The following is a 57671-nucleotide window of genomic DNA, read 5'->3' as shown; positions in this document are numbered from 1 at the left end:
ACTTGCTGGTGAACGCGCGAAAGCGAAAAAACCAGGTCTGTGGGAAATTGTAGGAACACCACAATCTGAAGAAGCCTATGGCTGTATGTTGCGTAAAGACGATGCTCAATTCAAAGCATTAATAGATGAAACTATCGCTAACGCACAAAAATCAGGTGAAGCAGAAAAATCCTTCAATCGCTGGTTTAATGCCCCGATTCCACCTAAAAACCTTAACCTAGAATTCACTATCTCTGATGAAATGAAAGCCTTATTTGCATCACCAAATGATAAGGCATTGAATTAAAAATACATACGCCGTTGATGCAAACAAATAATTATAAAGTATCTGTTGGACAGACAGATCAGTGAAGTTTGGGGCAGTCGTTCCCTGCCCCTATTTTTCACCGGAGGTGAAATCATGTCGATTGATTGGGATTGGGGGATATTCTTCCAAGAAGCCCCTTTCGGAAACACCACATACTTAGGATGGCTGATTTCAGGCTTCCAGGTCACCATTGCCTTATCTTTATGCGCTTGGGTTATTGCCTTTCTTGTTGGTTCTTTATTCGGAATTTTGCGTACTGTACCTAATCGTTGGCTTTCAAGTTTAGGTACAGTTTATGTTGAGTTATTCCGTAACGTACCACTTATTGTTCAATTCTTTACGTGGTATTTAGTTATTCCTGAACTATTACCTCAATCTATTGGCGACTGGTTTAAAATGGACTTAGCGCCAAATGTACAATTTTTTGTCTCTTCAGCTCTCTGTTTAGGTTTATTTACCGCTGCTCGTATGTGTGAACAAGTCAGAGCAGCAATTAACTCATTACCCCGTGGGCAAAAAGCGGCTGGACTTGCCTTGGGCTTAACCTTACCTCAAACCTATCGTTATGTTTTATTACCCAATGCTTATCGTGTCATTATTCCACCAATGACCTCCGAAATGCTTAATCTCGTAAAAAACTCAGCGATTGCCTCCACTATCGGGTTAATTGATATGGCTGCACAAGCAAACAAGCTACTCGATTATTCAGCGAAAGCATATGAGTCATTCACTGCAATTACTCTCGCCTATGTTTTTATCAACGTCATTATTATGTTAATCATGAGTTGGCTTGAAAAACGTGTGCGTTTACCTGGCACAACAGGAGGTCAATAATGTATGAATTTGACTGGAGTTCTGTTGTTCCAAGCCTACCATTTTTAGTCGATGGTATGGCTATCACTTTAAAAATCACCATCACCGCTATTGTAGTTGGTATTTTATGGGGAACGGTGCTCGCTGTTATGCGCCTGTCTACATTTAAACCTATTAGTTGGTTTGCGGCCGCTTACGTTAATACCTTTCGTTCTATCCCATTAGTCATGGTATTACTGTGGTTTTATTTAATTGTGCCTAACATATTACAAAATGTTCTAGGACTTTCACCGAAAAGTGATATCCGTTTAATTTCAGCAATGATAGCGTTCTCATTATTTGAAGCGGCGTACTACTCTGAAATTATAAGGGCAGGTATTCAAAGTGTGAGTAAAGGGCAATTTTCTGCCTCACTTGCATTAGGTATGACCAAATCACAAACGATGCGCTTAGTGATTTTACCTCAAGCATTTAGAGCCATGGTTCCACTTTTACTCACTCAAGGAATTGTCTTGTTCCAAGATACGTCCTTAGTTTATGTATTAAGCCTTACTGACTTTTTCAGAACGGCGGCAAATATTGGTGAACGCGATGGCACACAAGTTGAGATGATCCTCTTTGCGGGTTTTGTTTATTTTGTCATTAGCTTCGCAGCTTCAATGTTAGTGAACTTTCTTAAAAAAAGGACTACCTAGATGATTTCCCTAAAAGACGTATCCAAATGGTATGGTCAATTTCAAGTACTGACTGAATGTTCCACTGAAGTTAAAAAGGGGGAAGTTGTTGTTGTCTGTGGGCCTTCTGGTTCAGGTAAATCGACACTGATTAAAACAGTGAATGGCCTAGAACCTATACAGCAAGGAGAGATCCTTGTTAATGAAATCAAAGTAAATGATAAACGCACCGATCTTGCTAAATTACGAGCAAAAGTAGGAATGGTATTCCAACATTTTGAACTTTTCCCTCATCTTTCTATTATTGAAAATCTTACACTCGCACAAGTTAAAGTGCTTAATAGAGAGAAAATCGCTGCAAAAGAAAAAGGCTTAAAATTATTAGAACGCGTTGGTTTATCCAGTCATGCGAACAAATACCCTGCCCAACTTTCTGGTGGTCAACAACAGCGTGTCGCCATTGCTCGTGCTTTATGTATGGATCCTATCGCAATGTTATTTGATGAACCTACATCTGCACTTGATCCCGAAATGATTAATGAAGTGCTAGATGTTATGGTTGAGCTAGCGAATGAAGGAATGACAATGATGGTAGTAACTCATGAAATGGGTTTTGCCAAAAAAGTAGCTGACCGTATTATCTTTATGGATGAAGGTCGTATTGTAGAAGATAGACCTAAAAATGACTTTTTTGATAATCCAAAATCAGATCGCGCAAAAGATTTCTTAGCTAAAATCTTACATTAATACTTCATATCTCCTCTGCTGGCGTGCTTTCTTAGCACGTCAGCCTCAAATAATAATTTTGAATAACCTCGCAACCAAATATCAAGTAATCTTATTTTCTCGCAATATCACCATTATTTTTCTAGAAAATACGCATTTATTCTCTTTTTGTTTTAACGCTTTCCAAGATATCTCGCAATTGTCTTGAAAAAGTTATGCAAACAGTGGCTTTCATTAAGATCAATAGTTGTGGCTATTAGACAAAATCAGCTATGCTATGCAAGTCTTAATTTCATAATAGCGGTTACCCTCCGGTAGCCATTAATTCACCATAGGATTATCGGTGCCATGCAAGAACAATATCGTCCCGAAGATATAGAGCAAACTATCCAGGAATACTGGGAAAAGAACAATACATTTAAAGTGACAGAAGATAATAACAAAGAAAAATATTACTGCCTGTCAATGCTACCTTATCCTTCTGGCCGACTACACATGGGACACGTCCGCAACTACACCATTGGTGACGTGATTTCCCGTTATCAACGTATGCAAGGTAAAAACGTCTTACAACCTATCGGTTGGGATGCGTTTGGCCTACCTGCTGAAGGTGCCGCAGTAAAAAATAACACCGCGCCTGCACCGTGGACTTATGAAAACATCGATTACATGAAAAACCAGTTAAAGAAACTGGGTTTTGGTTACGATTGGGATCGTGAAGTCACAACGTGTACACCAGAATATTATCGTTGGGAACAGTGGTTCTTTACTAAGCTATATGAGAAAGGCTTAGTGTATAAAAAAACCTCTGCTGTTAACTGGTGCCCACATGATTTAACCGTATTAGCTAACGAACAAGTTATTGACGGCTGTTGCTGGCGTTGTGATACCCCTGTAGAACGTAAAGAAATTCCACAGTGGTTTATCAAAATTACCGATTACGCAGAAGAACTGTTAAACGATTTAGATACGTTAGATGAATGGCCTGAACAAGTTAAAACCATGCAACGTAACTGGATTGGCCGTTCAGAAGGCGTCGAAATCACATTTGATGTTGCAGATAGCGACGACAAAATGACAGTTTATACAACACGTCCTGATACCTTTATGGGTGTTACTTATGTCGCTGTTGCAGCAGGTCATCCATTAGCGCAAAAAGCAGCTCAAAACAATCCTGAAGTTCAACACTTCGTTGATGAATGCCGTAACATGAAAATGGCAGAAGCCGATATGGCAACGATGGAGAAAAAAGGGATTGCCACTGGTCTTTATGCCATTCACCCATTAACTAAAGAAAAAGTGGCTATTTGGGTCGCTAACTTTGTTTTAATGGAATACGGCACGGGTGCCGTGATGGCTGTTCCAGGTCATGATGAACGTGACTGGGAATTTGCAACCAAATATAACTTACCTATTAAAGCTGTTATTGCTGATGCTGAAGGTAACCAACCTGACTTATCTGAAGGTGCATTAACCGAGAAAAATAGCCTGATCAACTCTGGTGAATTCTCTGGTTTAGATAATCAAGCAGGCTTTAATGCTATTGCAGACAAACTTGCACTAATGGGTGTTGGTGAACGCAAAGTTAACTACCGTTTACGTGACTGGGGTGTTTCTCGCCAACGTTACTGGGGTGCACCAATTCCAATGGCAACCTTAGAAGACGGTACTGTTGTTCCTGTTCCTGAAGATCAACTTCCCGTTATCCTGCCAGAAGATGTAAAAATGGACGGGATCACCAGTCCAATTAAAGCCGATCCTGAGTGGGCAAAAACCACCATTAATGGCCAGCCAGCACTGCGTGAAACAGATACGTTTGACACCTTTATGGAATCATCTTGGTATTACGCTCGTTATACCTGTCCTGATTACGATAAAGGCATGTTAGATCCAAAGGCAGCTAACTATTGGTTACCTGTTGACTGGTATATTGGTGGTATTGAACACGCCATCATGCACTTAATGTATTTCCGCTTCTTCCATAAACTGATGCGTGATGCAGGTTTAGTTAACTCTGATGAACCAGCAAAACGTTTACTATGTCAAGGTATGGTGTTAGCTGATGCGTTCTATCACACAGGTGAAGACGGTGCTCGTCATTGGGTATCTCCTGCTGAAGCCATTGTTGAACGTGATGAGAAAAACCGCATCATAAAAGCGACTGACAGTGCTGGTCATGAACTGACTTATGCTGGCATGAGCAAAATGTCTAAATCTAAAAATAACGGTATCGACCCACAAACAATGGTTGAACGTTATGGTGCAGACACCGTCCGTTTATTTATGATGTTTGCAGCTCCACCAGAATTAACACTTGAATGGCAAGAGTCTAGTGTTGAAGGTGCTAACCGTTTCTTACGTCGTTTGTGGCGTTTAGTTCATGAACACACTCAAAAAGGAACAGCGCAATCACTTGATCTGTCTGCACTAACAGAAGAACAAAAAGATTTACGCCGTGACTTACATAAAACTATCGCAAAAGTATCTGATGATGTAGGTCGCCGCTTAGCTTTCAATACCGCAATTGCAGCCATCATGGAGTTAATGAATAAATTAACTCGTGCAAGTCAAGAAACAGAGCAAGATCGTGCATTAATGCAAGAAGCATTAGAAGCCATCGTTCGTATGCTTTCTCCAATCATTCCTCACGCTTGTTTTGTGATGTGGCAGGCATTAGGTGGAAAAGAAGATGTTGATGTTGCGCCATGGCCTGTTGCTGATGAAGAAGCCATGATTGATGACACTAAACTGATTATTGTTCAAGTGAATGGTAAAGTTCGTGGCCGTGTCACTGTTCCAGCTAATTCAGAAAAAGAATATGTTCAGGAAATGGCGACAAAAGAGTACAGTGTTGCTAAATACTTGGAAGATGTGACTATTCGTAAAGTCATTTACGTTCCAGGAAAATTACTGAACATCGTTGTTGGCTGATAAGGAGGCCTAGTGCGATATCTACTTTCGCTATTTTTCGGTTTAGCGGTGTTAATCACCGCTGGCTGCGGTTTTCATTTACAAGGGAAAACTCAGGTTCCAGCAGAATTAAAAACGCTTTATCTTAGCTCTGGTGACCCTTATGGCCCATTATCTCGTGTAATGCGTCAACAACTCAGACTTAGTGATGTTCAGCTTGTTGAAAATCCAACAGCCGATATTCCTATTCTCAAAATTGTAGGTTCGTCAGAGAGTAAAGAGACCGTTTCTGTGTATCAAGACGGTAAATCAGCAGAACGTCAGCTAACATTTGTGCTAGATGCGCAAGTGATTATGCCAGATGGAACGATTTACCCTATTTCATCACAGGTTTCACGCCCATTCTTCGATAACCCATTAGAGGCATTAGCAAAAGATGCTGAGAATGACATTATCAAGCAAGAAATGCGTGAACAAGCAACAGCAATATTAGTGCGTAAACTATTGGTTGTTCATAATGCTGAACGCCAAAAAGCCGCACAAGCTGAGCAAGCAAAACAGATAATCTCTCCGGCCAAATGATCCGCTTATATCCAGAACAACTGAATGCGCAGCTCCAAGAGGGGCTGCGCCAAAGTTATCTACTCTGGGGCAATGAACCTCTATTGCTCCAAGAGTCTCAAGATACCATCCAATCCGCTGCTAAAGCCCAAGGATTTATTGAACACTATCAATTTACTCTTGATAATAATACGGACTGGAATGAAATTTACTCCCTTTGTCAATCACTAAGCCTTTTTTCTCAAAGACAATCTATTTTGCTTCATTTACCTGATAGTGGTCCTAATGCAGCTATGTCAGAGAAACTCACAAGGTTATCTCAAGAGTTACACCAAGATTTATTATTGATTTTACGTGGCAATAAACTAACCAAGGCTCAAGAAAACAGTGAATGGTTTAAAACATTAAGCCAGAATGGAACATATGTTTCTTGTCTCACACCTGAACTTGATAAATTGCCTAACTGGGTTTCTCGTCGAGCAAAACAAAAAGGATTAGTGCTGGATGAACAAGGTAACCAACTACTTTGCTACTGCTATGAAGGTAATTTGCTCGCATTAGCACAGGCGATAGAGCGTCTTTCCCTACTTTATCCTGATGGTAAATTGACATTACCTAGAGTAGAAGCAGCTGTTAATGACGCTTCACATTTTACCCCTTATCACTGGGTTGATGCATTGCTTGCAGGTAAGACACAACGCGCATGGCATATTTTACAACAACTCAAAAGAGAAGATAGCGAACCTGTTATTTTACTCAGAACGTTACAACGTGAGTTAATGCAATTAATTACGCTGCACCGAGAATCTAAAACTGCCGCGTTAAAAACTATTTTTGATAAACATCGAATTTGGCAAAACCGACGTCCAATTTTTACAGCAGCATTACAACGTTTATCTGAGCATCAACTGCTAACTGCAATACGGTTATTAGCCAGTATTGAAATGACTATTAAACAAGATTATGGTCAAACTGTTTGGCCATCTCTTAGCGCATTAGGCTTATTGCTTTGTGGGAAAGCATTACCAGAAGGATTTGTAAATTATGCCTAAAAATAATGATCCTACACCTTTAATTAATCAAGCTATCGCCTTATATGGTGGCACATTTGATCCAATTCATTATGGGCATTTACGTCCTGTTGAAGCACTTTCAGGATTAATTGGTTTAAAAGAAGTGGTGTGGCTACCCAATAATATTCCTCCTCATCGCCCACAGCCTGAAGCATCTTCTCAGCAACGCCTTGATATGGTACGTCTTGCTCTTGAGCCATATTCTTCATTTAAAGTGGATACTCGTGAGCTTGAGAAGCCAACACCTTCTTATACTATTGAGACATTAAGAGATTTCAGACAAGAAATTGGTAATAAACAACCTTTAGCATTTATTATTGGTCAGGATTCATTACTTTCGATTAATACGTGGCATCAATGGGAAAAGCTATTAGATGTATGCCATTTGTTAGTTTGCGCTCGCCCGGGTTATCAAACTCATTTTGAGTCAGCCCAAATGCAGAAGTGGCTAAAAAAACATCAAACCAATCAACAAGAAGATATTCATTGCTTACCTTCTGGCAAAATTTTTCTGGCTGATACGCCTCTTTATAATATTTCAGCAACAGATATTCGTGCTCGCCATAAAGCAGGATTAGATTGTCACGATTTGCTACCAAGTTCTGTCGAAGACTATATTCGCCAGCAACAACTCTATAAATAATTAAGGCTAAAGTTGCTCTCTTAAATAATTAAAAGCGAACGGATAAGGTGAAAAATAGCGTTGATGGCTCAAATACTCATTAGGATAAATGGCTAACCAATATTTGAGTAAATCATAAGGTTTAGATAAAGGCACAATACCTTGACGATATTGTAAAATTGTCTGCGCCATCTCTTGTTTTTGTTGTGAGCTTAGATTTCGCTTAAAATACCCTGCCATATGCATTAACGCATTAGTTTGCCCTTCTCTATTTGCAGCAACACTAAATGCCTTCATTAGCTTTTCCTGATATTTCGATGCAACTTGTTCAAGGGGAATAGCATCAGAAAAATTAGCAATGTCACGTCCCAATTCTCGATAAGCCACTAGTGAATAAGCCATAATTAAATATTTATATCGACTATGAAATTTAACTAAAGCCCCTTTAGTTAATGATTGATTAACCTGTTGTTGGTAATCAAACAGTGTGAAAAATTGGGTAAGAAAATGGTCAAGAACAATAGGCTGTAAAAGTTGATTAATATTTAATTGAGGTAAAGTAAAATTCGAGGGTGAGGAAAGGCTGTCTCCTTTTTTTCCAACATAACCATAAAGTGGCAACAGATTATCTCTATTTTGAGCATCTATCTGCATAATGCTTATCTTTTCCGCCTGAACCGTGTCACAAAGCAATGCTAACTTTTCTTGCAATTGGTGATTGGTGTTACTCATAATTTCTGAAGATATCCCGAGATAATTCACTTTTCTTTCCATTCTTTTTCTCTCCAATTAAAAAGTCTGAGCATTACACGGTATAATCTGAAGCTAACAAAGTAAAAACACATCTAATTAGGTGCTTGATGAGCATTGACAGACGATGTTTAGCTGTTATTCTCACCCTCTGTTCCCTTAAGGGAACTGTAAGGTAAAACTGTCGTCTAACTGAAAAGTCCTTATATGCCTTCTTTTTATTATTGATTATGACGCAGTTAATGGGCATACATGAATTTTTCTAAATCAAACGTCGAAAAACAAAAGAATGAGGTTTATGTTCTTGTTATCGCTAACTGGAATTACTCATCGAGTAAAATAGATTTATTGGTATAAATTCCTTTAAAATAGCGTTCATACTCTAAATAATTCGAAGTACAGTAAAACGACAAGTAAATGGTCACTAAAAGCAGACAAAAATCTGCAACTAGTAAAAATAAACCTAGTCAACAATACTGCAAACTGATGTATAACGAGTATAGTATTTTTCGATTGAATTAACTCATTAGATTAAAGGTGATCCTTTTGCAAGGTTCTGAATTACAACAATTTATTATTGATAAACTTGAAGATTCTAAAGCTCAAGACATCATTGCATTAGATGTCCGTGGAAAATCAAGTGTAACGGATTACATGATTATTTGCACAGGTACATCAAGCAGACATCTTATGTCTGTTGCAGATAATCTCGTTGATGATTGCCGCGAAGCGGGATTACAACCTTTAGGTGTGGAAGGACAAGGTGTTTCTGATTGGATTGTCGTCGATCTTGGTGAAGCCATGGTACACGTAATGCAAGAAGATAGCCGTCGTATGTACGAACTTGAAAAACTCTGGAGCTGAGTTTGAAATTACAGCTCATTGCCGTTGGTACAAAAATGCCGGACTGGATACAGACCGGCTTTATGGATTATCTTAATCGATTTCCCAAAGACATGCCTTTAGAACTTATTGAGATACCCGCAGGTAAACGCGGAAAGAATGCCGATATTAAACGCATTCTCGAAAAAGAAGGCGAACAAATGTTAGCGACTGTGGGTAAAGGGAATCGTATTGTCACTCTTGATATTCCTGGCGCTCGCTGGGATACGCCAAAACTTGCAGAACAACTTGATCGATGGAAGCTTGATGGTAGAAATGTCAGCTTATTAATTGGTGGCCCTGAAGGATTAGCACCTGCTTGTAAAGCTGCAGCTGAGCAAAGCTGGTCTTTATCTCCTTTAACAATGCCACACCCCCTTGTTCGTGTCGTGGTTGCAGAAAGCCTTTATCGAGCATGGAGTATTACGACAAACCATCCTTATCATCGTGAATAATCAATAAATTGGCGGGTCAGTAAGTGAAGTCAAATGGGATGAAGAGAAAAAAACGTACCCCGTTTCGAGATTATACTGCGGAATCAAAATTATTTATCCGCCGTGTGATCGTCGCATTTTCAGTAATTATCATATTAAGTGGTATTTTGGTTTTTAACCTCAATCACTTACAAATCGCTCGCCATGACGATTATCAAACACGTTCAAATGATAACCGAATTAAACTCGTCCCAATTGCACCTAGTCGTGGCATTATTTATGATCGCAAAGGGATCCCTCTTGCGCTTAATCGGACTATCTACCAGTTAGAAGTCGTACCTGAAAAGGTAACAAACTTACAAGAAACGCTTGAAAGTTTGAGAGAGGTTGTTGACTTAACTGATGAAGATATCGCAGCTTTTGAAAAAGAACGTAAGCGCTCTCGTCGATTTAGCTCTATTCCCTTAAAAACCACACTTAGCCAAGTGCAAGTTGCGCGTTTTGCTATCAATCAATATCGTTATCCGGGCTTAGAAATCAAAGGTTATCAACGCCGTTATTATCCTTATGGTTCAGCATTAACACATGTAATTGGTTATGTTGCAAAAATTAACGATAAAGATGTTGAACGACTTGATAAAGAAGGTTTGTCACCTAACTACGCCGCTACTCATGATATCGGTAAATTAGGTATTGAACGTTATTATGAGTCTGTATTACACGGAACAACGGGCTATGAAGAAGTTGAAGTCAATAGCCGTGGTCGCGTTATTCGCCAATTACATGAACAACCACCACAAGCAGGTAAAGATATTTACCTTACCGTTGATCTTGAATTACAGACCTATATTGAAACATTACTTACCACAAGCCGGGCTGCTGTTGTAGTGACTGATCCTCGCAATGGTGAAATTTTAGCCCTTGTATCAAACCCAAGTTATGATCCGAACTTATTTGTGGGCGGTATTTCTAATACTGATTATCAAGGATTACTAAATAATCCTGATAGACCACTAATAAATCGAACGACACAAGGCCTCTATCCTCCAGCTTCAACGGTTAAACCCTTTATGTCTGTTGCTGCATTAAGTGAAGGGGTTATCACCGCAAATACGACTATTCACGATCCTGGCTGGTGGCAACTTCCTGGCTCTGAAAAACGCTATCGTGACTGGAAACGCTGGGGGCATGGTAAACTCAATGTTACCAAGTCCATTGTTGAGTCTGCAGATACATTTTTCTATCAAGTTGCTTATGATATGGGAATCGATCGTATATCAACTTGGATGGGCCGATTTGGCTATGGCGAATACACCGGAATCGATCTATCCGAAGAGCGTAATGGCATCATGCCAACGCGTGAGTGGAAACAGCAACGTTATAAAAAACCTTGGTATCAAGGTGACACGATCCCTGTAGGGATTGGTCAAGGTTATTGGACCGCAACGCCAATTCAAATGGCAAAAGCTTTAATGACATTGATTAATGATGGTCAAGTTAAAACTCCTCACCTACTTTACGGTACGAAACTTGGTAATGAAATGTTGCCTTATATTGATACCGAAACCCGTCAAATTGGTGATATTAACTCTGGCTATTGGGAATTAGCAAAACATGGTATGTATGGCGTGGCTAACTTCCCTAATGGTACAGGTCGCCGAAGTTTTGCTGATGCTCCTTATAAAGTAGCAGCTAAATCAGGAACTGCGCAGGTGTTTAGTTATGAAACATACAATGCTAGCCAATTGGCTGAACATCTTCGTGACCACAAACTGATGATTGCCTTTGCGCCTTATGATGAGCCGACTGTTGCTATAGCAATTATTTTAGAAAATGGTGGTGCTGGCCCTTCTGTCGGTGATATTACAAGACAAATTCTTGACCACATTCTCCTAGGTGATAACAACACAGTGTTACCTGATTCGCCACCTGCTCCACGCGGTTCAGAGGAATAATCATTATGACTGAAAATAATAAGAAAAAATCCTTCTGGACTCGAGTCCATATCGACCCTTTATTCTTGCTCTGTATTATTGCTTTATTGGGATACAGCGCATTTATTATGTGGAGTGCAAGTGGCCAAGATCCAGAAATGATGCAGCGCAAATTAGGTCAGATTGGTATGGGTTTTATGATCATGATAGTCATGGCTCAAATTCCACCACGAGTCTATGAAAGCTGGGCTCCACATCTCTATTTCTTTTGCGTTATTTTGCTTATTCTTGTTGATGTCTTTGGTCAAATAAGTAAAGGTGCTCAACGTTGGCTAGATTTAGGTATTGTACGTTTCCAACCTTCAGAAATTGCTAAAATTGCCGTACCATTAATGGTAGCACGATTTATGAACCGAGATATCTGCCCGCCTACGTTGCGTAATACTGCTATTGCTTTGGTACTTATTTTTGTACCAACGTTATTAGTCGCAGCACAGCCAGATTTAGGAACATCCATTCTTGTCGCTGCATCGGGTTTATTTGTTCTTTTTCTCGCGGGAATGAGTTGGCGTCTTATCACTGTAGCCATAGTTCTTGTTGCTGCTTTTATCCCCATACTCTGGTTTTTCCTTATGCATGATTACCAACAAGCTAGGGTAATGATGCTACTTGACCCTGAATCTGATCCACTCGGCGCAGGATATCATATCATCCAATCTAAAATTGCCATTGGTTCTGGCGGATTACATGGAAAAGGATGGTTACAAGGCACGCAATCTCAATTAGAATTCTTACCAGAGCGCCATACAGACTTTATTTTTGCTGTATTGGCTGAAGAACTCGGATTAATTGGTGTTTTGATACTGCTAGCTCTTTACATACTCTTAATTGCGCGAGGCCTTTACCTTGCAACGAAAGCACAAAATACATTTGGTAGAGTAATGATTGGCGGATTAATGTTAATCTTCTTTGTCTATGTCTTTGTCAACATAGGAATGGTGAGTGGTATTCTTCCTGTTGTCGGTGTTCCGTTACCGCTAATGAGTTATGGAGGCTCTGCCCTAATTGTCTTGATGGCAGGATTTGGCATTGTTATGTCTATTCATACACACCGAAAACTATTATCGAAAAGTTTATAATGAGGTTTCTATGCGTCTGCAATGGGTTTTGGTAGGTATCAGTGCATTGCTACTTTCAGGATGTGTTGTTGATAAGCAGAACACAAATAAACAGCCTGCACCATTACCCAATGTGCCAGCTCAACGTGTTCTTGGTGCTGAACCTCGTTATGAGCCTTATCACCCAACAGCAAATCAAGATTACCGAAAAAATGGTATGATCTATCGTATTGTGACTGATCCTGCAAACTTTAGTGAGCGAGGAGAAGCTATTGTTTATGATAGCTTAGCTATGAGTCGTTTAACGACTATTGGTGAACGTGTCAATCCTTATGAATTTGCAGCCGCACATCCTACATTACCCATACCAAGTTATGTAAAAATCACAAACTTACTCAATGGGCGCACAATGGTTGTCAGGATCAATGACCGTGGCCCTTACGTCAACGGTAAACAAATCCAAGTCACTCCCGCTGTTTCTGATAGTTTGCGTTTAATGCCAACAACACCATTGCAAATTGAAGGAATTGTTGTCGATCAAAATGGCCATATGAGTGGTATTGGTACACATGGGGCTCAAATTGAGAAGAAAACAACAGCTTTACCCGAACGCCCTAATTTTAATGCTCAATCAACAACATCTACGCCATTAACAACATCAACACCTGCTAATATGCCTATTGAGCCACCAGCACAACCGGAAGCAAAAATTACAGCTCCAGCTCCAGCTCCAGCTCCAGCTCCAGCTCCAGCTCCAGTATTACTATCAAACTCCATAGCGCAAGGCTTTTATGTGCAAGTTGGCGCACTTAGTAATGAAAATAATGCTCAGTTTTGGCTCAATGATTTATTGTCATCATTTGGTACTCAAGGCGTGATTAATAAAACAGATGGACTATATAAGGTACAACTCGGCCCTTATTCCTCAAAAGATCAAGCCGAAGCAATAAAAAATAAGCTGAAACAAGTTAAAGATATCTCTGGGTTTATTATTACCCAATAAAGGTAAGATGACGTAAAATCCTTTTTATATCAGCAAATTCAAGCGTAGAATCGCCTGGTTTTGCTGATATTTTATTTATTAGCCCCTATTTTCCCCTGAATTTTCGGATTAAACAACAGAATGAAACAGACACTCCCAGCTAAATTACTAAGAACGAGCCTATTAAGTGCCACTTTTGCTTTATTGACAGTAACGCATCAAAGCTTGGCTGATGATTCACTAAAAACAATGATACCCGCTGTTCCTAATATCGAAGCCGAATCTTATATTCTTATTGATTATAATTCTGGGAAAGTGCTGGCTGAAATGAATGCCGATGTTCGTCGTGATCCTGCGAGTTTAACCAAAATGATGACCAGTTATGTTATTGGGCAATCTATTCGTGCAGGCAAAATTACTAATAACGATATCGTGCCAATTGGTGAAGAAGCATGGGCAACGGGCAATCCTATTTTTCGTGGCTCCTCTTTAATGTTTTTAAAACCTGGCGACCAAGTTACTGTCGCACAATTAACCCGTGGCATTAATTTGCAATCAGGTAATGATGCTTGTGTGGCAATGGCCTCTTATGTCGCCGGTAGCCAAGATACATTTGTCACCATGATGAATGATTACGTTAAACGTCTTGGTTTAAAAAACACCCAATTTCAAACAGTTCATGGACTTGATGCTCCTGGGCAATATAGCTCTGCTCGTGATATGGCGTTAATTGGTGCAGCATTAATTCGTGATGTACCTGACGAATATGCCATCTACAAAGAGAAAGAGTATACCTATAACAATATCCGCCAAACAAACCGAAATGGATTGTTATGGGATAGCAGTTTAAATGTGGATGGTATTAAAACAGGCCACACTTCCTCAGCAGGTTATAACTTAGTTGCCTCTGCAACTGAAGGTAATATGCGCTTAATTTCAGCTGTAATGGGTGGTCATTCATCTAAAGGTCGTGATGCTGAAAGTAAAAAACTGCTGACTTGGGGTTTTCGCTTTTTTGAAACAGTAAAACCACTACAAGTAGGTAAAGAGTTCGCAGCTGAACCAATTTGGTACGGTGAAACAGATAAAGTACAATTAGGCGTAGATAAAGATGTTTATTTAACTATTCCTCGTGGTCGATTAAAAGATTTAAAAGCAAGCTATGTCCTTGATAATGTAGAATTACATGCCCCAGTCACTAAAAACCAAGTTGTTGGAACCATTAATTTCCAACTTGATGGGCAAATTATTGAGCAACGTCCACTCGTGGTGATGAATGAAGTAAAAGAAGGTGGCTTCTTTAGCCGCATTATCGATTACATCAAATTATTATTCTCACACTGGTTTGGCTAAGACTTGAAAAAGGTAAATGTGACCACATATAACTTATATATGAATATTGGCATAAACACACTTACCATTCCCCTATTTACCCTAATTACCAGTATCGCATTCCTTAATTGTTAAGGAATGCGCTTTTTATTTGTCAAGATTAGGTGTAGATATAGATAATTAAAACAACAGTGTCTGTTGTCTTAAGGAATTACATTATGATGAAAACAAAATTAAATGAACTGTTAGAGTTCCCATGTTCTTTCACTTATAAAGTGATGGGTCATGCAAAACCAGAATTAGTGGATCAAGTCGTTGAAGTTATTCAACGCCACGCACCCGGTGATTATACTCCTTCTGTAAAACCAAGCAGTAAAGGCAATTACCATTCAGTTTCTATTACGATCAATGCAACCCATATCGATCAAGTAGAAACACTGTATAAAGAGTTAGGCGAGCTTGAACTCGTTCGTATGGTTCTATAACCTCTTCATTTAAAATGATGAATTTTTCAAAAGCGCCTTTCTCTCAGGCGCTTTTTCTTATCTTAATTACGTTCATTTTCCTCTCCTCTTCGGAAAAAAAACATCTCAATCTGGTAGTTCATTTACTGGGGCGTTATACTGCTCTTCACAATTACGCTACAAATGAAGATTTTCACGGTGCAAGACAAAACAATCATTATTCGCCAATTAGGTGTGAAACCCTACTTACCGGTTTCTGATTCTATGCATCAGTTTACGGAGAAACGGGAAAGTCACACGCCTGATGAAATATGGCTCGTTCAGCATGAACAAGTTTTTACTCAAGGCCAAGCAGGTAAAGCTGAACACTTATTAAACACAGGAACTATTCCTGTTATTCAATCTGATCGTGGTGGTCAGGTGACTTATCATGGCCCTGGTCAACAAGTCATGTATGTTTTAGTGGACTTAAAACGTAACCATATTGGTGTTCGACAACTAGTCACAGCACTTGAAAATACCGTTATTGATACGCTAGCGGAATTTAATGTAGAGGCCTATGCTCGCGCTGATGCACCGGGCGTATATGTGAAAGGCGATAAAATCTGTTCATTAGGGCTACGTATTCGTAAAGGTTGCTCCTTTCATGGTTTAGCCCTCAATATCGATATGGATTTATCACCTTTTTCACGAATAAATCCTTGTGGTTATTCTGATCTGAAAATGACACAGTTAATTGATTTTGCTCCTAATACGACAACGATACAGGTAGCACCATTATTAGTTAAGCATTTTTGTACACAACTAGGATTCCAACCACAGCAATAAAAATGCTATAATTTTTTTAACATTTGTCATTTTTTTTTAAAACCCTGATTACCTCAGTCACATCGTGTTAATCACTCTAGATAACTGGAACTGGCACAATTATGAGTAAACCTATTCAGATGGAACGCGGAGTTAAATATCGCGACGCCGATAAAATGGCACTTATTCCTGTTAAAACGGTCGCTACAGAACGTGAACAACTGCTACGCAAACCTGATTGGATGAAAATAAAGCTGCCCGCTGATTCAAGTAAAATTCAGGGCATCAAAGCGGCAATGCGTAAAAATGGTCTTCATTCTGTATGCGAAGAGGCATCTTGTCCTAACCTCGCAGAGTGTTTTAATCATGGAACAGCAACCTTTATGATCTTGGGCGCAATCTGTACACGCCGTTGCCCATTTTGTGATGTAGCACATGGCCGACCAAATGCTCCTGATCCACAAGAGCCAGAGAAACTCGCACAAACTATTAAAGATATGGGATTACGCTATGTCGTTATCACCTCAGTAGACCGTGATGACTTGCGTGATGGCGGTGCTCAGCATTTTGCAGATTGTATCTCCGCTATTCGTGCAAAGAATCCTACTATTCGTATTGAAACACTAGTACCTGATTTCCGTGGTCGTATGGATAAAGCACTTGAGATCCTTACAGACACTCCACCAGATGTCTTTAACCATAACTTAGAGAATGTACCTCGCGTTTATCGTCAAGTACGCCCTGGTGCTAACTATCAATGGTCATTAACGCTATTAGAACGCTTTAAACAAGCACACCCTGATATTCCAACAAAATCAGGCCTGATGGTAGGCCTTGGGGAAACCAACGAAGAAATTATTGACGTTATGCGTGATCTGCGCAAACATGGGGTAACGATGCTGACATTAGGGCAATATTTACAACCAAGTCGTCACCATCTTCCTGTTCAACGCTACGTCAGTCCTGACGAGTTTGAATATATGAAAGAACAAGCACTTGCAATGGGCTTTACCCATGCTGCTTGTGGGCCTTTTGTTCGCTCATCTTATCATGCCGACCTTCAAGCTCAGGGGATTGAGGTTAAATAACAATTAATCTCTTATGCTTAACATTGCAATTGCTGTATTTATAGGTGGTGGCTTAGGTAGCGTATTACGCTGGCTAATTAGCTACCGCCTAAATTCTATTTTTCCTCATTTTGCCACAGGCACCTTTGTTGCTAACTGCATTGGTGCATTTATTATTGCCTTTGGTATCGCTTGGTTTAGCAAAGCACCACATATTGATCCTATTTGGAAAATTATGCTGACAACAGGCTTTTGTGGCGGTCTGACAACTTTTTCAACCTTTTCAGTTGAAGTGGTTGCTCTCTTAACCGAAGGGAAAATTGGATGGGCATTAAGCACTATGGGGGCTAACTTAGCGGGTTCATTTTTAATGACAGCATTTGCATTTTGGTTATTACGTGAAATGTAATATTAGAGCCATAATAGCCTATTAAATAATAGGTTTAGTTCTAGAAATATAAACCCCGTTAAAAACGAGTTTGCTATATAAAATATAAAAACCCGTTAATAACGGGTTTTTACTGTCTCAAAGAAGTCGTTAATTAGATAGCGACAACGTTTGCAGCAGATGGCCCTTTCGCGCCGTCAGTAACTTCAAACTCTACTTTTTGACCTTCAGCAAGGGTTTTAAAGCCTTCTGATGTAATAGCGGAAAAGTGTACAAATACATCTTTGCTGCCATCTTCTGGAGTGATAAAACCAAAACCTTTAGTTTCGTTAAACCACTTAACGTTACCTTTTAATTTAGACATCAAGTTTACCTTTAAAATAGAAAATAAACGCAAGCGTTTTGCGTTGGCTATAGTAAAACAAAAATGATGATTCCCTGTCCACAGTCTAGATCACGAAACTCACATTTTTTTTCTACCAAATGATTAATATTCAGACAAATCCCATGACTTAACGCATAGTTCACTTAAGAAACAATACTTAATACTTACAATCTGAACTATTCATCAATCTCTACTTTTTCATATTGAAGTAGCCAACGCTTAATATCTAATCCACCAGTGTAACCGACTAACTTACCGTTATGACCAATAACACGATGACAAGGAATAATTAAAGAAATCGGATTTCGTGAATTTGCCATTCCGACCGCCCTGCAATAATTGACTGAACCTAATGTAAGTGCCAATTTTTTATAACTCCAAATTTCACCATAAGGGATCGTTTGTAATGATGTCCAAACTCGACTTTGAAATTCTGTTCCTTTTGGCGCCAGTGGCACAGAAAAGGTGGTACGTTTACCCGCAAAATACTCTTTTAGTTGTTTTATGCATTGATTAATTACGGGGCTTGAATTCACAGCAACATCTTTGTCATTTACAAAATAGAGGCTGGTGATCCCTTTTTCATTGGCTGTAATAGAGATATAAGGTTTTGGGAAGCCAACAGGTGTATCGAGATAGTCTTGGTACATAATATTTTCTCTATTGATTTGTCTGTAACACTAAGAGTAAATCATGCTTGATTGATAAAGCAATCATCTAATTACTTGTATATCTAATAAAAATAGATCAATAACACGGTCAAAAAATAAAATTAGTGCGCTAACTGTTTAATTTTAATGATAATCATTATCAAAACACAAAAACACCATATATTGTGTGGTTGAAAATAAATAACTCTATATATAGTATTTAAATACTTCTCATTATGGATGTGAAAACAGACGCATCCATATTTTTATAAGGGTTATTTTTATGTCTGTTATCCTCTATACCAAACCGAATTGCGTTCAATGTAGTGCCACAGAACGCGCATTAAAACAGAAAAATATTCCGTTTGTTGCTGTTGATCTCACCCAAGATACACAAGCCTTAGCTCAAATAGTTTCTATGGGATATCGCCAAGTTCCCGTTGTTGTTCATGGTGACCAACATTGGTCAGGCTTCTGCCCTGATAAAATAAGACAGATTACGCTCTAAAGGAGCTTTTCATGCAAACTGCACCGTTAATCTATTTTTCAAGCCGCTCGGAAAACTGCCATCGCTTTGTGCAAAAGCTTAATTTACAAGCGACTAGGATTATTGAGGATGAAATATTACTTGCAACACAACCATTCGTGTTGCTTTGCCCTACTTATGGTGGCGGCGGTACTAAAGGTGCAGTTCCTAAAGCGGTTATTCAGTTTTTAAATATTCCTGAAAATCGTCAATTAATACGCGGTGTTATTGCTTCTGGAAATACAAATTTTGGTGCAGCTTATGGATTGGCTGGCAACATCATTGCACAAAAATGCCAAATTCCTTTTTTATATCGATTTGAGCTATTAGGCACACCAGAAGATGTAAAACGTGTAAAAACTGGTTTAAGTACGTTTTGGTCAAACCTAGCAGACCACTGCGTTACGAGATAATTAACATGACACAACCAATAGAACAACTTGATTACCATGCCTTAAACGCCATGCTAAATCTGTATGATGAGCAAGGTAATATTCAGTTTGATAAAGACAAATTAGCGACACATCATTTTTTTCGCCAACATGTAAATCAAAACACGGTATTTTTTCATGATCTAAAAGAAAAACTCGAGTTTTTAGTACAACAACACTATTACGAAGCGCAAGTATTAGAACAATATGAATTTGCCTTTATCAAACAGCTATTCAAACATGCTTATAGCAAAAAATTTCGCTTTCAATCTTTTTTAGGCGCTTTTAAATACTATACCAGTTACACCTTAAAAACCTTTGATGGAGAGCGTTACCTTGAACGCTATGAAGATCGCGTCTGTATGGTAGCGCTTACTCTTGCACAGGGTAATACCGACCTAGCCATTCATCTCGTTGATGAAATTATTAGTGGTCGTTTCCAACCCGCAACACCAACTTTCCTAAATTGTGGAAAACAACAGCGTGGTGAATTGGTTTCCTGCTTTCTATTGCGTATAGAAGATAATATGGAATCTATCGGCCGATCGGTCAATTCCGCATTACAGCTCTCTAAACGTGGAGGTGGTGTCGCATTTCTACTCACTAATTTACGTGAAGCAGGCGCACCCATTAAACGTATAGAAAATCAATCCTCTGGCGTCGTTCCGGTTATGAAGATGCTTGAAGATGCGTTTTCCTATGCAAACCAATTAGGAGCAAGACAAGGTGCCGGTGCTGTTTATCTTCATGCTCACCATCCTGATATTTATCATTTTCTTGACACCAAAAGAGAAAATGCAGACGAAAAAGTTAGGATCAAAACCCTCTCTTTAGGTGTAGTGATCCCAGATATCACATTTGAATTAGCGAAACGCAATGAAGATATGTATCTATTCTCACCTTATGATGTAGAACGTGTTTATGGCGTACCTATGTCAGAAATCAGTGTTAGCGAAAAATACAGTGAGATGGTAAATAATGCACAAATACGTAAAAAGAAAATAAAAGCGAGAGAGTTCTTTCAAACATTAGCCGAAATTCAATTCGAGTCAGGCTATCCTTATATCATGTTTGAAGATGCGGTAAACCGTGCAAATCCTATCGCGGGTAGAATTAATATGAGCAATCTCTGCTCTGAAATTTTACAAGTCAACAGCGCGAGCGAATATCACCCAGACTTAAGCTATCGCCATATCGGTCATGATATCAGTTGTAACTTAGGCTCTATGAATATTGCTATGGCAATGGACTCTCCTAACTTTGCACATACCGTTAGCACTGCAATTAGGGCATTAAGCAATGTCTCTGAAATGACGAAAATTGAGTCTGTTCCTTCTATTGAAAAAGGTAATCTCGCTTCTCATGCGATTGGTTTAGGGCAAATGAATTTACATGGCTATTTAGCGCGTGAAGGTATTTATTACGGCTCCGAAGAAGCATTAGATTTCACTAATATCTATTTTTATACCGTCACTTATTATGCGTTATTAGCTTCAAACCAATTAGCCATTGAAAAGAAACAACACTTTAAAGGTTTTGAGAACTCAAAATACGCAACAGGTGAATACTTTAATAAGTATGTATCACAACAATGGCTACCAAAAACACAAAAAGCCCACCAGTTGTTTAGTCAATCGAATATTCATATTCCTACACAAGAAGATTGGCAAACACTCAAGCAGTCTATTATGACACATGGGATCTACAACCAAAACTTACAAGCGATACCACCTACTGGATCCATTTCCTATATAAATCATTCCACATCAAGCATCCATCCTATTGCAGCCCCAATAGAAATTAGGAAAGAAGGCAAGATTGGACGAGTTTATTACCCAGCCCCATTTATGACTAATGAAAATCGCCAATATTATCAAGATGCGTATGAAATTGGTGCAGAAAAGATTATCGATACCTATGCAGAAGCTTCACAACATATCGATCAAGGCTTATCACTGACATTATTTTTTTCGGATGAAGCCACAACAAGAGATATTAACAAAGCACAAATCTATGCCTGGCGTAAAGGAATTAAAACCTTATATTACATTCGTATCCGACAATCCGCATTAGCAGGCACTGAAATAAAAGGCTGTGTTTCGTGCGCACTTTAATAATTACAATAAGGAGAACATAGCATGCCATCACCTTTATTAAGTCATGTTAATGCGATTAACTGGAATCGTATTGAAGATGAAAAAGATTTAGAGGTTTGGAACCGTTTAACCATGAATTTTTGGTTACCTGAAAAAATTCCACTCTCTAATGACATTCCTTCATGGAACACATTAACTCAAGCTGAAAAACAGCTCACTATTCGTGTTTTTACTGGGTTAACGTTACTGGACACTATCCAAAATACAGTAGGTGCGCCAACATTGATGCCCGATGCACTGACACCGCATGAAGAAGCTGTATTATCCAATATCTGTTTTATGGAAGCAGTTCATGCTCGCTCTTACAGTTCAATATTTTCCACACTCTGCTTAACAACAGATGTTGATGAGGCATATCGTTGGAGTGAGGAAAACCCTTATCTGCAAAAAAAGGCAGATATTATCCTGCGCTATTATCAAGACAGTGATCCTTTAAAGAAAAAAATTGCCAGCGTATTTTTAGAATCTTTTTTATTCTATTCTGGATTCTATTTACCTATGTATTGGTCAAGCAGAGGAAAATTAACCAATACAGCCGATTTAATTAGGCTCATTATTCGTGATGAAGCCGTTCATGGTTATTATATTGGTTATAAATTTCAAAATCAGTTATTAAATAAATCCGAATTAGAGAAGCAAGATATTAAAGATTTTGCATTCTCATTATTATTAGATTTATATGACAATGAAGTTAAATATACTGAAGATCTTTATGATACTGTTGGTTGGACTGAGGATGTAAAAAAATTCCTTCATTATAATGCAAATAAAGCATTAATGAATTTAGGTTATGAAGCATTATTCCCTGATGAAATAACAGATGTTAGTGCTGCAATCCTTTCATCATTATCACCAGATGCTAATGAAAATCACGATTTCTTTTCTGGTTCTGGTTCATCTTATGTTATTGGAAAAACCATTAATACTGAAGATGATGATTGGGATTTTTAATACAAAATAACACGATTAAATATATTAGAGGCAACAAAATACATTCAAATTAATTATATATTTTAATTTTAACGTAACACACTGAAAAATAACCATTATTTTTCAGTGTGCTTTTATTTGCTCAACAAACAACCTAATTGGTTGATTTTTACCGTTTGATTTATTCAAATAATCAATTTTTTACGAATGGTTTTAGCTTATTTAAAATATTCAAACCGATAATAAGCCAAAAATCATTACATTTACTAATGTATTGGGATTTTTTTTCATTTATTTTTTCCTTACTTTTTTCCTCAATTCAGTTATTTAATGCCCCTTTTTATTGATATCCTAATCAAAATAACAATGTCTTTAAAAACAATTATATTTCAGTAAGTTAAAAGAAACATTATCTTTTAATAAAAAAAATTTATTTCACTTTATTTAATTATTAATCATTATAAAAACAAAGGAAAAACACTCCTATTTTTTAGTTAATTATAATTAACATAGGGTTGTCAGATGCAATCATTGTGGTAGGGTAATTCCCTTACTAAAAATCTTATTTAGGAAAATAACAATACTGATTTAATTAAATTTAATTTATTCCTTTCATTATTTAAATAGGAAATAATATATTGCATGGCAATTAAACTCGAAGTAAAAAATCTCTATAAAGTATTTGGCGAGCACCCAAAACGAGCCTTTGAATTATTAAAATCTGGTATGAATAAAGATCAGATTTTTGATAAAACAGGTTTAACCGTAGGTGTTCAAAATGCAAATCTGGCAATTGAAGAAGGCGAAATATTTGTCATCATGGGATTATCTGGTTCAGGTAAATCCACCCTAGTCCGCCTTCTCAATCGTCTGATCTCTCCTACAAAGGGAGAGGTGCTTATTGATGGTGAAAATATTGCCACCATGTCTGATAAAGAATTACGGCAAGTTCGACGTAAAAAAATCAGTATGGTGTTTCAGTCATTCGCCTTAATGCCACATATGAATGTGCTTGATAACACAGCTTTCGGAATGGATCTCGCGGGATTAAGCAAAGACGAACGTTATAAAAAAGCGATGGATGCGTTAGAGCAAGTCAATCTTGGTAGTTATGCAAAATCATGGCCTGATGAGCTTTCTGGTGGGATGCGTCAACGTATTGGCCTTGCTCGCGCACTTGCCAATGATCCCGATATCTTGTTAATGGATGAGGCTTTTTCGGCACTTGATCCATTAATTCGCACTGAAATGCAAGATGAGTTATTGAGCTTACAAGGCGATAAACAACGTACTATTGTGTTTATTTCTCATGACCTCGATGAAGCCATGCGTATAGGTGATCGCATTGCCATTATGCAAGGCGGGGTTGTCGTTCAAATCGGCACACCTGATGAAATACTAAATAATCCGGCTAATGATTATGTACGCACATTCTTCCGTGGAGTTGATATTAGTCATGTATTTAGTGCAAAAGATATAGCCAAACGTCGCCCTGAAACCTTATTGCATGTTGCTCCTGGTTTCGGTCCTCGCTCAGCATTAAAAGTGCTTGAAGATGAAGATAGAAATTTTGGTTATCTCATTGAACGTGGTAGGAAGTTTATCGGTGTTGTTTCTGTGAATTCTCTCGAAGAAGCTCTAAAAAATAAACAACCTATTGAATCAGCCATTTTATCCGAACCTTGCGCTATTAATGGTGATACACCATTAAATGAGCTGATTTCTACTGTTGCACAATCTCCCTGTGCTATTCCTGTTATTGATGAAAAAAACCGTTATATAGGTTTAATTTCTAAAGGAATGTTACTACAAGCACTGGATAAGGAGACGCCAAATGAGTAATACAAAAAATCAAGATACGGTTTTGGATACAACGATCCAAGAAACCGCAACAAGCGAGACTACACAAGAGACAACCCATAGCGTAAATGATGATCCTTGGGCTACAACCGATACCAGTACAACAGAAAGTGATCCTTGGAGTAGTGCTGACAGTTCATCGGTAGATGCCGATCCATGGGGAGCTGGCAGTGGTAGTGATAATATTGATACATCATCCGCAGGAAGTGATTGGTTAGATGCAACACCTACTGATGTTACGCCAGATACTTTTAATCTTATGGATCCCTTTCACAATACACTGATCCCTTTGGATTCGTGGGTTACCGATGCAATTGACTGGATAGTGTTGCACTTTCGTCCTGTGTTCCAAGGTATTCGTGTCCCCGTTGATTTTGTGTTAAGTGGCTTTGAAAACTTCTTAACCTCAATGCCAGCACCAGTTGCCATTATTCTATTTTCACTGATTGCATGGCAACTTTCAGGCAAAGTGATGGGCATCACCTCGTTTATTTCATTGATATTGATTGGTGCGATTGGCGCTTGGTCTGAAGCAATGGTTACGCTTGCGTTAGTGCTGACCTCTTTACTGTTCTGTTTGATTATCGGCCTTCCCTTAGGAATATGGCTTGCGAATAGTGATAAAGCATCAAAAATTGTACGACCTTTGCTAGATGCCATGCAGACAACCCCTGCATTTGTTTACTTAGTGCCTATCGTAATGCTATTTGGGATTGGTAATGTGCCAGGTGTTGTAGTCACTATTATTTTTGCTTTGCCACCTATTGTGAGACTAACCATTTTAGGGATCAAACAAGTTCCTGAAGATTTAATTGAAGCAGCTCAATCGTTTGGGGCAAACCCACGACAAATGTTATTTAAAGTGCAATTACCTCTCGCCATGCCAACGATTATGGCTGGTGTAAACCAAACCTTGATGTTAGCACTTTCAATGGTTGTTATTGCGTCAATGATAGCCGTTGGTGGGTTAGGTCAAATGGTATTGCGTGGTATTGGTCGCCTTGATATGGGACTTGCTGCTGTAGGGGGTGCCGGTATTGTTATTCTCGCGATTATTCTTGACCGATTAACGCAATCATTAGGTCAGAATAGCCGCCATAAAGGCAACCGATGCTGGTATATGACAGGGCCTATTGGTTTAATTTGCCGACTATTTGGCAAAAAAGCATCGTAATAACTATTTTTAACATTAATTAAAAATCTATAAAGAACATCACGTTCAATCAATATAAGAAATAGAGGCGACAGTTCGCTGTCGTTATTTATCTCTTACCATCACAACAGAAGGAAAAACTATGCGTAATCCAGTTATCTGGGCAACCGTATTGTCCGCCACACTGATAAGCACCCAGTTATCCGCTGCTGATTTACCCGGAAAAGGGATTTCGGTTCAACCTGTGCAAAGTACGATTTCGGAAGAAACGTTTCAAACCTTAATCGTCAACAAAGCACTCGAACAATTAGGCTACACAGTTCAACCGATCAAAGAAGTCGATTACAACGTTGCTTATTCCTCTATCGCCAACGGTGATGCCACTTTTATGGCAGTAAGTTGGGTTCCACTTCATAACTCACAATATGAAGCTGCGGGCGGCGACAACACCTTTTATCGCAAAGGTGATTATGTGGTTAATGCTGCTCAAGGTTATTTAATCGATAAGAAAACCGCTGAAAAATATAACATCACCAATATTGAGCAATTTAAAGATCCTAAAATCGCCAAACTCTTTGATGCCAATGGTGATGGTACAGCCGATTTAACAGGTTGTAACCCTGGCTGGGGATGTGAAGAAGCTATCAATAATCACTTAAAAGCCTATGATTTAGAAAAATCGGTTACACATAACCAAGGTAACTACGCGGCTATGATGGCAGATACCATTACTCGCTACAAAGAAGGTAAACCTATTTTTTATTACACATGGACACCATATTGGATAAGTGATGTGTTAAAACCGGGTAAAGATGTTGTTTGGTTACAAGTGCCATTTTCATCTTTACCTGGTGATGATAAAACAGACACCACATTAGCAAATGGTAAAAACTATGGTTTCCCACCAAGTACCATGCATATTGCAGCAAATAAAAAGTGGGCTGAAGAAAATCCTGCGGCTGCAAAACTCTTTGAAGTCATGAAAGTATCTGTTGCCGATATCAATGCGCAAAACTTACGTATGCATAATGGCCAAAAATCACAAGCAGATATTGAACGTCATGCAAATGCGTGGATCAAAGCCCATCAAAAAACTTTTGATGGTTGGATTGAACAAGCTCAAGCAGCTGCAAAATAATCAATAAATAATCTTAATTTAAGATTATCACAAAACAGGTCACACTCTTGTGTGCCTGTTTTTGTTTATAAAAAACTAAATTTATATGTAATTAAGAAAAATAAGTTTATATAAAAATTAAGAGATCCTAATACAACTTTATTATTAAGATTATTCTTTTTATTAATGGTAGAGATATCCCTGTCTTTCATTCTCTCATTTGTTCAATTATGATTATTCCTTTCTCCAGTTGCCATTTTGGCATTCTCATTTTGATATTTATTATTTTTAAATAAGGAATAAACTGTGTCTTACACTAACAAACCAGTACCTGAAGAAATTAAACGTTGGAACTGGGGTGCTTTCATGTTTAATATTATTTGGGGTTTTGGTAATAAATCCTATCTTCCATTATTAGTACTTGTTCCTTTACTTAATCTTGTTTGGCTCTTTGTCTGTGGTATTAAAGGAAATGAATGGGCTTGGAAAAATGGTGATTACGATTCTGTTGAAACCTTTATGAAAGTGCAAGAAACATGGAATAGAGCCGGATTTATTTACTTTATTATTAGCATCATTATGGCAGTTCTTTTCTTTATTTTCTTCTTCACCACCATGATGGCAATGATCGCAACTTCTGCATCATACGGTTATTAATTCAATATATTGAGTATTGAACTCTTAATGACAATAAACCCCATAATATCTATGGGGTTTATTTGTTTAAGCGACCAAAAACCGCATTTTTTATTTTCAGTAATATTAGAAACGTTTTACCACAGTAAATCGATAATCACGCCCTACACCTGAAACTGATTCACCTAAATAAGGGTAGTAATCACGGTTAAATAAATTTGCGACAGTAAAACGAACCTCAGTATTATCTATAAAAGAAGGTTCCCAATTCGCAAATAAACCGTGGATTGCATAGCCTTTACTTTTTGGTAATGACCAATAGGTAGCATCAGGATCGGCATCCATTGGTGAACGGCGTTGAGCACCAATAAAATCACCCGTCCATCCCATATTGACATTAATACTTGGTACTTTTACACCGAGGGTGACATGTAAAGCGTCAGGCTGGATCTCCGCAATCCATGTTTTTTGACCAAACCACGGATCACGCGGTGATTGGTCACGTTTTCCTTTCATTGTGGAATACGCTAAACGACCGAATACATTAGGGCTATCATAAAAGGCTTCAATTTCCAGCCCTTGTATATGATAGCCAGGTAAATTACGGTAGTTACCGATTGATGGTGGACAATTTCCATTATGTCCATCCACCTTTTGGCTTTCACAATAAACACCTCGACGACGGAAGATTTCGTCTTTACCACGAGTATCAAACAGTGTTGTTCTTAACTGTAGTTGATCTTCTTGTTGAATAACACTTTCAAAGTCTGCAATTGCGCCAATTCGTGCCGCTCTTACCGTTTCTTTATCTAGATGGCGGCTCGTGCCTGTTAAACTAGAAATACTTCCTTGTACTTCATATTGCTCATCAATCAATGGTGCTCGCCATGTATAGGTTAAATCACCAAAGAATCTGAAATTCTTGTTCATTTTCCATAATAAACCTAAATGAGGTGTTGCCCCGCTATAAGTCACATCCGAATAATCATGACCATAATAAGGATCAGGATCTTGATAGGTAATAGCTCGGCTTCCCTTACCTTGATTTTTAACAATATCGTAACGAACACCCGGTGTTATCGTCAGATTTCTATAACTCATCGAGTCTTGAAGATAGAAACTGGTTGTCGTTTGCGTACCTTCTGGCATATAAGGGGGTGCATAATATCCATAGTTATAATTTGGATTTTTAGCTTTATCGCGTGTAAACATTAAGACATCGCGATCATTACGATGCCAACGTGTTCCCACTAATACCTTATGCTCTAAAGCACCTTGCATAACAGTGCTTTCATTTTTAATTTCAATTTGATGATTTCGATAATCTACCCAACTCTGATTTCCCATACTGCTACTAAAATAGGAGCTAGCTGTCTCTGGACGACTATCGTTTTGTTTGGTTTTTGAATAACCGTAAGTCAGCGTTAAATTGATTAAATCGGAATCAACCGGCTGAATATTCCATTTCACACTGAAGGTATCATCTTTTTGGTCACGATAAACTAATTTGCGTTTCATCGCAGCATCAAAGCCATACTTATCTACGTCAGCTTGACTAGGCTTAGCTAATTCATCACGTTTGGCAGCCCAAGGTGTCCAGCCATCACTTTCTGATCGTGATGCTGATAACGTTAATGTTTGCGCTTCAGTTAGATAGATATTGGTTTTGATTAAAAAAGAATCTTGATCGGATTGTGAATAGCCAAATTTAGTTCCATCAGGACGTCGCAAATCATCACTTTCACGGCGGTTAAAATAGAATAACCCGTCTGCTTGCCCATCAAGTAATTTACCGTATACCGCACCACTATAACGATTTTGTCTATCATTCGTATGGTGACCATATTTTAAAAACATCCCAATATTCTGATCGGGTAATAATAAGTCATCAGGATCTTTAGTTTCAATTCTTACCGAGCCACCAAATCCACCATTACCTTGAGTAATATTATGAGGGCCTTTATCGACATCAAGACGACGTATTAATTCGGGATCAATAAAAATTGAACCTTGGCGATATTTTTCAAAGGTTTTGGGTGTACCATCAAGTGTGATTTTAATATCTTCAGGATTACCCATCCCCCAGATATTTAATGTTTGACCGCCAGGTCTTGGTGATCCAGATGATGAAATTCCCGGTAATTTATCCACCAGCTCTGCAATATTATTAGGCTGAATTCGGTCGATGTCTTTTAATGTCAAAACCGTACTTCCTGCATCAACACTCGAATTGAGTTCACCTGATACGTAGATAGGTTCAATAATAATTTTTTCACGCGATTTGGGTTGCGCAGGGCTCTCTGATTTTGTGGATACCGTTATTTCTGGTTTAACACTTTCAGCAGCATGGCTATTTAACGAAGTGAGTGAAGTCAATAATAATGCAATCGCTGATGATGAAAATGAAAATATCCCAATTCCCTGACGATAAACATCATTTTTTGCTAAGAAATGGATCATAATAGTAGTATCTTTCGTATGGTTATAAGTTTGATAGATAATGAGAGCTGTAACTAACAGCGCCAATTATGATAATGATAATAATTATCATTATCTAGTTTTTTTGCACTTATCACTCAATACAGATAACTACACTATTGATACATTCTTGTTAGATTTAAATCTTATCTAAAATAATATTTACAATAAATTAAACTAATTTCATTAGTTATTATTGGGTATTTAATACCCCTTATTTTCATTCCACTCATATCATTCTCTAATTGTAACTACGTATATATCACTAAAGAAAATTTAATCATTTTTGAAAAAAAGAATAAAACAGACACGGAACAGTCTGATAATTACAATTTTGCATCTCTAACTTTCTCTTTATTTTGAAAGCTAAATAATTATTAACTCAAGTAAATTTTAGGTATTAGTTTTATATTTAAATCGTAAATAAATTAAACCATTGAAATAAAGATATTCAACGAGATAAAAATCAGCTAATAATAAAATTATATTATGAGGTAACATACGCACTTTTGAACACAAGGATGCGTCATGACAATTTATGACCTAAAACCCAAATTTCAATCTCTATTGCGCCCTTATGTAGAACGATTATTCGCAAAAGGGATCACTGCAAATCAGGTCACGCTTTCAGCCTTACTATTATCCATTGTCGTTGGTGGATTACTTTCGCTTTATCCTTATCCTCATTTATTTTTATTACTCCCTATTGTCCTCTTTTTTCGTATGGCGCTTAATGCTATCGATGGCATGCTGGCACGAGAACATAATCAAAAAAGTGCGCTTGGCGCGATATTAAATGAAGCCAGTGATGTTATTTCTGATATTGCGCTTTATCTCCCTTTTGTCCTTATTTTTCCACAAGCCTACTGGTGGATCATGCTGGCACTTTTTTTAATGATAATGACTGAGTTCTTAGGGGTTCTTGCCCAAACAATTGATGCTACTCGTCGTTATGATGGCCCAATGGGAAAAAGTGATAGAGCCTTTATTTTCGGTACTATTGCCTTTTTTATCGGATTATTCCCCTCACTGACATCATCAGAAAACACGCATTATCTTTTTATTATTATTAATTTATTACTTTTGTTGACTTGTTATCACCGAATTCATCGCGCACTAAAAGAAGCAACGATGACAGATAAAGATAAGGATACATCGTTATGAATCAACAACCGCAATATCAAACTCAAAGGAGTATGATTGAGTCTGAATTTACCACCAGCGATAAAACACCTTTGTATTATCGCCATTGGCCAGCTCAAATTACCACTGAGCCCAAAGCAATTATTTTATTTCATCGGGGTCACGAACACTCAGGCCGAGTTTCTCATCTAGTTGATGAATTAGATCTTCCTGATTTCTCAATGTTTGCTTGGGATGCTCGAGGGCATGGTAAGAATGAAGGTGCTCGCGGTTATAGCCCCTCAATGGGAACATCAATAAAAGATATCGATGAGTTCGTCCGCTATGTTGCATCTAACTATAATATTCCGATGGCGAACATTCTTGTTGTTGGCCAAAGTGTAGGCGCTGTTTTAGTTTCAGGTTGGGTACATGATTACGCGCCAAAAATTCGCGGTATGGTATTAGCTTCCCCTGCATTTAAAGTAAAATTATATGTTCCTTTTGCACGCACAGGCCTTGCCTTGATGCAAAAAATTCGCGGACTTTTTTATGTCAATTCCTATGTAAAAGCTAAATATTTAACCCATGATCAAAGCCGTATCGACTCTTTTAATCAAGACTCGCTAATCACTCGTCCTATTGCCGTTAATATTTTATTAGAACTTTATAAAACGGCCGATCGCGTGGTTGAAGATGCAAATGCTATTACCTTACCAACACAATTATTTATTTCGGGTAATGATCATGTTGTTCACGCAAAACCCCAGCATCTTTTCTATGAGCGTTTAAATACCTCTATTAAAGAAAAGCATGTTTTACCCGGTTTTTACCACGACACCTTGGGCGAGAAAGACAGAGCAATTCCTATCAATAAAATGCGTCACTTTATTGAAACGTTGTTTGCACAACCACTTTATCAACATGATTATCAAAATGAAGATATATGGAGCCATAGTGCTGATGTTTATCGTGCATTACAGACACCACTTCCCAAATTTTGCCCCAAAAGACTCTATTACAAAGTACTCAGTCGTTCGATGAGCACGTTAGGTAAAGCATCTGAAGGTGTAGCACTCGGTTACGATAAAGGTTTTGATTCTGGATCGACACTTGATTATGTCTATCGCAATCAACCACAAGGAAAAGGCTTATTTGGTCGTATCGTTGATAAACAATATTTGAATAGTATTGGTTGGCAAGGTATTCGCCAACGTAAAATTAATCTTGAAAATACAATTCGATATGCTATTCGCCAATTAACACAAAATAATATGCCAGTACATATTATGGATATTGCTGCGGGGCAAGGTCGCTATCTTTTTGATGCGGTTAATGACTATGGTAAGGTTGATTCAATTTTAATGCGTGACTATAGCCCGATTAATGTTGAACAGGGCCGAATTGCCATTAAAGAACGCCATTTAGAAGACAAAGTACGTTTTGAAGAAGGTAACGCTTTTGATACCGAAAGCTTGAGTACTGTATTACCTTCACCAACGTTAGGGATAGTAAGCGGGCTTTATGAATTATTTCCTGAAAATCATCTACTAAAAGCATCTTTAAAAGGGTTATCACAAGCGATCCCAAGTGGAGGGTTACTGATTTACACCTGCCAACCTTGGCACCCTCAACTTGAAATGATTGCCCGTGTATTACCTAGCCACCAAGATGGTCAACCGTGGATCATGCGTTGTCGCAGTCAAGGTGAAATGGATGCATTAGTGGATGAAGCGGGTTTTGAAAAGCTCGATCAACAAATTGATCATTGGGGTATTTTTAGTGTATCGATAGCAAAACGCCGCTAATAAAGTACGCTATGGACAAATGAACTATCGCTATATGGCAACATATAGCGATAATTTTAAGCAAACTACAAAAATAGAAAAACAATAAACAAAGAAAGGAATTTAGTATGGAGGGAACTCAACGCTCTCAAATAACATCATCAAGAAAAAGTATCTGGCTTGCTGGAATTGTATGGCTGTTATTTCTAGCCCCTTTTTTCTATTTAACTTATATGCAAGTCAATACTTACACTTCTACTTTATCTGATGTTCCTTCTTTTGTTTATTCGTGGGAAAACGCTATTCCCTTTTTACCGTGGACAATCATTCCTTATTGGAGTGTAAATATTGCCTATGGTATTTCTCTACTTATATGTACAACATTAAGAGAGCAATTTATACATGGATTACGTTTAATTGTTGCCTCTCTTATAGCTTGCTCAGGTTTTTTATTATTCCCTTTAAAATTTAGCTTTATTCGCCCAACAACAGAAGGATTTTCTGGTTGGTTATTTACTCAATTAGAAGGCTTCGATTTACCTTATAACCAAGCTCCTTCTTTACACATTATTTTATTGTGGATTATTTGGTTACGTTTCCGTGCCCATACGCCTAAATCATGGCAATGGTTTTTAAATTTATGGTCATTGTTAATCGCTATTTCCGTACTCACAACATGGCAACATCATTTTATTGATATTATTACCGGCTTTGGTGTTGGCGTATTTATTTGCTATTTATTACCAATAAATTCGCGTTGGAAATGGCATTTTACTGGCAGTAAACGCAGTTTACGTATTAGTAAAAACTATGCGTTATCTGCAATGGTGTTTTACTTATTATCTTTTGGTCTGCAAGGGTTCTTTTGGATCTTTCTATGGCCAGCAATTACATTAACTTTTGTGACTTTGGGCTATTTAGGCGCTGGTGCTTCTATTTTTCAAAAAAATATACAAGGTAAAATTCCACTTTCTGCACAGATAATTCTATTACCTTATCGCTTCTTTGCATGGTGTACTTATCGTTATTATTTAAAGCGGTGCCAAACACCGAGTTTAGTCACTGAAGGCATTTTATTAGGTGGGCGCCCTCTTTATGAACTCAACGCCAATGCGGTATTTGATTTAACTTGTGAATGGCCAAGAAATAAATTTAGTCAAAATAAGCTTTATTTAGCACAGCCTCAAATCGATTTATTGCCTTTATCTCCAGATGATATTAACAAAGCAATGTTATCAATGGAGCAACTAAATCAAGCGGGTACTGTTTATATTCATTGCAAGCTAGGCTATTCGCGTAGTGCTACCGTTGTTGTTGCTTGGTTGGTTTATAATGGCACAGTAGCAACGTTAGAAGAGGCGATAAAAAAAGTCTCTCAAGCTCGTCCTCAAGTTATTTTAAATCCCGAAACACGAGAGGCGCTACAAATTTGGTATTCACATTTTCAGCACATTAAATAACGAGAAAACCATGTTAACCACTAAAACTAGCGGTAAAGTCATTATCTCTTTAACACAAAGTTGGCGTTATTTGCTGTTTTTATCGCTTTTTCCTTATTTGAGTACATGGCCTATATTTAGCCTCCACTTTCATCATCAACTGACTTTTTTTGTTGCTTCTTTTTTATTTTTATTTACCCAATACTTTCTTTTTCGTTTATGGCTTGATAATCACTTTTTTCAAGCACTGTATCGCTATCAAGATGATGTTAGCTTTGATAAAAGCCTTTCTACACTATTTCCTAAACGCCCCCAAAAACAGACAATGGAAACCCGTTGGCTAGGGACTAAGCGTCTATTCTCTTTTGCAATAATTGGAATTTCAATTCAATGGATATGGTGTTTGGCAATGCTCTTTTTTACACTTTTTAGTAATTAAAAGGCTTAAGTGATAATTTTATTTAGTATATAAAACAATATGTTATAACAATTAAGCATAAGGATTTATATCAAATTAATTGAATATTTCTATCACAGTAATTCTTTTCTCAAAAAAATGACTCATGTTACTATCATTTACCTTACAAATTATTTGTTATGAGTATTATGGAAAACACCGCACCACAAACGTCACTTAGTAAAGGCCTTATTTTGCTAATGGCCGTTGCCACAGGCATGGTTGTCGCCAGTAACTACTACGCACAACCTCTACTTGATTCTATCGCAAATTATTTTCATATATCAGCGACTTTAGCCGGATTTATTGTCACCACGGCGCAACTCAGTTATGCCGTAGGACTGATGTTATTAGTACCTTTAGGCGATATTTTTGAACGCCGTTCACTCATTATTACCATGACATTAATTTCTGCCAGTGGGCTATTAATTACGGCGATGGCAACAAATATTTGGGTGATGTTAATAGGTACCGCACTCTCTGGTATGTTCTCTGTTGTCGCTCAAATTCTGGTTCCTTTTGCAGCCACTCTAGCCGCACCACACCAACGAGGAAAAGCCGTTGGCACGATTATGAGTGGCCTTTTGTTGGGTATTTTACTGGCTAGAACAGTGTCTGGGCTGATGGCGTCATTTACAAATTGGCAAGGTATTTTCTGGGTTGCAAGTGTTTTTCTAACAATCTTAGCTATTACGTTATGGCGTTGTTTACCCACTTATAAAAGCCAAACAGATTTAAATTACTTTCAGTTATTAGGTTCTATCTTCAAATTATTTGTTACAACCCCTGTACTTCGAACTCGTTCATTAATTGGCGCACTGATTTTTGCCCACTTTGGCTTATTGTGGACATCGATGGCCTTTTTGCTGGCAGCAGATCCGTTTAACTACTCTGATGCAGTTATTGGATTGTTTGGTCTTGTAGGTGCTGCAGGCGCATTAATGGCAGGAAAAGCAGGCGTATTAGTCGATAAAGGGAAAGGCAAGAAAACCACCACAATAGGGTTAATTATCCTCCTTCTGTCTTGGGGTTTTATTATTATCGCGCCTTATTATCACTGGGTTGGGCTCATCAGCTTTATTATTGGCGTTGTCCTGCTAGACTTAGCTGTTCAGGGTGTACATGTCACGAATCAAAGCACCATTTATCGTATTTTACCTGATGCTAGAAACCGCCTAACTGCAGCATATATGACAAGCTATTTTATTGGTGGGGCATTAGGCTCTTTATTATCAGGTTATGCCTATCATCAATATGGGTGGATGGGCGTTTCTATTGCTGGACTGGCCATTGGCATTATCGGTCTTATTGTTTGGTTATTAGGTTATAAAAATGATCCAATAATCCATGCTGAATAATTTTCAGACCCAAGGATGGGTTATATTATTCCTACAATCCCACTCTAATCAGAATAAAATGTGAATGTTTTAACAGCGTGATTACTATTGATGTATATCATCATCCCATTCTTTATTAAGAAAATTATATCAATCTTATCAATAAAGCACTGTATGAATAATTTCAACAAGGTATTATCCATATAGTAACCATTAGTGATTAAAATAAATTTATTACGTGTTTTATCGTAAAAAACGATCCGTTTTTTCGCAAATAGACTACTATTCATTGTCAGATAAGTGATAAATTGATTTTATTAACTTATTGCAAAGAGATAAGTACCTATCCTTTTTTTTGTGTTATCATTCAAAAAATTTATGAATCAGGTAACATAATCAAAAAAACATAGTGACTATAAATAATAAAAATTGCTAAATTGTGTGTTTAATATACCATTTAACATGTTGATAACAGCATTATCCTAATTTTCGAAACTAACAAGGTGTCTAAAAATGGAAAGCTCATTTACGCCAACAGAAGAATTACTAAACACTCGCGCTACACAACAGAAATCGCTTAACAAAGATATCCCTTATCAAGAAATTTTGTTAACTCGTCTTTCTATGCATGTTCAAAGCAAACTTCTTGAAAGTCGTAATAATATGTTGAAGTCTCAGGGTATTAACGAGACGTTATTTATGGCACTAATGATTTTAGATACAACAGAAAATCGAAGTATTCAACCTTCAGAGCTAAGTGCTGCACTGGGCTCTTCAAGAACAAATGCAACACGTATTGCTGATGAACTTGAAAAACAAGGTTGGATTGAGCGCCGTGAAAGTCATAATGACCGTCGTTGTTTGCATCTTCACTTAACAGATGCTGGTGAAGAATTTTTAAATAGTTTGTTACCTCCACAGCATCAATGTTTAAAACAAATCTGGTCTGTTTTAGATCAACAGGAACAAAAGCAACTTGAAACGCTAATGCGTAAGTTGTTATTACAACTGGATACTTTGGCTGAAAAAGGGTGTGAATAAGTCATATAATAAATAGTTTTATTGATCTAATCCTATTTACGCCATAAATCGGCAAACATACTTACCCATTAGCATTTATAATTTACCTTCACGCTAATAATTATTCTAAGATTGACTTTATAATTATGTTTCCAGTTTCAATACTGGAAACATATCTAATGATGTTTTTCTGGTTTTATGGAGATCTTCTAAATGAGTGTTAATGAGGAAAATACCCCCCCTCAGGCTCCCATTCGCAATAAAAAACGAACTCGCCGAAATGTTCTACTGTTGCTAACTATTCTATTTATTTTTGCTGGGGTGGCTTACGCCGCTTATTGGTTTATTGTGTTAAGACATCATGAAACAACTGATAATGCTTATGTCACAGGCAATCAAATCATGATTATGCCGCAAATTTCTGGTTCTGTTACCACCGTTTATGTTGATAACACCGATTTTGTGAAAGCGGGTGACCCTTTAGTTTTATTAGATTCAAGTGATGAAAAACTGGCTTTAGAAAAAGCAAAAACCGCATTAGCGAATAGTGTTCGTCAAATGCATCAACAAATCATTAATGGTCGCCAATTAAAAGCAAACATCGTTTTGCGCGAAACCGGGCTGACTAAATTACAAAATGACCTTCGCCGCCGTGAAGTTTTAGGCGAACGCAATGTGATTGGTAAAGAAGAACTTCAACACGCCAGAGAAGCTGTTTCCACTGCAAGGGCTGCTTTAGAAGTTGCTAAAGAACAATACAATGCTAATCAAGCGATTATCTTAAATACACCAATTACACAGCAACCTTCTGTTTTACAAGCATCAACCGATGTTCGTAATGCATGGCTCGCTTTAGAACGCACTAAAATTTTAAGTCCAACAGATGGTTATGTTTCACGTCGTAGCGTTCAAGTAGGTGCACAAGTCGCACCGGGTAAACCTTTAATGGCTATTGTTCCCGTAACAGGTATGTGGATTGATGCCAATTTTAAAGAAACCCAGCTCGCTAATATGCGTATCGGCCAACCAGCAAAAATCACAACTGACTTTTATGGTAAAAAAGTGATTTATCATGGCACTGTATTAGGTTTAGATATGGGAACCGGAAGTGCTTTTTCATTATTACCAGCTCAAAATGCTAGTGGTAACTGGATAAAAGTTGTTCAGCGCTTACCTGTTCGTATTTCGTTAGATGAAAAAGAATTAGCAGAAAAACCACTGCGTATTGGTCTTTCTTCTGAAGTTACCGTTGATACGATTAACCTCGATGGAAAAGTATTATCACACAGCGAACGCCAAGTACCTGCGTATCATACTGATGCATTAACTATTGATATGTCAGCGATTAATGAACTGATCAATGAAATTATTGAACAGAATGCGGGACAATAAAGGCGAGGTGTAAAGGTGATTAAAGAGCCATTACAAGGAGGAAAACTTGCCTTAATGACCATCGCCCTTGCGTTGGCTACCTTTATGCAAGTTCTCGATTCTACAATCGCTAACGTTGCTATTCCAACAATTGCAGGAAACTTAGGTGCCTCTAACTCACAAGGTACTTGGGTTATTACCTCTTTTGGTGTAGCAAATGCCATTTCTATCCCAATTACAGGTTGGTTAGCAAAACGCATTGGTGAAGTTCGACTCTTTATGTGGTCAACGGCACTTTTTGCATTAACATCTTGGCTTTGTGGTATTTCACAAAGTCTTGAAATGCTGATTTTCTTTCGTGTGCTTCAAGGGTTGGTCGCTGGGCCACTAATTCCTTTATCACAAAGTTTATTATTGAATAACTATCCACCAGCTAAGCGAAATATGGCACTTGCGCTATGGTCAGTGACCATTGTTGTAGCGCCAATTTTAGGCCCCATTTTAGGTGGCTATATTAGTGATAACTACCATTGGGGATGGATATTCTTTATTAACGTTCCATTTGGTGTGTTGATTATTATGTGTATATCAAACACCTTAGCTGGGCGAGAAACAAAAACCGAAATTAAACCAATTGATACCATTGGTCTTGTTTTGCTTGTTGTTGGTATAGGTGCTTTACAAATCATGCTCGATCAAGGTAAAGAGCTTGATTGGTTTAACTCAACAGAAATTATTGTACTCACCATTGTGGCGGTTGTTGCCCTTAGCTTTTTAATTGTGTGGGAGCTTACAGACGATCATCCAGTAATAGATCTTTCACTCTTTAAAAGTCGAAACTTTACCATTGGGTGTGTCACACTCAGCCTCGCTTATATGATCTATTTCGGTACCATCGTTTTACTGCCACTGCTTTTACAAGAAGTCTTTGGCTATACAGCAACATGGGCGGGATTAGCATCAGCATCGGTAGGTTTATTACCTTTAATTATCACACCGATTATAGGTAAGTTTGGTGGTAAAGTGGATTTACGCTATATCATCAGCTTTAGCTTTATTATGTTTTCTGTGTGTTTTTATTGGCGAGCTTATACCTTCGAACCAGGAATGGATTTTGCCACTGTGGCATGGCCTCAATTCTGGCAAGGTTTAGCCGTTGCGTGTTTCTTTATGCCATTAACAACAATGACATTATCTGGGTTACCCCCAGAAAAAATGGCATCAGCGTCAAGCCTTTCGAATTTCTTAAGAACATTAGCAGGGGCAATTGGTGCATCGTTAACTACTACAATTTGGACACAAAGAGAATCACTTCACCATGAAACCTTTGTAGAAAAAATTAATCCACTTGATCCTGATTCACAAATGGCATTCCAGCAAATGAATGATCTTGGTCTTTCAAATGAACAAGCATCTGCCTATTTAGCGAAAACCATTACAGAACAAGGATTAATTATTTCAGCCAATGAGATTTTCTGGTTAGCAGCGGGTATTTTCCTTATCATGATGATTGTGGTTTGGTTTGCTAAACCACCATTCTCTCCAGGAAAATAATGCAATTCATGTAGAGCTTATATATAAAAAAACCGCTTAAATCACAATGACTAAGCGGTTTTTTATCATTCTTTATTTAAAACTATAAAGCAATTAGCCTTGGTGCTGACGCCACCATTCTGCTAATAATACACCTGAAGCTACAGAAACGTTTAAGCTTTCTACGTGTCCTGTTCCGCCGATGTAAATACTCATATCACCTTGATTTAAAGTGCTTTCACTTAAGCCATCTTTCTCTTGACCTAAGATAAGCACCATTTTTGCTGGTAATTGTGCTTTTGATAATGGCACACTGCCTTTATGACTTGATGTTGCCACCAGCGTATAACCCGCTTTTTTAAATTTATCTAAAGTTTGAGCAAAGTTATCAGCATCAATACCTTGGATATATTCAGCACCACCTTCTGCGGTACGAACAGCCGCACCAGATTCTAATACAGCAGAATCAGGAGAGATAACCCCTTTTACGCCAAAGTGCGCGCAACTACGCATAATTGCACCTACGTTATGTGGATTACCTACATCTTCCAGTGCTAATACACAATCACTCTCAGGCGCATCTTTCAGGTAAGTTTCTGCATCATGACCAACACGCTTTTTAATTAAGAAGCATACGCCACCATGGTGATCGGTACGGGCGGCTTTGACCATCTCTTCTTCTTCAACAACGTGATAGGCCTTGCGATTTGCAGCCATCCATTTTAATGCATCACGAAAACGTGGCGTAACATCTTGTAAAAACCAAGCTCGAACAATCGCATCAGGACGGTTTTTAAACATTGCCTGACAGGCATTTTCACCATAAATACGCGTTTCTTCTAAGCGCTGACGACGAAGTTGTTCAGGATCGATTTGGCTCTTACCAGTAATGCCATCGTGCTCTTTTATTGCCTCTTCACCAGCAGGGCGAGAAACGGTTTTCCATGGAGAAAAACCTCCGCCTTCGCTATCGCGAGAAGGCTTTGATTCATTACGTGATGCGCCACGCCCTGAAGGCTTACCTGCACCGCGGTCATCACGACGAGAAAATTTGTTATCACCACGTCTGTTATCGCGATTTTTATCGTCACGGCTATCACCGCGTCTGTTATCACGATTTTTGTCGTCACGGTTATCACCGCGTCTGTTGTCACGACTGTCACCACGACCATTTTCAGGACGACGGGATGGTTTTTTAGGTTTATTATCGGCATTGTCCTCACTACGGACATACATCACTTTTACTTTGCCGTTTTTACCTTCATAAGAATCGTTCATTTGTCTCTCCAACTGCAATAGGGGCGCAGATTACATGATAGTTTAGCAACTGTCACCGAGAGAATCACGCATAGGAATCGATAAACTAATCAGGATCAATTGATAATTAAATTCATCATAGATATAACCAATATATCAATATGATTTTTATGAAAAAAAAGTGCTGAATAGTTTGTTTGTTTTTAACATGATAAAATCCGTTTCTTTTTTATTAGTGTTGGTTTATTTGCTATGCATGACAATGCAGTCTCTCGACTTCGTCAATATCGACTTTCGATTTCTACTCGTCCTTTTAAAGCGCGTGGTTTTCGTACAAAACGTTGTTCTTTTTGCTTATTACCCGAAAAACAGTGCCTTTGTGACACAATTGTCAGCCAACCAGCAAAAAGCCAATTTTGTTTATTGATGTATGATACCGAAGTAATGAAACCAAGTAATACAGGGAAACTAATTGCCGATGTATTACCAGACACGCAGGCTTTTTTATGGTCCCGTACTACTCCTGAACTGGCCTTGCTTGATCTCATCAATACACCGGATAAGCAAGCTTATGTTGTCTTCCCTGAAAGCTATGCTTCAAGTGAACGTGTTGTATACAACCAGCTTCCTATTAATAGCAAACCCCCTCTGTTTATCCTTTTAGATGGAACATGGAGTGAAGCTCGTAAAATGTTTCGTAAAAGCCCTTACCTCGATTCATTGCCTATTTTTTCACTTAATGAAGCCAGTAAATGTGATTACGTTCTTCGCCAAGCCACAAGAGAAGATCAACATTGTACTGCTGAAGTAGCTGCGTCTATTTTAGAAAATGTGGGTGATATAAGTGCATCACAACAACTCTTTTCTCATTTTAGTTACTTTCGTCAACAATATTTAATCGGAAAACCAGACCGCCGTCAGGCAAAAGAAGAGTAAATCAGCTACATTGAATAAAAGTTGATAATCAAACTCTGGAGTGGATATGAGCCAACGAGGTCTTGAAGCACTATTGCGTCCTAAATCTATTGCGGTAATTGGTGCCTCTGAAAAATTAGGTCGTGCTGGAACCACTATGATGAAAAATCTACTCAGTGGTGGATTTAACGGCCCTGTATTCCCAATTAATCCCTCTCGTGGCTCTGTCTCTGGTGTTTTTACTTATCCGTCTATTGATAAATTACCCCAAGTTCCTGATCTAGCAATTATCTGTACCCATCATCACCGTAATCTTGAGTTGCTAAAACAATTAGGTGAATCAGGCTGTAAGGCTGTTATTGTCCTTTCAGCACAGCCTGAACAGTTCCAGACAATAAAGTTACTCTGCCAGCAATATCATGTCCGTTTACTAGGCCCCAATAGTCTGGGTCTTTTAGCACCGTGGCAAGGGCTAAATGCCAGTTTTTCACCTCTCCCTGTTAAAAAAGGAAAACTCGCATTTATTTCACAGTCAGCGGCTGTTGCCAATACTATTTTAGATTGGGCTTATTATCGTAATATTGGGTTTTCTTACTTTATTGCCTTAGGGGATAACCAAGACATACAAGTCGATGACTTACTGGATTTTCTAGCAAGAGACAGTAAAACTAGTGCTATTTTATTACATTTAGAGCATATTAAAGATGCTCGCCGTTTTATGTCTGCCTCTCGAAGTGCTTCACGCAATAAACCTATTTTGGTCATAAAAAGTGGTCGTACCCAAAAAGCCCAGCTGTTATTAGGTGATACACCAAGTTATGACATCGCTTATGATGCTGCATTTCAACGCGCAGGTTTATTACGCGTACAAGATACTCATGAAATGTTTTCTGCTGTTGAAACTCTTAGCTATATGACGCCCCTAAAAGGCGAAAAATTGATGATTATGAGCAATGGCTCTGCACCTGCTGCCATGGCGATAGATGAGCTATTTTTGCATTCAGGAAAGCTGGCAAAACTGACAGATGAAACAACGCAAAAACTACAAAGTGTTATTCAAGAAAAAAGCACCATCCGCAATCCATTAAACTTAGGTGATGATACAACTGTTGAACGCTATATTGCGACGCTTAATTGCTTATTAGATAGTCATGATCATGATGCTTTATTACTTATTCATACCCCAAGTGCTATAGCACCCAGTATTGAAACAGCACAACGCGTCATAGCAGCAATTAATCAGCATCCTAGACGAAAATGGCTCACCGTTTTTACTAACTGGGGCGGAGAATATTCATCTCAGCAATCACGTAAATTATTTAGTGAAGCCGGTATTCCTACTTATCGCACCCCAGAAGGCGCTGTTACTGCATTTATGCATATGGTGGAATATCGTCGGAATCAAAAACAATTAAAAGAAACCCCCGCATTGCCTTTAGATATCAAAATGAATACGCAACAAGCGCATCATTGTATTGAAGAAGCATTACAGAATAAGCAGTATCGATTAGATACACACCAAGTCCAGCCTATTATGGAAGCTTATGGTTTCAATACACTGCCTACCTGGATTGCTCATAATGCACAAGAAGCCGTCAATATAGCAGAAAAAATTGGCTATCCTGTTGCACTAAAATTGCGTTCTCCTGATATTCCTCATAAATCTGAAGTTCAAGGTGTCATGCTTTACCTACGTGACAGCACTGAAGTTTCATCAGCGGCCCATGCCATTATTGAACGAGTAACAGAACTCTATCCTCAGGCTAAAATTCAGGGTTTGTTAGTGCAAAGTATGGCAAATCGAGCAGGCTCTCAAGAACTGCGAGTGGCAATAGAGCAAGATCCTATTTTTGGCCCATTAATTCTATTGGGTGAAGGGGGAGTTGAGTGGCAAATTGAAACTAAGGCTGCCGTTGCATTACCGCCTCTGAACATGGCACTTGCTCGTTATCTGGTAATTAATGCAATTAAAAGTGGAAAAATACAGCCAAGAAGTGCTTTACAACCTCTAAATATTTTAAGCTTAAGTCATTTTTTGGTACAGGTTTCTCATCTACTTTTAGATTGTCCGCAAATTGTTAGGCTAGATATTCACCCATTACTGGCTTCTGGCAATGATTTTACATTATTAGATGTTGCAATGGAGTTATCTCCACTGCAAGGTGATCCCCACCAAAGACTCTCTATTCGCCCTTATCCTAATGAATTAGAAGAAACATTTTATCTAAGAGATAGTAATCCTTGTTTTATTCGCCCTATTTTACCTGAGGACGAACCTCTACTAAAAACATTTATTAACCAAGTGACAAAAGAAGATCTTTACTATCGTTATTTTAGTGAGATAAGTGAGTTTACTCATGACGATCTCGCGAATATGACTCAAATTGATTACGATCGAGAAATGGCATTTGTCGCAATTCGAAATCCAGAAGATCAACCTGAAATCATTGGTGTCGCACGCGCAATGGCAGATCCGGATAATCAACATGCCGAATTTGCTATCCTTGTGCGATCTGATTTAAAAGGAAATACTCTAGGTCATCAACTTATGACTAAACTTATCAACTATACTAGAGTACACGGTATTAAACGTTTAACCGCAATAACCATGCCTGAAAATCGCAATATGATAAGTTTAGCGAAAAAATTAGGTTTTTCGGTTGAAGTTCAGTTTGATGAAGGAATAGTGAATCTTGACTTGCTTCTTTGATCCTCAAAAGATGTGTAAGTACGATAATCATAAGAGAAAGTTTTGTTATGTGATTATTCACGCAACCTTTGATAAATTAGCTATATATGATGATTTTATGCGTACATCCCATATAACTAATGTTATGATCAGAAGATCGGTTAAAGAAAATCTACATGGACGATGGCTCCATCTGCCATCATAAACAAGAGAACTAAGCACTGTGATGTTGTCTAAACTAAAACTTGCTAAGCATCAACAACACCTTGCACAACTGCCTAAATTAGCTCAGTCAGTTGCTGATGTTGAAACGCTTTATCAGACGTCCGCGTTTCGCAGCACCTTATTGAAATATATTGCTCAAGCAAAAAAAGAGATCTTTATTACAGCTCTTTATTTAGAGCACGATGAGGCTGGTGAAGAGATCCTTGATGCGCTTTACACCGCAAAACAACAACGTCCTGAATTATCCATTACCGTTATTGTTGACTGGCACCGTGCTCAACGTGGGCGTATTGGTGTCTCGGCTGATGCGACAAATGCAGATTGGTATTACCATGTTGCACAGCAACATCCTGGTATAGAGCTCCCTATCTATGGGCTCCCTGTTAATACTCGTGAAGCGCTAGGTGTATTACACCTAAAAGGTTTTATCTTTGATGATACGGTTATTTATAGTGGTGCAAGCATTAATAATGTGTATTTGCATAAGCTAGATAAATATCGCTATGACCGATATCACATTATTCAAAATAGTGAATTAGCGACCACAATGAAACAGTTTATTGTGGGTGATCTTCTACAATCTGAAGCTATTCAACGTCTTGATATTAAAGATAGGGTTCGTTGTGCCGAAATAAAAAATTGCATACGTCAATTTCGTTTTAATTTACGCACGCGTGATGGCTATGATATTAAATCCAATGCTTCTAATCATGAATTAGCAGTAACACCTTTAGTAGGTTTAGGTAAGAAAAATATCTTAAATAAGACTATTTCTCACCTAATGGCTTCTACAGAAGAAAAGTTGGTTATTTGCACACCTTATTTTAATTTACCTGCGATCCTTGTTCGTCAAATCAGCCATTTATTAAGAAATGGCAAACAAGTCGAAATTATTATTGGTGATAAAACGGCAAATGACTTTTATATTCCACCTGAAGAGCCATTTAAAATTATTGGTGCCCTGCCTTATCTCTATGAGATCAATCTGCGTAAATTTACCCAGCGTTTCCAACGATTTATTGATAATGACCAATTAACAGTAAGGCTTTGGAAAGACAGTGATAACACTTATCACTTAAAAGGTATGTGGGTCGATGATAATTGGCAGTTAATTACAGGTAATAATCTAAACCCTCGTGCATGGGGATTAGATTTAGAAAACGCGATATTGATTCATGATCCTAAACATGAATTACATGAACAACGACATAAAGAGTTAGCGTGTATTCGTCAACACACAATCGTTGTGAAACACTATCAAGATCTAGAAAGCATTAAGCTTTACCCACTAAAAGTGAAAAAGTTGATCAAACGGTTACGACGTATTCGTGTTGATAGATTAATCAGTCGTATACTTTAATCAACGCTTCATTTGATAAGCCTTGCTAAATAACAGCAAGGCTTTTTTGTTTGATAAAATTTTTTCTTAAATCATCCCTTATCTTTAATAATCCTCTATATTAAAAACACGCTTATCAATGAAAAGACTTTTATTTTTTATGAAACTAAAGCTTAAGTATCACTCTCTAATTATTTTATTATCAATAATGATTTTAAATGGGTGCCAGTCATTTCATTTTGCCAATGATAATTGGAAAGGCAAAGATAAAGCTCAGCATTTTTTATTTTCAATGGCAGCATCTGCTGGTGCAAATGCGTATGCAGACCATCAAAATTATGGTTATAGAGAGGGATTATTAATTGGGCTCTCAGTTTCTATTAGTTTAGGTGCAGCAAAGGAGCTTTATGATAGTCGCCCAGATGGTACAGGCTGGAGCTGGCATGATTTCGCTTATGATGTTGCAGGGGCGGCGGCAGGTTCATTGCTTTATCAGCAATTAAAGTAACACAAAATAGTGTTCATAATAGAACAACTATTCTGTATTTCTTTAAGATATTATGAGTCAGTGACATAATATTAATATCTAAACATTGTGGGTTGATAAGTCCAAGAGTAATGATTTAAAACATCAAATATTGAATATGGATTTGTTTTATGAATTTTAAAAACATGTCGTTCTGAAAATGTTTTCGCCATTTTAGCATGACCCGCTGGACCGGCTATTTTTACGGCTTCAGCAAAAAGGTCAAAAACGTCTTCTAAAACAAAGTTACCCGTCATGGGTCCAATAAAACTCTTAACATCTTTTTGTGCTAATTGCCCTAATTTATAGCCTATAGAATGGATCCCTCCTACACCAGAATGACACGCAAGAGTACGCAAACTAGCATAATCATCTAAATTGTAACGTGTTTTCAATATACTATATAATTCATCAGCATCCATATTACGCAATCCACCTTCGGTTAATACGGTCAGTAAAGAGCCTTTACCAACCGGCTCACCATGAGAAACAATATTTAATCGGCTGGCATTTTTATAAGTGTCTTCAAAAGTATAAAATCCCTGATCCAACAAATCTATTTTCCTCATCGTTCCACCCAACGTTATGGGTTTATTTTTAAAGATTGTCGCTGTTTTGCTGATCCCTTTTCCTAACGAGTAGATCCCCAAACCAATAGAAGGGGTGGCTAAACCTAATGATACCCATCCTAGAATTTCTGAGGATTTTGGATCCTTTTCTTCTAGCGCACCAGCGGCAATTGCGGTTGCACCGCTAGCAACTTCTAATGCCGTTAATGCTAGTGCAACACCTAAACCAAATTCTAAAGACGCGCCAAATGTTAATGGTGCAAGCAATAGCCCAACACCGCCTAATATAATACTAGCCCATCCCCATCCACTAATATGCCCACTAGGATCACTTAAATTGACAGGATCACCATTACAATAAGCATATGCATTTAACCCGCCAGCTCCAAATGGGCTTAAACTATCAGGGCAGGTAAAGCGCATTAAGCGAGGTTGATAAGCGCGATAGCCATTACCTAAAAGATAACTTTGACTGAAACTATCCCATAATTCACCTGTAAAACGAGGTCCAGCGCTGAACGCTCCTGCACCATCTCCCCAAGGTGAATAAGAAAGAAAAGAAGCGGGATCATCTGGAGTATTGAAAAAGGCAAAAGCAGATCCCATCATATCTGTTGCAACTTCAGTATAAAGCTCAGTATTATCATTATTGGATTTAATATCGTACTTAAAACCAACACAATATTTACCCAACAAATTATAGCGCACATTAACATTAGGATAGATTTCATTTGCTATAGCATCATTGCGATAATAGAGCTCTCCTACTCCACCTTTATATTCTTTTGTTAATAAGCGATTTAAACCGTCATAACCATAACTAATTGTATCTTTGTTATTAATAACTGTTTTTAATCGACCTAATTTATCATAAGTTAATTTATAGCCGAATATATCCTCAATCATCCGCCCATTCAAATCATAGTTTAAGGTAATGGAAGGTTTATTATTTGAATATGAAAGATGGGTTAATTGACAAGGATCATTCGAATTTTGGTAATGGTAGTCAACAACTTCATTACCATTATCAAAGATAGTTGTGGATTTTTTAATATTACCTAATGCATCCCATACATAACTTTGCTGTTTAATATTCCGCCCCTCGCTATCTTTAGAAAATATTTCACCTTCACATAAATAATTTAATAATCGTCCCATATTATCATAATCATAAGTTTCATTTTTAATTTCTCTCTTATTTAAAAATAATTTCTTATTGGATAATTTATTTGTCATTAAAAATGTTTGTTCAATATCTATATTCTTTGTTTTATTATCTTTTATTTCAATTAATTCTCTTTTAGTTTCTCTTCCAAAATCATCTAACGTTAATTTAGTTTCTAACGTGCTATTGTTAACGTTATATATTGCCTTATGACCAATATAATTTCCTAACTCATTGTAATTAACAGTAGTAGTAACAGCTCTATCAACAATTTGTGTTATTTGATTGTTCTTATCATAAACATACATCTGTGTTTCATTATCAATGCCAGTATAGCTAACGAGTAAATTTCTTAGCGAATAAGAATAACTTACTCTACGCTCTGATTTCCCCTGTAAAGTTATTTTTTCATTTTTTAGCTGACCTGATTTTGTATATGAAAAGAGATGATTGAAACCATTATTTTCAGAGTATTTTATTAATCTTCCGGTTAATGGCTCATATTCATATTGTTGTATTTCTCCATTAAATTTTATCGAAGATATCGCATTATCTAATTCTGAAATATATTCATAAGAAATAATGCTATTATCGGCTGTTGTAACCTGATGAGGATCTGGTGAAGCACCTTGATAACTCATTGTTAAATTACGCCCGCCACATTGATAACGTGTTAGCCTTCCAAAACTGTCAAATTCTTGTGTTCCGAGTATCATTTCATTACTATCATTTGGTTTTAATGAAATTTGAATAGGTAGGCTATCTTTATATTTTTTCTTAATAATAGATCCATCTGGTAATTTTTTTTCTATCAGTTGGTCAAAGTCATCATATTCAAATGTAGTCACATTATTTGATTTATCGATAGTTTTACGTATTCGCCCTAAACCATCAGTAAAAAATTGCCAGTAATACTCTTCAGTCACACCATCTGATTTAAGTTGAACGATCTTGTTAATTTTTCCTGATTGATTAAACTCTTTTTGAATAATACCTGATTTCTTATTCACATCGCGAAGTGATATCGATTGAGATCTGAACTGATTTTTTATTGGATCAAATATTTTTCTATTTGAAAAACCATTACTATAATCTTCACCAATCAAGTCACCCCAATCGTTATATTTATATAATATTAAATTTTCCTTAGGCTGCTCATTAGGATTATCTATATTATGCAAATCGTAATGTGTTACACTAATGACTTTTCCTAATGAATTATAATCATATTTTTCTATTCTAAATCCATTAGGAATTTCTTCAGTAAAATAAAATTTCTCAACAATCCGACCTTCTCCATCCATTTTACTTAAATATTTATTCCCTAACGCATCTTTAACCGAAAATTCAATTGGTACATTAGATAAAGCAATATTTAATTCATATTCAATTTTATTTTCATATGGGGTCTTAGGCGATAGGATATTTGATATCACTTGCCCTAATTTATCATATTGGTACTCTGAAATATTTCCTTGTATATCTTTTTCCATAATTAAACGATAAGAAATAGGTGTCCAACGTTTTTCTGTAGAAACAACGATATTATCTTTAACTCCTGTTATTTTCGTAATACAAGAAATATAATTACTATTTGAATAACTCCATTCATATTCTTCTTTAAGAGATAACGTCTCTACTTGTTGTTCTGTTATTGTTACTTTTTTTTCTAAAACTCGTCCCAAATTATCAGATGAAACATCATTATAATAAGAGATACTTTGCTTTCTTATTTGGTTATTATTAGATAAAATTATTTCTGATGTAAGTAATACCATATTATTAACAGGTAATAACTGGCTATTTTTTATGGAAAAACTGTCATAGAGATATTGTTTTTTTCTCGTCGGTGTTTCAAATTCAGTTGTAGCAGGTGTAATCGTTTCTTCTTTTATAAATTTTTTAAAACCATTTGGTTCTGCTGGACATTTTCCTGATTCACCACTGGGATCATAATAAGTAAATTCAGATTTGGTTGAATCAAAAGCAACCATTGAAATAATATTACATTCATTATCATACTCAGTTATACTTTTTTCTCGGCGATAATTATCACCTTGCTTCCAAATTATCAGGTATTCTTTTGGCATTTGATATTGAGGTAACTGCTGTTCAAAGCTTTTATTTATATCAGCGTAATATGTTATCTGAGTGATTTTTTCACATAATATCTCATTAGTATGAGAAATTGTTTGTTCTCTTTCTTCGATAACTAAATGAAAACTATTATATATTCGCTTCGTTGCAAAAGTAATATTTTTATCAGTATCTTTTCTTTTTTCTATTGAATCATATTGATAATTGTTTTCGACATTATATAAATAATCTTGTCCATTGGTCGTTATTCTGGCGCTAGCACCACCGTAACCAAGAAAATTTTTCTCTGAAAAATCATATTCAACTATTTGCTTTTTCGTGCCTAAACCAGGTGAAACAAAGTGTTTTTTCACATAAGCGATATAAGGGATCTTATTTATAACTCGAATTGGGCTTCGAGAATTAACTTGATAACTTTGATTGCCTTCTGGTAATCGATGTCCATTAGTTTGATATTCAACATGCTCAACTAATCCTGTTGGAGTAATAATTTTAGTTAAATACTTATGAATATTACTACGACCATAACGAGTATAAAATAATTGCCAAACTAAATCGGTATTTAGCGCGCGGATCGTCACTGTTGAAAGAAAAATATCTTGTTTATATAAGATGATTGAATAACTTTCATTCGTTTCTGGCCAAATATCAAATTGTATTCTTCCCAGTGTTTCTGAATAAGTCGCTTTGAATAACTCGCTACTGTTATCTCTTACCGATTTTAAACGAAAACTATCACCAAATGCTTCCCACTCTAAGGTAAGTTTATTGCCTGAAGGGCTGTATATCTCACGAACAACTTTTACATCATCAGCAGTATTATAAGAAGTTAATTTTTCACTGACTCCTGACTTATATAAAACCCAAAGTTCATTTCCTTTTTTAGAAAATTTAAAATTTTTTGGTTTAGCATGGATAAATGTGCTTTCTTGTTTTTCTTCTTTAACTTTATAGACTTGCCCTGTTGATAAAGTTAATATTTTAGAATTCTTATTATAGCTAGTTAAGTTATCAACAATACCAAAACCATAAAGAAGATTATAAAAATTTAATGGAGAATAAGAAAGTGTTAGTGATAATTCCGGTCCCATATGTTGATTGCCAATCAAATGGGCAATAGTAATATTAGTACAGAAAACACCTGTACGAGGATCAACATGACCTGTTAGCGCACTCGTAAAATTAAAAGCTTGAGATTGATGAAATTGTTCCATATTTTCACCTTATATAAATTTAATTTTTTATGTAAAAATAATTTTTTATTTTATTTTTCTTGATAAATTAATACTCTACTTTCAAATCCAGACATGGCCATAAATTCTGTTGAAATGGCTTTAGTGGCATCCGTTTTAAAAATAACACTAATCGGGGCATAACCTTTAAATGCCCCAGCAGTTACCTCAATAATATTCACATTATTTCTAATAAAAAACTTGCTTACAAAAAAAGAATTATTATCAGGATCAGGATATGAAGCACTAACCGTATATTCTTCCCCTGTAAAAAAATTTACAAATTTTATTTCTTTATTTTGAATGGCAGATGTTAATTTATTTTCATCAAGTAAATAATAACTATCGTCAGATTTCCTCGCGACAAAAAATAAATAAAACTTTGCAATATGTTCAGGATCATTACGATAAGAAAATGCATTTAAATTCTCTTCTAGTAATTCAATTCTTTCAAATTCAGCGATTTCATTCAATGAATATGGTTCCATAATATATCCTTATAATATAATACAATTTATTTTAAGGTATCATCTAGGCTGATACCAATAACCAAACTATCAGCAAATTGTGCAGTTTGAACCTCTGAAGCTTTAAGACCAGATAATGCGCTTGTCCCTGTATAATTCGATGCAAATGAATTTAAAGACTCAAGATCGTCATAAAGCTCACTAAATGCAGCTCTAACCAAATTAGCAGAACTGACCTCTCCTTCAACAAAGGTTGAAGAAATTGATTGAGCAACAGAGAGGCTATTTTTAATCGGAATAGATGTTGGTCTATAAACCGGATTAGTACCAATATCTACGGTATCCCACATCATTTCAGCCAATTCAGCTTCTTCAACTCCAGCAAACGTTCTAGAAAGTGAAATCAACTCATAGCCTGTTTCTGTTTCCTGTCCAATCTTAGCAATTAAACTAATATCTCTCCATGCAGCGACACCGTAAACGAGTGATGCCATAATGGTGATAACACCTAAAATAATGTCAGTAATAATAATACCTTTATCGACTTTATTAGTGATATTAATATTTATATCATTGATATTTTTCAAATCAGGAATAAATATTAGTTCATTTTTATCATTCCTCACCATTTCAAATGTTAAAGATTGATTGATATTAATTGTTGAAGTGACATGTCCTTTTTTAGGTCTAAACGTTGCACCATTAATATTAATATGAATACGATCTTGTTGAAGATTAATATTTAATCCATTCGCAGGTATTAAAGGCTTTATAACTTCATTTTCTGTTTTTGAGCCAATAACAAATTCCCCCCATATGAGTTCTTTTTTATTATAAATAGATAAACCATATTCACTTATTTCAAAATCATCCTCTTTACTTCCACTAATAAAGTTAACAGCAGCTGGAAGTAAAAAATATTTAGTGTATATTTCTTTACTAAAAATAACTAAAGCATCAACATTATTCGTAAAAAAATGAGATATTCTATTATCAATAGATTGTTGTCTATCTCCAATATTTTTATTGCTATCAATAAGATTCAAGCATGAAAATATATCTGAACTTTCGTCGCTTTTTGTATGTGCAACAGCATAGCTAAATGCCGTCGGTTTAATCCATTGAAGATCCTCATTTATAGAGTCAAGGTCTAACATAACAATTGAAAATATATAATCAAATTCTTTAATATTTTCATTAAAATAGGATAAAAATAAAAGATCTAAAACCTCTTTCGTTCCCTCTACAATATTCGTATAATGACTTTCGACTATAATAACTGCATTTGACATATCAATAGATTTATCATTAACTTGTAGTATCCACGGTACTCCATTATTTAAAGAAGAGAGATCTTCAATTGTTTTTGAAGTATCAATTTTTTTTTGTAATGTAATTTGAATCGTTATTGAACTCCCTTCTAATGATCCTATTAACGTATCTTTTTCATCATATAACCCACCAGAAGAAACAATACACTCAATTAAAATATTTTTTCCGGTTCCCCCCTTTTTTAACGACCAATTAGTCCATTCACCTGATATTTTAAATAATGAAGTTATAATTTTTTTCGAAGCTGAGAATTTTTGAGGATAATGTTTATTTTTATCGATATATTTATTAATTATTTTATAATTTGTAGCATAAACAACATCCCAACCATAAGTTGCAATTTCTTTCATAATTTAAATTCCATTTAATTAACTGCGCATGAAAAAGTTTTCAGATAATCCACATTCTTTATATTTAGCATCAATATTCATACTAATAGGGAAAACATCGAATTCCATACCATAATTACCAAAGCTCCAAAGAAGATAACTCATTTGACTACGGATCCCTTGAATTAAGGCATCAACAACCCATCCTCCAAAGATCCAAAAGATTAAAGCAACATCATCATGAGCTTGAGAAGTAAATAATGGAGAAGAAGAGGAAATGAGTTTCACTCGTGGTCTATTATTACTATATTCTAATGATATTTTGTATTGACTTGATAAGCTAAAAGAAACATAACTACTATACGAAACAACATCACAAGTTCCTGTTGCATTATTTATAATGATTTTATCACTAATTATTTCAATAAGTGCACTATCAAAATAAGGCGTATAACCATTCATTTTATTTAATGGGATCCGTCCATTATTGTGAATAATATTATTCTCCCCAATTTTAAAATGTTCTTTATGAGAACCTTGAAAAATATGGGGTAATCCTTCAAGAAGGACGTATTTTATAAACGCCCATTTAGCAATAAGAAAACCTGATTTATCTTCTTTTCTAACCAAGTTATGATCAAATTGCAATTGTAGATCTGTTAATTTTGGTGGATTTGGATTAGCCTCCAAAATAGTTAATACACCAAGAACACCTAATTCACCATTAATACTCTCATTGTAAGAATATTGAATTATATGACTTTTCATCCATGTATTATTACCATCAGGTAAACTAATTAACTCAGAAAAAATAAATTGTAATTTTTCTTTATTTTCAATAATCATTTTAGCCATTAAATCAGAGAATAATTCTGATACGAATTTTTCATCGTTAGGAAAAATATTATTTATATCATCATCTAATATAACAATACTGCCATCACCTGAAAGGACATTTATTTGTTTTTTCTCTAACTTTTTACAGTTTATTTTTAATATAGTATGATTAACATCATTTCCCACAAACTCTAATTCAATTTCTATCTTAGGACATATTCCATCAACAACAATATCTAGTTTTTCACCTACAATTGTTGTTGTTAATTTTCCTTTTTTAATTGGTGTTATAAAATGAATTCTTTGAGAGCTTCCTCCCGATACAATTTGCCAACTATCAAATTCTCCTTCAATTAAACTATTATTTTCACTTTTAAAAGTAAATTCCTTAATAAATAATTCTCTGTTATTTGCAATTTTATCATTAATTGATGAACACTTTGCAGCACAAACCATATCCCAATTATACATATCCATATGAATATCCTTTTTCTTTTAACTCATTTTTAATCCGATAACAAAACTATCGACTAATGTTGCCGATTTTAATTCCATATTTTCAATACCAGGCCATTTCACTGCGCCAGTAAAATTACGTGCAAATATTTTAAAACTAGGTACATCATCAAAGATCTGATGATATATCGCTTCTGATAGTGTCGTTGCTCCCCATATAATACCTGTCGTTGCTGCAGTCACTGCTGAACCAATTTTTACAACATTAAATACAGAAGGATTTGAAGCCACACCTCGTTGAATTGCAGCAGCAATAGGCGCTAACTTTTCCAATTTGATAGTAAAATTAAATAATTTAAATGAGAAAGAGGCAACTTTTGCACCTGCATTAGGGACTAATGTCGCCATTCCAGTCTCAGCAATAACCCCAGCTAGACTTGTTCCCAATGCAATAACTGAAGCAATTGATGTCACTATTTCAGTCACAATATTTAGCCAATCTAACCAATCATCAAATTTAACAGAACAACTAACAACCGCATCACCTAAACCTTTTTCATCTGGCACAAAAACAGGTTCCCCCTCTTTATTTTTTTCTACTTTATATCGAAAGTTCTGTTCTATTCCCATATATACAGTTACCCCCCATCGAGGACGATAATGAGCGCCACTAATACTTATATGAATAAAATCAGATTGAAGAGTCAAAATAAAACTTTGTGCGGGAATGGTGGGAGACATGATTTCATCGTCAGGACCGACAAAATCCTGCCAAACAGTATCTTTAATATTGGTAAGTGATAATCCATTTTTGTCTATTTCAAAATCAGCTTTTGTAGAGCCCTTAACAAGGGCAACTGCCGCTTCTAACAGAATATGCTTAACAAACATTGATTTACTTATGATCAGCGCTGCATTAGCACCATATTCCTTAACAACCTGCAACGCTGCTATATCAACTGTTTGCTGTAGATCACCAATGTCAGTTTTTCCATCGACTAATGTTAAGGCAGCAAAAGCAGCAGATTTTTGATCTATAGAGCTATTTGCTGAATAACTATAGGCCGATGGTTTGAGCCATTGAAAATCACCTTTATTTGCTTTTAATCCTATTAATACGACGGAAAATACTTGTTTGAAAGTTCCTACATTTCGATTAAACCAATTTTTTAAAACGATATCTACAAGTGATGCTAAACCATTTTCGGGCGAATAAAGATCTTTATTGGTGTAATTAGATCCCGTAACTACAATCACCGCTTTGCTATCCACCATTAACTTATAACATTTTGTATCTTTCGATATTTCAGACGTTTCATCATCACCTATCCATTCAGTAGGATCGGTCTCAATACCATCCAGTGAAATTTCTATATTTAATGTGGATTGTGAGGCATTTTTATCATCATTTATAGGATAAGATTTTCCTATATAAGTCACAGTGGCATTTTTAATGCTGCACTGCATGTAAATATTTTTACCGCTGGCTTCATTCGCGATAGACCAATCCCCCCATTCCCCTTCTACTTTTAAATCATTACCAACCACCGTTATATAGTCTGAAAATGATTTAGGATGGTTATCACCCTCATTAATAACTTTATTCAGTGTTTCAATATCTGTAACACTGACTACATCCCAGCCGCTTGTTGATACATCAGCCATAATTAATCCTTCTTATAAAAGAGATATACTTTTGATTAACAAACCATGTAATTTAACCTTTTTTATCTTCAACTTTTATTATGGGGAATTTCATTGGAAATAAAACATCAAATAAAATTAGAGAGTTATTAACTTTTTAATACAATAGAAAATTAATAAACGAAATGATGGGATATAAAAAAGGGGATAATTAAAAAAATTAAGTAGAATAAAAATGCGTTTTATTCACATTTAAAATGGAAATTCACACAGAAAATAAACACCCAAACGCAAAAAAGCCAACCCATTGGGTTGGCTTTCTCGTCTTATTTAATGCCTGGCAGTTCCCTACTCTCACAT

General features: G+C 36.8%; 48 protein-coding genes (1 of these 48 running past the window's edge). 38 read left to right on the top strand and 10 right to left on the bottom strand.

The genetic code is table 11. The annotated features are described in order from the left end of the window. The 8 genes from ABN256_RS17020 to nadD form a co-directional block, all read left to right on the top strand. Positions 1–286, top strand: the 3' end of a protein-coding gene (locus ABN256_RS17020; RefSeq protein WP_072070239.1) for an amino acid ABC transporter substrate-binding protein. Its footprint begins 608 nt before the window's first position; only the last 286 of its 894 coding nucleotides appear in the window; the start codon falls outside the window, past its left edge; the stop codon is at positions 284–286. 114 nt (positions 287–400) lie between these two features. Further along, positions 401–1141 carry an amino acid ABC transporter permease gene (locus tag ABN256_RS17015; RefSeq protein ID WP_072070240.1) on the top strand — a complete coding sequence of 247 codons (741 nt, stop codon included), beginning with the start codon at positions 401–403 and terminating at the stop codon, positions 1139–1141. Continuing rightward, a complete protein-coding gene (gene gltK / locus ABN256_RS17010) occupies positions 1141–1815 on the top strand; it encodes a glutamate/aspartate ABC transporter permease GltK (protein ID WP_072070241.1) in 675 nt (224 codons plus the stop codon). The genes ABN256_RS17015 and gltK overlap by 1 nt, the downstream gene beginning before the upstream one ends. After that, positions 1816–2541: an amino acid ABC transporter ATP-binding protein gene (locus tag ABN256_RS17005; RefSeq protein WP_115351370.1), complete on the top strand. Its 726-nt coding sequence runs from the start codon at positions 1816–1818 to the stop codon at positions 2539–2541. Between the two features lie 327 nt (positions 2542–2868). Next, positions 2869–5451 carry a leucine--tRNA ligase gene (gene leuS / locus ABN256_RS17000; RefSeq protein ID WP_340895560.1) on the top strand — a complete coding sequence of 861 codons (2583 nt, stop codon included), beginning with the start codon at positions 2869–2871 and terminating at the stop codon, positions 5449–5451. A 12-nt stretch (positions 5452–5463) separates the two neighbouring features. Then, positions 5464–6012: an LPS assembly lipoprotein LptE gene (gene lptE / locus ABN256_RS16995; protein WP_115351368.1), complete on the top strand. Its 549-nt coding sequence runs from the start codon at positions 5464–5466 to the stop codon at positions 6010–6012. Further along, positions 6009–7043: a DNA polymerase III subunit delta gene (holA, locus tag ABN256_RS16990; RefSeq protein WP_340895557.1), complete on the top strand. Its 1035-nt coding sequence runs from the start codon at positions 6009–6011 to the stop codon at positions 7041–7043. Before lptE ends, holA begins: the two co-directional genes overlap by 4 nt. Next, complete coding sequence (nadD, locus tag ABN256_RS16985; protein WP_196553448.1) at positions 7036–7707, top strand: nicotinate-nucleotide adenylyltransferase; 672 nt, start codon at positions 7036–7038, stop codon at positions 7705–7707. Before holA ends, nadD begins: the two co-directional genes overlap by 8 nt. A gap of 6 nt (positions 7708–7713) precedes the next feature. Here nadD and ABN256_RS16980 read toward each other — a convergent pair whose 3' ends face one another. Continuing rightward, the gene (locus ABN256_RS16980) at positions 7714–8418 is read right to left on the bottom strand and encodes a YbgA family protein (RefSeq protein ID WP_231619322.1); all 705 of its coding nucleotides are present in this window, start codon (positions 8416–8418) and stop codon (positions 7714–7716) included. A 555-nt stretch (positions 8419–8973) separates the two neighbouring features. Between ABN256_RS16980 and rsfS the strand changes: the two genes are divergently transcribed. From rsfS to crcB, 10 genes are all read left to right on the top strand, one after another. Next, complete coding sequence (rsfS, locus tag ABN256_RS16975; protein WP_006537732.1) at positions 8974–9300, top strand: ribosome silencing factor; 327 nt, start codon at positions 8974–8976, stop codon at positions 9298–9300. Positions 9301–9302: 2 nt separating this feature from the next. Further along, on the top strand, positions 9303–9773 hold the full coding sequence (gene rlmH, locus ABN256_RS16970) for a 23S rRNA (pseudouridine(1915)-N(3))-methyltransferase RlmH (RefSeq protein ID WP_072070247.1): 471 nt from the start codon (positions 9303–9305) through the stop codon (positions 9771–9773). A 38-nt stretch (positions 9774–9811) separates the two neighbouring features. Then, on the top strand, positions 9812–11707 hold the full coding sequence (gene mrdA, locus ABN256_RS16965; RefSeq protein WP_197269440.1) for a peptidoglycan DD-transpeptidase MrdA: 1896 nt from the start codon (positions 9812–9814) through the stop codon (positions 11705–11707). Positions 11708–11712: 5 nt separating this feature from the next. After that, a complete protein-coding gene (gene mrdB / locus ABN256_RS16960; protein WP_072070249.1) occupies positions 11713–12825 on the top strand; it encodes a peptidoglycan glycosyltransferase MrdB in 1113 nt (370 codons plus the stop codon). Positions 12826–12835: 10 nt separating this feature from the next. Further along, entirely contained in the window at positions 12836–13807 is a 972-nt protein-coding gene (rlpA, locus tag ABN256_RS16955; RefSeq protein ID WP_349439801.1) for an endolytic peptidoglycan transglycosylase RlpA, read from the top strand. A gap of 120 nt (positions 13808–13927) precedes the next feature. Continuing rightward, the gene (dacA, locus tag ABN256_RS16950) at positions 13928–15139 is read left to right on the top strand and encodes a D-alanyl-D-alanine carboxypeptidase DacA (protein WP_072070251.1); all 1212 of its coding nucleotides are present in this window, start codon (positions 13928–13930) and stop codon (positions 15137–15139) included. Between the two features lie 200 nt (positions 15140–15339). Next, positions 15340–15603 (top strand): DUF493 family protein YbeD, encoded by a 264-nt coding sequence (gene ybeD, locus ABN256_RS16945; RefSeq protein WP_036912266.1) that lies wholly within the window; start codon positions 15340–15342, stop codon positions 15601–15603. 162 nt (positions 15604–15765) lie between these two features. Continuing rightward, the gene (gene lipB, locus ABN256_RS16940; RefSeq protein WP_072070252.1) at positions 15766–16410 is read left to right on the top strand and encodes a lipoyl(octanoyl) transferase LipB; all 645 of its coding nucleotides are present in this window, start codon (positions 15766–15768) and stop codon (positions 16408–16410) included. Between the two features lie 101 nt (positions 16411–16511). Continuing rightward, the gene (gene lipA / locus ABN256_RS16935; protein WP_036938585.1) at positions 16512–17477 is read left to right on the top strand and encodes a lipoyl synthase; all 966 of its coding nucleotides are present in this window, start codon (positions 16512–16514) and stop codon (positions 17475–17477) included. A gap of 13 nt (positions 17478–17490) precedes the next feature. Further along, positions 17491–17865, top strand: a complete 375-nt coding sequence (gene crcB / locus ABN256_RS16930) for a fluoride efflux transporter CrcB (RefSeq protein WP_072070253.1) — start codon at positions 17491–17493, stop codon at positions 17863–17865. 133 nt (positions 17866–17998) lie between these two features. Here crcB and cspE read toward each other — a convergent pair whose 3' ends face one another. Together cspE and ABN256_RS16920 are read right to left on the bottom strand one after the other, a co-directional pair. After that, positions 17999–18208 carry a transcription antiterminator/RNA stability regulator CspE gene (gene cspE / locus ABN256_RS16925; protein WP_023581133.1) on the bottom strand — a complete coding sequence of 70 codons (210 nt, stop codon included), beginning with the start codon at positions 18206–18208 and terminating at the stop codon, positions 17999–18001. A gap of 197 nt (positions 18209–18405) precedes the next feature. Further along, positions 18406–18879: a methylated-DNA--[protein]-cysteine S-methyltransferase gene (locus ABN256_RS16920; RefSeq protein WP_349439800.1), complete on the bottom strand. Its 474-nt coding sequence runs from the start codon at positions 18877–18879 to the stop codon at positions 18406–18408. Positions 18880–19162: 283 nt separating this feature from the next. Between ABN256_RS16920 and ABN256_RS16915 the strand changes: the two genes are divergently transcribed. The 8 genes from ABN256_RS16915 to ABN256_RS16880 all read left to right on the top strand — a co-directional run bounded on the left by ABN256_RS16915 (position 19163) and on the right by ABN256_RS16880 (position 27709). Next, on the top strand, positions 19163–19387 hold the full coding sequence (locus ABN256_RS16915) for a glutaredoxin family protein (protein ID WP_072070255.1): 225 nt from the start codon (positions 19163–19165) through the stop codon (positions 19385–19387). 11 nt (positions 19388–19398) lie between these two features. Beyond that, entirely contained in the window at positions 19399–19818 is a 420-nt protein-coding gene (gene nrdI, locus ABN256_RS16910; protein ID WP_072070256.1) for a class Ib ribonucleoside-diphosphate reductase assembly flavoprotein NrdI, read from the top strand. 5 nt (positions 19819–19823) lie between these two features. Further along, on the top strand, positions 19824–21950 hold the full coding sequence (gene nrdE, locus ABN256_RS16905; protein WP_349439799.1) for a class 1b ribonucleoside-diphosphate reductase subunit alpha: 2127 nt from the start codon (positions 19824–19826) through the stop codon (positions 21948–21950). 24 nt (positions 21951–21974) lie between these two features. Next, positions 21975–22943: a class 1b ribonucleoside-diphosphate reductase subunit beta gene (gene nrdF / locus ABN256_RS16900; protein WP_072070258.1), complete on the top strand. Its 969-nt coding sequence runs from the start codon at positions 21975–21977 to the stop codon at positions 22941–22943. A 621-nt stretch (positions 22944–23564) separates the two neighbouring features. Beyond that, entirely contained in the window at positions 23565–24764 is a 1200-nt protein-coding gene (gene proV, locus ABN256_RS16895; RefSeq protein WP_196553456.1) for a glycine betaine/L-proline ABC transporter ATP-binding protein ProV, read from the top strand. Next, positions 24757–25956 (top strand): glycine betaine/L-proline ABC transporter permease ProW, encoded by a 1200-nt coding sequence (gene proW / locus ABN256_RS16890; protein ID WP_115351359.1) that lies wholly within the window; start codon positions 24757–24759, stop codon positions 25954–25956. Before proV ends, proW begins: the two co-directional genes overlap by 8 nt. Before the next feature lie 121 nt (positions 25957–26077). Next, positions 26078–27073, top strand: coding sequence for a glycine betaine/L-proline ABC transporter substrate-binding protein ProX (proX, locus tag ABN256_RS16885; RefSeq protein ID WP_340895532.1), 996 nt, complete (start codon positions 26078–26080; stop codon positions 27071–27073). Between the two features lie 285 nt (positions 27074–27358). Next, complete coding sequence (locus ABN256_RS16880; protein WP_196553458.1) at positions 27359–27709, top strand: ribonuclease G; 351 nt, start codon at positions 27359–27361, stop codon at positions 27707–27709. Positions 27710–27814: 105 nt separating this feature from the next. On the opposite strand, the gene ABN256_RS16875 is transcribed toward ABN256_RS16880, so the two are convergent. Then, the gene (locus tag ABN256_RS16875) at positions 27815–30148 is read right to left on the bottom strand and encodes a TonB-dependent hemoglobin/transferrin/lactoferrin family receptor (RefSeq protein WP_349439798.1); all 2334 of its coding nucleotides are present in this window, start codon (positions 30146–30148) and stop codon (positions 27815–27817) included. Between the two features lie 546 nt (positions 30149–30694). Here ABN256_RS16875 and ABN256_RS16870 point away from each other — a divergent pair. The 8 genes from ABN256_RS16870 to emrB all read left to right on the top strand — a co-directional run bounded on the left by ABN256_RS16870 (position 30695) and on the right by emrB (position 40253). Further along, positions 30695–31330: a CDP-alcohol phosphatidyltransferase family protein gene (locus ABN256_RS16870; protein ID WP_349439797.1), complete on the top strand. Its 636-nt coding sequence runs from the start codon at positions 30695–30697 to the stop codon at positions 31328–31330. Then, positions 31327–33096, top strand: coding sequence for a bifunctional alpha/beta hydrolase/class I SAM-dependent methyltransferase (locus ABN256_RS16865; RefSeq protein WP_349439796.1), 1770 nt, complete (start codon positions 31327–31329; stop codon positions 33094–33096). The genes ABN256_RS16870 and ABN256_RS16865 overlap by 4 nt, the downstream gene beginning before the upstream one ends. A 107-nt stretch (positions 33097–33203) precedes the next feature. Continuing rightward, a complete protein-coding gene (locus tag ABN256_RS16860; RefSeq protein ID WP_349439795.1) occupies positions 33204–34535 on the top strand; it encodes a phosphatase PAP2/dual specificity phosphatase family protein in 1332 nt (443 codons plus the stop codon). Between the two features lie 10 nt (positions 34536–34545). Further along, positions 34546–34953 (top strand): hypothetical protein, encoded by a 408-nt coding sequence (locus tag ABN256_RS16855; RefSeq protein WP_349439794.1) that lies wholly within the window; start codon positions 34546–34548, stop codon positions 34951–34953. A gap of 167 nt (positions 34954–35120) precedes the next feature. Continuing rightward, on the top strand, positions 35121–36329 hold the full coding sequence (locus ABN256_RS16850; RefSeq protein WP_072070266.1) for an MFS transporter: 1209 nt from the start codon (positions 35121–35123) through the stop codon (positions 36327–36329). A 492-nt stretch (positions 36330–36821) separates the two neighbouring features. Then, positions 36822–37349, top strand: coding sequence for a transcriptional repressor MprA (mprA, locus tag ABN256_RS16845; RefSeq protein ID WP_197269448.1), 528 nt, complete (start codon positions 36822–36824; stop codon positions 37347–37349). Positions 37350–37541: 192 nt separating this feature from the next. Then, positions 37542–38720 (top strand): multidrug efflux MFS transporter periplasmic adaptor subunit EmrA, encoded by a 1179-nt coding sequence (gene emrA, locus ABN256_RS16840; protein WP_349439792.1) that lies wholly within the window; start codon positions 37542–37544, stop codon positions 38718–38720. A 15-nt stretch (positions 38721–38735) separates the two neighbouring features. Further along, positions 38736–40253 carry a multidrug efflux MFS transporter permease subunit EmrB gene (emrB, locus tag ABN256_RS16835; protein ID WP_072070269.1) on the top strand — a complete coding sequence of 506 codons (1518 nt, stop codon included), beginning with the start codon at positions 38736–38738 and terminating at the stop codon, positions 40251–40253. 93 nt (positions 40254–40346) lie between these two features. Here emrB and ABN256_RS16830 read toward each other — a convergent pair whose 3' ends face one another. Further along, positions 40347–41510: a tRNA/rRNA methyltransferase gene (locus ABN256_RS16830; RefSeq protein WP_340895512.1), complete on the bottom strand. Its 1164-nt coding sequence runs from the start codon at positions 41508–41510 to the stop codon at positions 40347–40349. A gap of 231 nt (positions 41511–41741) precedes the next feature. Between ABN256_RS16830 and ABN256_RS16825 the strand changes: the two genes are divergently transcribed. The 4 genes from ABN256_RS16825 (at position 41742) to ABN256_RS16810 (ending at position 47165) form a co-directional block, all read left to right on the top strand. Further along, positions 41742–42425: a tRNA-uridine aminocarboxypropyltransferase gene (locus tag ABN256_RS16825; RefSeq protein ID WP_349439791.1), complete on the top strand. Its 684-nt coding sequence runs from the start codon at positions 41742–41744 to the stop codon at positions 42423–42425. 46 nt (positions 42426–42471) lie between these two features. Beyond that, a complete protein-coding gene (locus tag ABN256_RS16820; protein ID WP_349439790.1) occupies positions 42472–45114 on the top strand; it encodes a bifunctional acetate--CoA ligase family protein/GNAT family N-acetyltransferase in 2643 nt (880 codons plus the stop codon). Between the two features lie 205 nt (positions 45115–45319). After that, on the top strand, positions 45320–46678 hold the full coding sequence (gene pssA, locus ABN256_RS16815) for a CDP-diacylglycerol--serine O-phosphatidyltransferase (protein ID WP_196553496.1): 1359 nt from the start codon (positions 45320–45322) through the stop codon (positions 46676–46678). Positions 46679–46817: 139 nt separating this feature from the next. Then, entirely contained in the window at positions 46818–47165 is a 348-nt protein-coding gene (locus tag ABN256_RS16810) for a YfiM family lipoprotein (RefSeq protein ID WP_196553468.1), read from the top strand. A 71-nt stretch (positions 47166–47236) separates the two neighbouring features. Here the strand turns inward: ABN256_RS16810 and ABN256_RS16805 are convergent, their stop codons facing one another. From ABN256_RS16805 to ABN256_RS16785, 5 genes are read right to left on the bottom strand one after another with little or no spacing between them, the layout of a single operon-like run. Continuing rightward, entirely contained in the window at positions 47237–52228 is a 4992-nt protein-coding gene (locus ABN256_RS16805) for an RHS repeat-associated core domain-containing protein (protein WP_196553469.1), read from the bottom strand. Between the two features lie 50 nt (positions 52229–52278). After that, positions 52279–52734, bottom strand: a complete 456-nt coding sequence (locus ABN256_RS16800) for a hypothetical protein (protein WP_072070277.1) — start codon at positions 52732–52734, stop codon at positions 52279–52281. A gap of 26 nt (positions 52735–52760) precedes the next feature. Beyond that, positions 52761–54395 (bottom strand): TULIP family P47-like protein, encoded by a 1635-nt coding sequence (locus tag ABN256_RS16795; protein ID WP_349439789.1) that lies wholly within the window; start codon positions 54393–54395, stop codon positions 52761–52763. Positions 54396–54413: 18 nt separating this feature from the next. Beyond that, positions 54414–55688 carry a TULIP family P47-like protein gene (locus ABN256_RS16790; protein ID WP_196553471.1) on the bottom strand — a complete coding sequence of 425 codons (1275 nt, stop codon included), beginning with the start codon at positions 55686–55688 and terminating at the stop codon, positions 54414–54416. Between the two features lie 18 nt (positions 55689–55706). Then, positions 55707–57332, bottom strand: a complete 1626-nt coding sequence (locus ABN256_RS16785) for a TULIP family P47-like protein (protein ID WP_349439788.1) — start codon at positions 57330–57332, stop codon at positions 55707–55709. Positions 57333–57671: the final 339 nt, after the last annotated feature.

The sequence above is a fragment of the Proteus sp. fly-1008 genome, from assembly GCF_040140305.1.
In the GTDB taxonomy this organism is placed as follows: Bacteria; Pseudomonadota; Gammaproteobacteria; order Enterobacterales; family Enterobacteriaceae; genus Proteus; species Proteus vulgaris_B.
Note: the sequence above shows the minus strand (reverse complement) of the source record. Positions and strands in the feature narration are given on the sequence as shown.

Coding starts and splice junctions, on each gene's coding strand:
- crcB (WP_072070253.1), top strand. CDS start 17,491: ATGCTTAACATTGCAATTGCTGTATTTATAGGTGGTGGCTTAGGTAGC.
- nadD (WP_196553448.1), top strand. CDS start 7,036: ATGCCTAAAAATAATGATCCTACACCTTTAATTAATCAAGCTATCGCC.
- leuS (WP_340895560.1), top strand. CDS start 2,869: ATGCAAGAACAATATCGTCCCGAAGATATAGAGCAAACTATCCAGGAA.
- proV (WP_196553456.1), top strand. CDS start 23,565: ATGGCAATTAAACTCGAAGTAAAAAATCTCTATAAAGTATTTGGCGAG.
- ABN256_RS16795 (WP_349439789.1), bottom strand. CDS start 54,395: ATGAAAGAAATTGCAACTTATGGTTGGGATGTTGTTTATGCTACAAAT.
- emrA (WP_349439792.1), top strand. CDS start 37,542: ATGAGTGTTAATGAGGAAAATACCCCCCCTCAGGCTCCCATTCGCAAT.
- nrdF (WP_072070258.1), top strand. CDS start 21,975: ATGCCATCACCTTTATTAAGTCATGTTAATGCGATTAACTGGAATCGT.
- ABN256_RS16830 (WP_340895512.1), bottom strand. CDS start 41,510: ATGAACGATTCTTATGAAGGTAAAAACGGCAAAGTAAAAGTGATGTAT.
- ABN256_RS16785 (WP_349439788.1), bottom strand. CDS start 57,332: ATGGCTGATGTATCAACAAGCGGCTGGGATGTAGTCAGTGTTACAGAT.
- mrdA (WP_197269440.1), top strand. CDS start 9,812: ATGAAGAGAAAAAAACGTACCCCGTTTCGAGATTATACTGCGGAATCA.
- ABN256_RS16875 (WP_349439798.1), bottom strand. CDS start 30,148: ATGATCCATTTCTTAGCAAAAAATGATGTTTATCGTCAGGGAATTGGG.
- lipA (WP_036938585.1), top strand. CDS start 16,512: ATGAGTAAACCTATTCAGATGGAACGCGGAGTTAAATATCGCGACGCC.
- ABN256_RS17005 (WP_115351370.1), top strand. CDS start 1,816: ATGATTTCCCTAAAAGACGTATCCAAATGGTATGGTCAATTTCAAGTA.
- ABN256_RS16860 (WP_349439795.1), top strand. CDS start 33,204: ATGGAGGGAACTCAACGCTCTCAAATAACATCATCAAGAAAAAGTATC.
- ABN256_RS16850 (WP_072070266.1), top strand. CDS start 35,121: ATGGAAAACACCGCACCACAAACGTCACTTAGTAAAGGCCTTATTTTG.
- ABN256_RS16800 (WP_072070277.1), bottom strand. CDS start 52,734: ATGGAACCATATTCATTGAATGAAATCGCTGAATTTGAAAGAATTGAA.
- mprA (WP_197269448.1), top strand. CDS start 36,822: ATGGAAAGCTCATTTACGCCAACAGAAGAATTACTAAACACTCGCGCT.
- rlpA (WP_349439801.1), top strand. CDS start 12,836: ATGCGTCTGCAATGGGTTTTGGTAGGTATCAGTGCATTGCTACTTTCA.
- ABN256_RS16915 (WP_072070255.1), top strand. CDS start 19,163: ATGTCTGTTATCCTCTATACCAAACCGAATTGCGTTCAATGTAGTGCC.
- ABN256_RS16820 (WP_349439790.1), top strand. CDS start 42,472: ATGAGCCAACGAGGTCTTGAAGCACTATTGCGTCCTAAATCTATTGCG.
- ybeD (WP_036912266.1), top strand. CDS start 15,340: ATGAAAACAAAATTAAATGAACTGTTAGAGTTCCCATGTTCTTTCACT.
- nrdI (WP_072070256.1), top strand. CDS start 19,399: ATGCAAACTGCACCGTTAATCTATTTTTCAAGCCGCTCGGAAAACTGC.
- dacA (WP_072070251.1), top strand. CDS start 13,928: ATGAAACAGACACTCCCAGCTAAATTACTAAGAACGAGCCTATTAAGT.
- ABN256_RS16870 (WP_349439797.1), top strand. CDS start 30,695: ATGACAATTTATGACCTAAAACCCAAATTTCAATCTCTATTGCGCCCT.
- gltK (WP_072070241.1), top strand. CDS start 1,141: ATGTATGAATTTGACTGGAGTTCTGTTGTTCCAAGCCTACCATTTTTA.
- nrdE (WP_349439799.1), top strand. CDS start 19,824: ATGACACAACCAATAGAACAACTTGATTACCATGCCTTAAACGCCATG.
- lipB (WP_072070252.1), top strand. CDS start 15,766: ATGAAGATTTTCACGGTGCAAGACAAAACAATCATTATTCGCCAATTA.
- mrdB (WP_072070249.1), top strand. CDS start 11,713: ATGACTGAAAATAATAAGAAAAAATCCTTCTGGACTCGAGTCCATATC.
- ABN256_RS16920 (WP_349439800.1), bottom strand. CDS start 18,879: ATGTACCAAGACTATCTCGATACACCTGTTGGCTTCCCAAAACCTTAT.
- ABN256_RS16855 (WP_349439794.1), top strand. CDS start 34,546: ATGTTAACCACTAAAACTAGCGGTAAAGTCATTATCTCTTTAACACAA.
- ABN256_RS17015 (WP_072070240.1), top strand. CDS start 401: ATGTCGATTGATTGGGATTGGGGGATATTCTTCCAAGAAGCCCCTTTC.
- pssA (WP_196553496.1), top strand. CDS start 45,320: ATGTTGTCTAAACTAAAACTTGCTAAGCATCAACAACACCTTGCACAA.
- proW (WP_115351359.1), top strand. CDS start 24,757: ATGAGTAATACAAAAAATCAAGATACGGTTTTGGATACAACGATCCAA.
- ABN256_RS16865 (WP_349439796.1), top strand. CDS start 31,327: ATGAATCAACAACCGCAATATCAAACTCAAAGGAGTATGATTGAGTCT.
- ABN256_RS16810 (WP_196553468.1), top strand. CDS start 46,818: ATGAAACTAAAGCTTAAGTATCACTCTCTAATTATTTTATTATCAATA.
- ABN256_RS16790 (WP_196553471.1), bottom strand. CDS start 55,688: ATGGATATGTATAATTGGGATATGGTTTGTGCTGCAAAGTGTTCATCA.
- ABN256_RS16805 (WP_196553469.1), bottom strand. CDS start 52,228: ATGGAACAATTTCATCAATCTCAAGCTTTTAATTTTACGAGTGCGCTA.
- ABN256_RS16980 (WP_231619322.1), bottom strand. CDS start 8,418: ATGAGTAACACCAATCACCAATTGCAAGAAAAGTTAGCATTGCTTTGT.
- holA (WP_340895557.1), top strand. CDS start 6,009: ATGATCCGCTTATATCCAGAACAACTGAATGCGCAGCTCCAAGAGGGG.
- proX (WP_340895532.1), top strand. CDS start 26,078: ATGCGTAATCCAGTTATCTGGGCAACCGTATTGTCCGCCACACTGATA.
- ABN256_RS16825 (WP_349439791.1), top strand. CDS start 41,742: ATGCATGACAATGCAGTCTCTCGACTTCGTCAATATCGACTTTCGATT.
- cspE (WP_023581133.1), bottom strand. CDS start 18,208: ATGTCTAAATTAAAAGGTAACGTTAAGTGGTTTAACGAAACTAAAGGT.